The sequence below is a fragment of the Micromonospora aurantiaca ATCC 27029 genome (assembly GCF_000145235.1).
GTDB classification, from domain to species: Bacteria; Actinomycetota; Actinomycetes; order Mycobacteriales; family Micromonosporaceae; genus Micromonospora; species Micromonospora aurantiaca.
The window spans coordinates 6214505-6271195 of sequence record NC_014391.1; the positions used below are offsets into that span (position 1 = coordinate 6214505).

Consider the following 56691-nt stretch of genomic DNA (forward strand, 5'->3'; position numbering starts at 1 on the left):
AACTCCCGGCTCCGGCTGATCGCGAGCTGGATCACCGTGGCGGCGATCGGGCCGAGGATCAGCGTGAGCAGCAGCACGGCCGGGTTCGGGGCGTCCTCGTCGTCCGAGGAGCCCAGCGGGATGAACCAGGCCAGGTTGGCCAGCATGGTGATGATGCCGGCCAGGCCGGCAGCCACGCTGGAGATCAGGATGTCCCGGTTGTAGACGTGGGACAGTTCGTGGCCGATCACGCCACGCAGCTCCCGGTAGTCCAGGATCTCCACGATGCCCTGGGTGACGCAGACCGCCGCGTTCTCCGGGTTACGACCGGTGGCGAACGCGTTGGGCTGCGACGTCGGGCTCACGTAGAGCCGCGGCATCGGCTTGCCGGCCTGCGTGGAGAGCTCCCGCACCATCTGGTACAGCTCGGGGAACTGTGCCTCGCTGACCGGTTGCGCCTTCATCGAGCGCAGTGCGAGCTTGTCGGAGTAGAAGTAGGTGACGCCGTTCATCAGCAACGAGACGACGACGGCGATGACGAGACCGCCGCTACCGCCGAACCAGTAGCCGACCGCGAGGATCAGCGAGGTCAACAGGCCGAGCAGCGCTGCGGTCTTGAGACGGTTGTGATGCACGATCTCTCCTTCGGTGCACGGGCCCTTGCGGGAGGCCCGCTGACCGGTTCAACACACCGGTACCCGTCAACCATCCGGCTCATGGCTGAAAGTTGCCTGGATGTTGCTGTGCGCAGGCTGAAGCGGTCGCCCATCCGGGCAGGAACCGGTCAGCGCGCCGCCACGTCCAGCACGAGCTGCGGTGCGAAACCGATCACCACCGCGGCGACCGTGGCCACGCCGAGCGCCAGCACCACGGTCCGGGCGGGCCGGACCGTCGCCACGCCGGCCGGCGTCGCGTAGAGGGAGGCGGTGACCCGCAGGTAGTAGGCCAGGCCGATCACCGCGTTCAGCGCCACCACGAGCGCCAGCCAGCCCGCGTTCCCGGCCAGCAGCGCGCGTACCACCGTCACCTTGGCGAACAGCCCGGCCAGGCCCGGCGGCAGCCCGGCCAGCCCGATCAGCGCCAGCGCGAACGCGCCGCCCACCCAGGGGTGCCGCCGCGCCGCGCCGCGCAGGTCGGCCAGCGTGCCGCCGTCACCGTCCGCCGGTCGCAACGCCACCACAGCGGCGAACGCGGCCAGTTCCAGCAGCACGAAGAAGATCGCGTACGCGACGGCTGCGGCGTACGCGGCCGCCCGCGCGTCGCCGGTGCGGCCCGCGGTCAGCGCCAGCGCGCCCAGCGGGGCGAGGATGTACCCCGCCTGGGCCACCGACGACCAGGCGAGCAACCGCACGGTACGCCGCTGACGCAGCGCCACCAGATTGCCGACGGTCATGGTCAGCACCGCCAGCGCCGCCAGCACCGGGCCGGTCAGGTCGCCCGGCAGCGCCCGCTGCACCACAGCCAGCAGCGCCACCACGCCACCGAGCTTCGAGGCGGTCGACAGGTACGCGGCCACCGGCAGCGGCGCGCCGTCGTACGTGGCAGGGGCCCAGGCGTGGAACGGCACGGCGGCGACCTTGAACGCCAGCCCGGCCACCACGAGCGCCACAGCGACTGTGGTCAGCGGCAGATCGGTCAGGTCGTCGCGGGCGGCCAGGGTGGCGCCCAGCCGGTCCAGGTGCAGCGTGCCGGTGACCGCGTAGAGCAGCGCCGCGCCGAGCAGCGTCACTGTGGTGGCGACCACGCTGACCACGAAGAACGTCACAGCCGCCTCGGCGCCGGCGAGGCTGCCCCGGCGCAGGCCGACCAGCACGTACAGCGGGAGCGTCAGCGTCTCCAGCGCCACGATCAGCGTGATCAGGTCACCGGCGGCGCCGAGCACCACGCCGCCTGTCATCGCGCAGGCGAGCAGGAAGCAGTACTCGCCGACCGGGGTGCGCCCGGCACGCAGCAGCGGACCGGACAGCGCCAGCACGCCGAGCGTGAGCAGGGCGATCACCGCCCCGACCAGCGCGGCCCGGCCGTTCCACACCCAGGAGCAGTCGTCGCCGACGCAGAACGTGCGCCGGGTGCCGGCCGCGCCGACGAGCGCCGCGCCGACAGCCGTGCCGGCCGCGCCGAGCGCCGCCACGGCGACGGTGACCGCGGGACGCGCCACCAGCAGATCCACCAGCAGCACCAGCACGGCCGTGCCGGCGGCCAGGTACGCGGGCAGCATCGCCACGTTGTCGACACTCTGCACCAGGCTCATGGGACGACCCCCAGCAGCGCCTCCACCGGACCGGAGGCGTACGACAGCACGAGCGCCGGGGCCAGGCCGACCGCGAGCGCGAGCAGCACCAGCGGCGCCCAGGCGGTCAGTTCCGCCCCGGCCAGCCCGGGTGCGAGCCCCGCCACCGCCGGGCTGGGCCGCCCGTGGGTGACCCGGCGCAGCAGCCGCAGGAAGTACGCGGCGGTGAGCGCCCCGCCCAGCGCGGCCAGCACGGCCAGGGTCAGCCAGAGCGGGCCGCCCCGCTGCACGGCGGCGACCACGGCGAACGCCTCACCCCAAAATCCGGCCAGGCCGGGCAGCCCCAGCGAGGCGACAGCCGCGAAGCCGAGCAGCCCGGCCAGCCGGGGCGCGGTCTCCCGCAGCCCGGACAGCTCGGCCAGCGAGCCGGTGTGCGCGCGGTCCTTGACCGCCCCGGCCAGGAAGAACAGCAGGCCGGTGATGACACCGTGGGCGATGTTGCCGATCAGCGCGGCCTGGATCCCGGTGGCGGTGAGCGTGGCGACCCCGAGCAGCACGAAGCCCATGTGTCCCACGCTGGAGTACGCGATCAGCCGCTTCAGGTCGTCCTGCGCGAGGCAGACCAGCCCACCGACCAGGATCGCGGCGACGGCGAGCACGCCGAGCACCGGCGCGGCCCAGCGAGCGCCCTCCGGGGCCACCCCGACGGCGACCCGGATCAGCCCGTACGTGCCCATCTTGAGCAGCACCCCGGCGAGGATCACGCTGCCGACGGTGGGGGCCTGGGTGTGCGCGTCGGGCAGCCACGAGTGCAGCGGCCAGAGCGGGCTCTTCACCGCGAACGCCAGCGCCAGCAGCGTGAACGCGGCGAGCTGGGTGCCCCGGGACAGCCCGGCGCCGCCGGTGAGCGCGACCAGGTCGGCGGTGCCCGCGGCGGCCACCACCACGTAGACGCCGACGAGCAGCAGCACCGAGCCGAACAGCGTGTAGAGCGCGAACTTGCGGGCCGCGCGACGGCGGTCCGCGCCGCCCCAGCCGGCGATCACCGCGTACATCGGCAGCAGGACGACCTCGAAGAACAGGAAGAACAACACCAGGTCGAGCGCGAGGAACGTGCCGAGGATGCCGACCTCGACCACCAGCAGCAGCGCCACGAGCGCCCGCCCGCTGCCGCCGCCGGGCGGCACCCGCCACAGCGTGTACGCGCAGCACAGCAGCGTGAGCAGCGCGGTCAGCACCACGAGCGGCCAGGAGATGCCGTCCACACCGAGGTGGAAGCGCAGGTCGAGCCCGGGCACCCACTGCAGGTCGAGCTGGTGCCACGGCTGCACCGCCGGGCGTGGCCCGTACCCGAACCAGCCGTGGTCGCCGCCGACCAGCGGGAGCGTCGCCAGCAGCGTCAGCGCGGCCGCAGCGGTGCCGACCACCCGGCCGGCCCGGTCGCCGGGCACGACGGCGGTGGCCAGCGCGCCGAGCGCCGGGACCGCCACCACGGCGACCAGCAGGACCTGCCCGAACGTCATGAGGTCACTCCGATCAGCGCGACCGCGAGGCCGATCAGCAGCGCGCCCGCGAGCACCCCGGCTGCCGCGCGCGGCAGCGCCGCCCGGTGCAGCGCGGCCAGGCCGCCGCCCACCTCGACCGCCGCCCGGCCGCTGCCCTCGACCAGCCCGTCCACGCCCAGTTCGTCACCGGTACGCACGACCCGCGCGAGCGCGCCCGCCGGGCGTACGACGAGGGCGTGCTGGACGTCGTCGAGCCGGAACGCGCGGGCGAAGACCGGCCGCAGCGGGCCCAGGAAGCGGGCCGGGTCGGCGGCCGGGTCGCGGCGCCAGCCCGCCCAGGCGACGCCCGCCCCGGCGAGCAGCAGCAGGAACGGCAGGATCAGGTTCGGTGCGAGGTGGACCAGCTCGACCGCCTCGCCGGTGTCGTCGCCGGGTACGCGCAGCCGGTCGGCGAACCAGGGCGCGAACGCGGCCAGGCCCAGCAGCGCGGCCGGGACAGTGAGCAGCAGCACCGGCCAGCGCAACAGCGCGGGCGGGTCGTGCGGCCGCAGCAGCGGCGTGCGCGTCCGGCCGAGGAATGTGCGCAGCAGCAGGCGGGTCGCGTACCAGGCGGTCACCGCCACGCCGACCAGCCCGGCCAGCCAGACCAGCCAGCCCACCCAGGCGGCTGTCGGCCCGGCGCCGTCGAGCGCGGCCGCCTCGGCGGCGGCGAGCACGCCGTCCTTGCTCCAGAAACCCGAGAGCGGGGGTACGCCGGCGAGCGCGCCGAGGCCGACCACCATGCACCAGAACGTGACGGGCATGGCGGTACGCAGGCCGCCCATCCGGGACATCAGCGTGGTGCCGACGGAGTGGATCACCGCACCGGCGGCGAGGAACAGCAACGCCTTGAACGCGGCGTGGGTGAGCAGGTGGAACAGCGCAGCAGCGGGTGCGCCGACCGCCAGCGCGCCGGTCATGTAGCCGATCTGCGACACGGTCGACCAGGCCAGCACGCGCTTGATGTCGTCCTGCGCGGTGGCGGCGAACGCGCCGAGCAGCATCGTGATCGCGGCCATCACGCCCAGCACGGCGAGCGCGGCCGGTGCGCGCTCGAACAGCGGGAACAGCCGGGCCACCGCGTACACCCCGGCGGCGACCATGGTGGCGGCGTGGATCAGCGCGGACACCGGCGTGGGACCGGCCATCGCGTCGGGCAGCCAGGTGTGCAGCGGGAACTGGGCGCTCTTGCCCGCCACCCCGGCGAGCAGCAGCAGACAGGCGGCGGTGAGCGTGCCGGTGCCGTAGTCGTGCGCCAGCACGTCGGCGATCCGGAAGCTGCCCGCGCCCACGCCGAGCAGCGCGATGCCGAGCAGGAAGCCGACGTCACCCACACGGGTGACCAGGAACGCCTTGACCGCCGCACCGGGTGCCTCGGGCAGCCGCCGGTCGTGGGCGATGAGCAGGTACGAGCAGATGCCCATCACCTCCCAGCCGACCAGCAGCATGATCAGGTCGCCGGACACCACCACAGTGAGCATGGCGGCGGTGAAGAGGCTCAACTGCGCCGCGTACGGCGGGTAGCGGTGGTCGACGTCCACGTCGTCGTGCGGACCCCGGCGCAGGTAGCCGATCGAGTAGACCTGCACTGCGAGCGCGACGGCGGCGACGGCGGTGGCGACGAGTACCGCCACGCCGTCGAGCCGCAGGCCCAGCGTGACCCGCAGCCCGCCCAGGTCGACCCAGGTGGTGGACGCCTCGACCGGGGCGTCCACGCGGACCAGCAACGCCAGCGCGGCCAGCAGCGGCACGGCCGCCCCGGCCACGCCCAGCGCGACAGCCGACCGGCGGGCCGCCGCCCGGTCCTGGCGCGGGGCGGGCGGCAGCAGCAGGCCGAGCAGGCCGGCGACCAGCGGCGCCGCCGGCAGCACCGCGGCGAGCCACAGCGTCGGCGTGCTCACCGGACCGCTCCTTCCGTGCCCGGCGCTTCCGGCGTCGGCAGCCCGCCCGGGGCCACCGCGACCGCCGGCGCCGGCTCGTCGAGCGGCACGTCGTCGACTGTGACGCTGGCGCGCAGCCGGTAGAGCTGGAGCACGATGGCGAGCCCGACACCGATCTCGGCGGCGGCGAGCACGATCACGAACAGCGCGAACACCTGCCCGGAGTGCGGCAGCACGGCCTTGACGGTGGTGTCGGCGGTGACGAGCACCAGGTTCACCGCGTTCAGCATCAACTCCACCGCCATCAGCACCAGGACGGCGTTGCGGCGGCGCAGCACGCCGTACACGCCGAGGCCGAACAGCAGCGCGGCGGTGACGTACGGGATGACCGGCCTCACGGGCGCCCACCCTCGTCGGCTGGTTGCGACGCGCTGGTGTCGGTGGACCGGCGGCCGATGTCGGGACGGGACAGCACGATCGCGCCGACCAGCGCGGCCAGCAGCAGCACCGACAGCACCTCGAACGGCAGCACCCAGGAACGGAACAGTTGCTCGCCGAGGCGCTCGGCGGTGCCGGCGACGGGCAGGTCCACCCGGGACCAACGGAAAGCGTCGATCAGCAGCACCGCCAGGCCGAGGCCGCTGCCCGCGCCGACGAGCGCTGCGGCCCAGCCCGGCCGGTCCAGGTCGTCCGACGGGCCGATCGGCGCGCGGGTCAGCATCACCGCGAACAGCAGCAGCACCACCACCGCGCCCACGTAGATGAGCACCTGCACCCAGGCCACCAGCTCAGCCGTCAGCACCAGGTAGTCACCGGCCAGCGCGCCCAGGCACACCACCAGCCACAACCCGGCCCGGACCAGGTGGCGGGTGGCGACCACCAGCGCACCCGCGCCCACCGCCACCGCGCCCAGCGCGAGCAGCAGGACGTCCGCACCGGTCATGAGACGGTGCCTCCGCCCGGATCGGTGGCGGCGTCGGGGCGTACCCGGGAAGGAGCCGGACGGGCCGACGGACCCGCCGCCTTCCGGGCGGCGGTGGTCTCCTCCTTGGAGGGGTCGCCGAGCGGGTCGTGGGCCGGCGGCGGCGGCACGGTGGCCATCCACTCGCCCAGGTGGTCCTTGTCGTGCAGCAGGTTCTTGATGTCGTACTCGGCGTACTCGAACTCGGGCGACCAGTAGAGCGCGTCGAACGGGCAGACCTCGACGCAGATGCCGCAGTACATGCAGAGCGAGAAGTCGATGTCGAACTTGTCGAGCACGTTGCGCTGGCGAGGACGGGCGGCGCCGGGCACCGCCACCTCCTCCTTGTGCGAGTCGATGTAGATGCACCAGTCCGGGCACTCGCGCGCGCAGAGCATGCAGACGGTGCAGTTCTCCTCCAGCAGCGCGATCACGCCACGGGAGCGGGGCGGCAGCTCAGGCTCGACGTCCGGGTACTGCTGGGTGGTCGAGCGGCGGGTCATCGTCTTCAACGTGACCGCCAGGCCCTTCACCAGGCCCCCGCCGGGCACTCCACCGTGCTCGCTCATGCCGCCCATCCTGCCCTGTGGCCCGGGCGCGCGCGACCACCACCCGGCCTTTGCGGCGGTATCGTGAGCGCGGGGAGAACGACGCGCCGGGAAGGACCTGTCGATGACCGCCGCGCTGGAGAGCGACCACCCGCCGGAGGGCGGGTGGACGACAGACGATCTGGACGCGCTGCCGGAGGACGGTCGCCGCCGCGAACTGCTCGACGGAGTGCTGCTCATGTCCCCCTCCCCCACCCGGATCCACCAGAGCATCGCGGCCCTGCTCATGGTCGCGCTCGACGAAGACTGCCCCGACGGGTACGACGTGACCCAGGGTGTGGAGGTGCGCATCAACCGCACCCGCTCCTTCATCCCGGACGTGCTGGTCACCACCGCGACCGCCGCCGCGCGCGAGCCGTCCCGGTACGAGCCGCACGAGGTGGTGCTCGCCGTGGAGATCGTCTCGCCCAGCACCCGGTCCATCGACCGCGTCCTCAAGCCGGCGCTCTACGCCCAGGCCGGGATTCCGTTCCACTGGCGGATCGAGATCGAGGACGAGGGCATCGTCGTCTACACCTACAAGATCGATCCGGTGCACGAGGTCTACACGGAGACCGGGCGGTGGACGAAGTTCGTCGACACCGGCGAGCCGTTCCCGGTGAACCTGCCGATCAGCCGGATCACGCCTCGCCGGGTGTGAGCGGAGGCAGCATCTCCACGCCGAGCTGCTGGAGCACCTGGAACAGCTCGTTGACGCTCCACACGTCCACGATCCGGCCGTCGTCGTCGAAGCGCAGGAACGTCGCGCCCGAATAACTGACCACGCGGCCGGTCGGCGGCACCGGGCCGAACTGGCCGGCCTGGGTGCCGGCGGCCCGCCAGCGCACCGCCACCCGCGTACCGGTCGCCACCACGTCGACGATCTTGTAGCGCAGGTCGGGGAACGACGCCCGCCGGTCCCGGTGCCACGCCAGCATCGCCGCCGGGCCGGTGCCGCCCAGGCCCGGGCAGTCCGCCGCCACCAGCTCGTACGCGCTCTCCTCGCGCCCCGCGTTCCACACGTCGGCGACGAAACGCCGGGCTGCCGCCTCCACATCGGTCACGGCGGGCAGCCTATGCCCCTCTCCGGGGCACTCGCCCTGCCGGGAGCCGCCGGAGCGACCATGATGGGAACGAAAGGCGAACTCGGAGGTGGGTGTGGGCAGCGACGACGAGGTCCTGGACCGGACCGGCGGCAAGTACGTGGAGCCGGGTGGTGAGTTCACCCGGGACCAGCGCTACATCGCCACCCGGATCACCGCCGACGAGCGGGACGGCTGGCCGGTGGAGCCGGGGCGCTACCGGCTGGCGGTCAGCCGGGCCTGCCCCTGGGCCAACCGGCTGATCATCATCAGGCGCCTGCTCGGGCTGGAGGACGCCATCTCGATGGCCGTGGCCGGGCCCACCCACGACAAGCGGAGCTGGACGTTCGACCTCGACCCGGACGGCAAGGACCCGGTGCTCGGCATCGAGCGGCTGGCCGACGCGTACTTCGCCCGCTTCCCCGGCTACGAGCGCGGCATCACAGTGCCGGCGCTCGTCGACGTGCCCACCGGGCAGGTGGTGACGAACGACTACGCGCAGATGAGCCTGGACCTCACGACCGAGTGGACGGCGCACCACCGGCCGGGCGCGCCGGACCTCTACCCGGAACCGCTGCGCGGCGAGATCGACGAGGTGAACGGAGTCGTCTTCGCGGACGTCAACAACGGCGTCTACCGGTGCGGCTTCGCCGGCAGCCAGGAGGCGTACGACAAGGCGTACCACAGGCTGTTCGACCGGCTGGACTGGCTGAGCGAGCGGCTCGCCGGGCAGCGGTACCTGGTCGGCGACACGATCACCGAGGCGGACGTACGGCTGTTCACCACGCTCGTGCGCTTCGACCCGGTCTACCACGGGCACTTCAAGTGCAACAGGCAGAAGCTCAGCGAGATGCCGGTGCTGTGGGCGTACGCGCGGGACCTGTTCACCACGCCCGGGTTCGGCGACACGATCGACTTCGACCACATCAAGCGGCACTACTACGAGGTCCACCGGGACATCAACCCGACGGGGATCGTGCCGCTCGGCCCCGACCTGAGCAACTGGCTGATCCCGCACGGGCGGGAGGAGCTGGGCGGTCGTCCCTTCGGCGACGGCACCCCACCCCCGCCCCCACCCCCGTCCGAGCGGGTAGACCCCGCCCACACCCCGTTGCGCTGACCCGCTCCCTCCCCCGCCCCGTCTCGCCCCGCCCTCACCCCGCCCTCGCCCCGCCCTCGCCTCGCCTCGCCGATCTTGCACTTTGGGCCCGGAACCTGGGCGTCTTGCCCCTTTCGCCGGGGCAGGAAGTGCAAGATCGACGGGGACAGGGAGGGGCGGAGGGCGAGGAGAGGGCGGGGAGGGCGAAGAGGGGCGGGGCGGGCTACAGGGCCAGGCGGACTGCGGCGGTCAGGACGAGCTGGGCCAGGGCCAGGGGGACCAGGACCAGCCAGCAGAGGCGCTGGAGCTGGTCCTCGCGCAGCCTCGGGTAGCTCACCCGCAGCCAGATGATCACGAAGGCGACGGCGAAGACCTTCAGCAGCGTCCACAGCCAGCCGAGCTGCGCGTCGGCGAACGGGCCCTGCCAGCCGCCGAGGAACAGCACAGTGGTCAGCGCGGCGATCACCACGATGCCCACGTACTCGGCGAGCAGGAAGAACGCGAACCGCAGGCCGGTGTACTCGGTCATGTAGCCGAAGACCAGCTCGGAGTCGGCCACCGGCATGTCGAACGGCGGACGGCGGATCTCCGCCAGCCCCGCCACGAAGAAGATCACCATGGCCGGTGCCTGCCACAGCAGCCACCAAGGCTGCCATGCCTCCACGATGCCGGGCAGGCTGAGCGTGCCCGCCGCCATCGCCACCGAGGCGGCGGCCAGTACCAGCGGCAGCTCGTACCCGAGCAGCTGGGCAGCGCCGCGCAGCCCGCCGAGCAGGCTGTACTTGTTCGCCGACGCCCACGCGGACATGAGCACCGCCAGCACGCCGACGCCCACCACGGCGAGCACGAAGAACAGGCCGATGTCCAGCGGCTGGGCGACCAGGTCACCCGGCCCGAGCGGGATGACGAGCAGCACCAGCAGGTACGGCACCAGCGCCACAGCGGGCGCCAGCCGGAACACCGGCCGGTCCGCGTCGCGCGGGGTGACGTCCTCCTTCTGCACGAACTTGATACCGTCGGCGACCAGTTGCGCCCAGCCGTGGAAGCCGCCCGCGTACATCGGGCCCAGCCGGCCCTGCATGTGCGCCATCACCTTGTGCTCGGCCTGGCCCACGATCAGCGGCAGCGTGAGGAACGCGACGAGCACGCCTGCCACGCGCAGGACCAGCTCCAACCAGTCCGGCATCAGCTCTCCCCCGCCGCGTCGGGCTCCGGCTCCTGGCGGGGCGGCCCGGTCGGCCGCTCCCCCGGCAGCGGCCGCCCGAGCGGACCCGCGTCGTCGGCCGCCGGAGCAGCAGTGGACCCCTCCCCGGGCTCCCCGGAAACAGCCCGCTCCGGAGCATCCCCGGCAGTCGGCCGCGCCGGGCGCTCAGCGGCAGCAGGCCGCGCCGGACGCTCGCCCGGAGCGGGCCCAGCCGGCCGTTCGCGGGCCGGGCGCGCCGGCGTACCCCCTCGGGGGCCCTCACCCGCGCCGGCCGCACCCGCCGGCGTGGGCGTCGTGCCCCACTCACCCGGCGCGGGCACGCCCGGCGGCCGGACCGGCCGGCGGCCGCCGCCCGCCTCCGACTCGCCCGGCTCCTTCGCGCCGGGCCACGGCTTGGCGACCCGGGAGGCGAGGACGAACTCCTTGCGCAGCGGGTGCCCCTCGAACTCCGGTGGCAGCAGCAGCGGCCGCAGCTCACCGTGGCCGGCGAAGTCGATGCCGAACATCTCGTGCGTCTCGCGCTCGTGCCACGCGGCGCCGGGGAACAGGTCGACCACCGAGGCGACGACAGGCGTGTCCCGGGGCACCCGGGTGCGCAGCAGCAGCCCGTGCCGGTGCCGGACCGACCAGAGGTGCAGCACCACGTCGAAGCCGTCGGCCAGCTCGTCCACCGCCGACAGCCAGTCCAGGAAGTCGAGATCCAGCTCGGCGTCGTCGCGCGCCGCGCGCACCGCGTCCGCCCAGCTCGCCAGGGGTACGTCGACGGTGGCGCGGGCGTACCCCTGACCGCCGGAGACCGATGCGGTGGCCTCGACGGGCGCGAGCAGCGCGACCACCCGCCAGCCGACCTCTTCCGGAGTCATGCGCTGATCCTATGGCCGACGGCTGCGGACCGGGTCGGGCCGCCCGTGCCGGGATCGCCGCTTTGCCGGGCGGGCGGGGCGAGCGCGCGGAAAGATGAGGTCCGTGCGCGCTGTGACTGTGACCCCCGGTGTCCCGGACTCGCTGCGGCTTGTCGAGGACTGGCCCGAGCCACCGCCCGAGGAGGGCGCGATCCTGGTCGAGGCGCTGGCGGTGGGTGTCTGCGGCACCGACCACGAGATCGTGGCCGGCGAGTACGGCGAGGCACCGCCGGGCCAGGAACGGCTGGTGCTCGGGCACGAGTCGCTGGGCCGTGTGCTGGATGATCCGACCGGCACGTTGCACACCGGTGACCTGGTCGCCGGCGTGGTCCGCCACCCCGATCCGGTGCCCTGCGCGAACTGCGCGGTAGACGAGTGGGACATGTGCCGCAACGGCCAGTACACCGAGCACGGCATCAAGGCACTGCCCGGTTTCGCCCGGGAGCGCTGGCGGTTGCAGCCCAAGTTCGCCGTCGGCCTGGACCCGGCGCTCGCATCAGTGGGCGTGCTGCTGGAGCCGACGAGCGTGGTGGCGAAGGCGTGGGACCACATCGAGCGGATCGGCCGCCGGGCCGAGTGGAAACCGATGACCGTGCTGGTCACCGGTGCCGGGCCGATCGGGCTGCTGGCCGCGCTGCTCGGCAGCCAGCGTGGGCTGTCGGTGCACGTGCTGGACCGCAACACCACCGGGCCGAAGCCGGAGCTGGTCCGCGCGCTCGGGGCGACGTACCACACGGCGACCGTGCCCGAGCTGGACGTGAAGCCGGACGTGGTGATCGAGTGCACCGGCGCGCCCACTGTGGTGCTCGACGCCATGTGCAAGGCCGCGCCCACCGGCATCGTCTGCCTGACCGGCGTCTCCAGCGGCGGCCGGACGATCAACTTCGACGCCGGTGCGCTCAACCGGGAGCTGGTGCTGGAGAACAACGTGGTGTTCGGCTCGGTGAACGCCGGGCGGCGGCACTGGGAGATGGCCGCCGAGGCGCTCGCCCAGGCCGAACAGTCGTGGCTGACGTCGCTGATCACCCGCCGGGTGCCGCTGTCGAACTACCGCGAGGCGTACGCCTCGGTCGGCGAGGACATCAAGGCGGTGCTGGACTTCACGCAGTGAGGCGGGGCGCCGGATCCGGCGCCCCGGCCCTCTCAGATGCCTGGTAGCCGGCCGTTGCGGAACAGGTCCACGAAGAGCTGGTGGTCCTCGCGCGCCCGGATCCCGTACCGGTGGCCGAAGTCGACCAGGTAGCCGACGAACGCCTCCGGGTCGGCGTCGACGACCGCGACGATCGCCTCCTCGGTGGAGTAGTCGACCAGGTCGTGGCTGGACTCGTCGTCGGCGACCGAGTGCATCCGGGCCACCGCCCGGCCCAGGTCGGCGAGCACGCCGGCCAGTGCCTCCGGCTCGTTCACGTCGGCCCAGTCCAGGTCCGCCGCGTACGGGGACACCTCGGCGACGAGCTGCCCGACGCCGTCCAGCTCGGTGAAGCCCAGCCACGGGTCGGCGTGCGCCTGCAACGCGCGCTGCGACTCGGCGGTGCGGTGCCCCTGGTGCCGGAAGTACGACCGGACCCGCTCGTCGTCGACGTACCGCGCCACGGCCGGCACCTGCGCCTGCTTCATGTAGATGACGACGTCGTTCTCCAGCGCCTGGGTGTGCCCCTCCAGCAGCAGGTTGTACGACGGCAGCCCGGCCGACCCGATGCCGACGCCCTTGCGCAGCACCACGTCCTTGATGCCGGCGGCCACCGGGCGCATCCGGGTGGTCGAGTCCGGCAGCGTGTGCAGGTAGTCGGCGAACGCGGCGCAGACCTTCTCCCGGGTGGCGTCGTCGATCTCGTGGACGCCGTCGCCGAGGGAGAACCGGCGCTCGTAGTTGTCGATCGTGGTCTGCGCGGCGAGCAGGTCCACCCGGGTGTTCAGCCGCGCCTGCTGGAGCACCCGGCGCAGCACACCGTCGGCGTTGTCGAGCGTGATCGAGCCGATCGCGTCGTCCCCGCCCGCGGCGATGGCCCGCAGTTCGGCCAGGTACGACCGGGCGAAGCCGGTCACCAGTTCGCCGATCACCCGGTCGGAGAGCGCCTTGGCGTAGCCGAGCAGCGCCACGCTGGCGGCGAACCGCTTCAGGTCCCAGGTGAACGGCCCGACGTACGCCTCGTCGAAGTCGTTGACGTTGAACACGAGCTGCCCGGAGGCGTTCATGTAGGTGCCGAAGTTCTCGGCGTGCAGGTCACCGTGGATCCACACCCGGCTGGTCCGCTCGTCGAGGAACCGGTCGCTGCCGAAGTCGCCGCGCTGGTCGGCGTAGAACAGCGCGGCGCTGCCCCGGTAGAAGGCGAACGGTGACGCCGCCATCTTGCGGAACTTGCGGCGGAACGCCGCCGGGTCGATCGCCATGGACGCGCCGAACTCGTCGGTCAGCACGTCGATGATGAATGCGGAGCGCTTCTCCGCGAGGTCGGTCATGAGCCGCAGGCTAGCCCCGCGCCGCCACCTGGCGGTTCAGCCGACCGGCGGACGTACCGGGGGTGCGGTGAGCGCCTCGACCGGCCGCGCCACAGCGTCCGCCGGGGAGGTGAGCGCGTCGGGCCGGGGCACGCCGCCGATGCCTGACTGCTCGGCGGCGATCTTCTCCTGGAGGCGCAGGATGCCGTGCAGCAGCGCCTCGGGGCGCGGCGGGCAGCCGGGCACGTACACGTCGACGGGGATGAGCTGGTCGACGCCCTTGGTCACCGAGTAGGAGTCCCAGTACGGGCCGCCGCAGTTGGAGCAGGCGCCGAACGAGATCACGTACTTCGGCTCGGGCATCTGGTCGTAGAGCCGCTTGACCGCCGGGGCCATCTTGTCGGTGACGGTGCCGCTGACCACCATGAGGTCGGCCTGCCGGGGCCCGTGGGCGAACGGGATCACGCCGAGCCGCATGAAGTCGTGCCGGCCCATGCTGGTGGCGATGAACTCGATGGCGCAGCAGGCCAGGCCGAAGTTGAACACCCAGAGCGAGTAGCGGCGGCCCCAGTTCAGCACGAACCGGATCGGCTCGCCGAGCACGGCCGGCACCTGCACCTCGGGCCCTCCCCTGTCTGCGAAATTCCGCTGTCCCTGAACCGACAGTCAACCACAGCGCCCGGATCGGCAACCCCCGCAACCGGTACGGGCGTCAGGGCGTGTGACCGGCGTGACCGCGTCGGCGGTACGCACACGGGGAGGACCAGGTGACGGTGACGAGGGAGCCGATGCTCGACGAGCCACCCGAGGGGACAGCGAGGCGCGCCGAGAGGCGCGAGGCGGTCGACTTCGACGGGCTCTACCACGCACACTTCCGGTCCCTGACGCTTCAGCTCACCGCCTACTGCGGTGACCTGTCCCAGGCGCAGGACATGGTGCAGGAGGCGTTCTGCCGGGCGTTCGCCCGCTGGTCCCGGGTGTCCCGCTACGACGATCCGGTGGCCTGGGTCCGCCGGGTGGCCTGGAACCTGGCCACCAGCCGCTGGCGGCGGCTGCGGACGGCCCAGGCGTGGCTGCACCGCCAGCGGGAGGAGTACGTGCCGGGGCCGGGGCCGGACCGGGTCGCGCTGACCGCCGCGCTGGCCGAGCTGCCGCCGCATCAGCGCCGCGCCGTGGTGCTGCACTACCTGGCCGATCTGAGCGTCGCGCAGATCGCGGCGCAGGAGGACGTGCCGGAGGGCACCGTCAAGTCCTGGCTGTACCGGGGGCGGACCGCGCTGGCGGCGAAGCTCACCACCACGAGCGAGGTGAACCACCATGACTGAGCCCGACGACATCCTGATCGGCGGCGAGTTCGCCGAGTTCCGCACGGCGTACACGCCTGTGGTGCACCCGGCCGGGACGGCCGCGGTCCGGCGCACGGTCCGGCGCCGCCGCCGACGTACAGCGGTGGTCACCGCGGCGGCCGTGGTGCTTGCCGTGGTGATCCCGGTGGGCGCGAACGCCGCCCTGGACCGGCGGCCCGGACCGCCCCCGGCGCCCGCGCAGACAGTCACCCCGACTCCGTCCGAGAGCACGTCGCCGCCACCGTCGACGCCGCCGCCGAGCACGGCCGGCTCGACCCCGGCCGCTCCGGACGGGCGGATCACGCGGTCCCAGCTGCTCGCGGCCCAGCTCGACCTCGTGTCCTGGCCCGACGCACCGAAGACCTGTGTCAGTGACGACGTCCGGCTCCGTTCCGGCCCGCAGGACGAATCGGTCCCGACGCTGCTCGCCGGGCCGGAGTACACCGACCTCGACGGCGACGGCGCGACCGAGACGGTCGTCCTCGTCGCCTGCCGCTACGGCGAGGCGTCGGGCAAACAGGTGCTCGCCTTCGACCGGGACGGCGACGGCCGGATCATCACCATGGGCCGGGTGGTCGGCACCCGTGAGGGCATGGATGACATCACCGAGTTCTCGGTGCGGGACGGCGGGGAGGTCCGGGCGCACGTCGCCGACATCCAGCCCTGTTGCGGCACGCCCGAATGGACGCCGCAACGGCAGTGGCGGACGTACGCCTGGAACGGTGAACGGTTCCGGCAGGTCGACGGACCCACGAAGTTCGGCACCGACCCCCGTCTGACCGACCTCACGATGACCGCCCGCGACGTCGTGGCCGGGCCGCCGGACAAGAAGGGGATCCGGAAGGTCACGGTCACCGTGACGGTGGTGAATCATGGGCCGGTGAGCGTGCGCCAGCTCGGGTTCACCGGCTGGTACGACTACACGAGACCGAACGGGTCCGCCCTGGACCGGTGCCGGAACGTACGGCTCGACGGGGGCATCGCCTGCGTGCTGGACACCCTGTCGGTAGGCGCGAGCAGGACGTACACGTTCACGTTCGACCATCCGGCGACCGCCGACGAGCCGCCGACGCTGCGGGCGATCCACATCGACTCGCAGGAGCGGTACTGGAACGACCTGAACTGGAAGGACAACGAGGTCGAGCTGACCTCCGTCGGCTGACCGACAGATCGCAACCGACCGTCCCGTCTGGACGTGTCACCGGCATCGGACGGACGGAGATGCCGCCGTCCGGCAACGGGGAATCACGGGAGGAACAGCATGACCACACGTACGGCACGGATCGCCACCGCACTGCTCGGTGGGACCGCCGCACTGATCACCCTGGCCGCGCCGGCCGCCGCCGCGCCGAGCGCCGCCACCGGCCGCGTCGACGTCACGGCCCAGCGGCTCGTCCTCGACCCGACCGACCGGGGGTACGTCGGGACGCTCACCGCGACGGTGACCAACCGGCGGTCGACCGCGACGTCGGTGAGCCTGGTCGTCACCGAACCGGCGGGGGCGTCGTTCACCTCCATCGAGCCCGGCGGCGGCTGCTTCTACGACCGCCTGGTGGAGAACCGGCTGGTGATCGGCTGCGGCGGCGAGCAGATCGAGGCCGGCAAGAGCCTCACCTTCCGGCTGGGCTTCCACGTCTGGACCACGGCGCGCACGTACCCGATGGTCGCGAACGGCGGGCGGATCGAGGTCGTCCCGGACGGCGCCGCCGCGGCCTCGGACGCCACCGGCTTCACCACCCTCTTCCGCTCCACCACCGGCAGCCTGCGCAAGCCGCGGCCGTACGTGCAGGCCGTCGACACCGACCTCAGCATCCGGGGCAGCGCCGTGACGCTGACCCCGCAGCCGGACGGCACCCTGCTCGGCCGGATGCCGGTCACCGTGCGCTACGGCAACGACGCGCCGACCTTCGCTCTCAACGTCGCCGCCGCCCTGCCCGCGGGGGTGCAGGTCGACCACATCGAGCCGCAGGACATGCCGAGCTTCCCGCTCGGGTTCACCGTGCCGGGCGGCCGGTTCATGCCGGGCGAGGAGCGCACCTTCGACGTCTTCCTCAGCGCGCCCGTCGGCACGGCGGCGGGCGAGTTGGGCACCGGCAGCCTCACCGTGACCGGGAGCTACTTCTGGCAGGCCGAGGACCCGCAGGACGTGGACCCGTCGGACAACACCACGTCGTTCACGGTGACCGCGGCCGCCGCGAGCTGACCCGTCGCCCGCCCGGCCGGCGCCCACGCGCCGGCCGGGCGTCGCGGCGTCACCAGGCCGGACGCTGGAGCAACCCGACGAACTCCGCGAGCAGCCGTTCCCGCAGCCGCGCCGGGGCGGCGTCCAGCAGCGTGTTCACCACCGCCATCCGGTCCGGCACACCGGCGCCGCCGGCCAGGCCGAGGCCGCCTGCCAGTCCGGCCACCAGCTCGGGGGTGAGCGCCTCCGGCGCGAGGCTGCCGGCCAGCGCCAGCAGCTCCGGCGGCAGCACGACCGGCCCGGCGGCGCGGGCCGCCGCGACCGCCTCGGCCAGCGCCGGGCCGAACTCGGCCACCCGGGGCGCCACCGCCGCAGTCACCGTGAGGTGCACGCTGGCCGGCAGATCGGCGTACGTGAGCTGGGGCTGGGTGTGCCAGCCACGCGCGGTCAGCTCGTCGACGAGCACGAACAGGTCGAGCCCCGGATCGTCGCTGGTGAAGCAGACCACTGTGGTCTCCGGTTCGGCCATCAGCCGCAGGCCTCCGGTGGCCCGTACCGCGTCGGCCAGCCCGGTTACCGCGTCCCGGGTGGCGGCGGCCAGCCGCAGGTAGCCGTCCTCGCCGAGGTGGCGAAGTGTGGCGTACGCGGCGGCGATCGGCCCGCCGGACCGGGTGGAGGCGATCACCGGGTTGACCATCGTGTACCCGGGCCAGTCGGCGTACGCGAAGAACTGCGGGGCGCGCAGCGCCGGATCGCGGTGCAGCAGGACCGAGACGCCCTTCGGCGCGTACGCGTACTTGTGCAGGTCGACCGAGATCGAGGTGACCCCGGGTACGGCGAAGTCGAACGGCGGCACCGGCGCGCCGAGCCGGCGCAGCCAGGGCAGCGCCCAGCCGCCGAAGCAGGCGTCCACGTGGCAGCGCACACCCGCGGCCTGCGCGACGGCAGCGATCTCGGTCACCGGGTCGACCACCCCGTGCGCGTACGACGGGGCGGAGGCCACCACCAGCACGGTCTCCGGGCGGATCGCGGCGGCCACCACGGCCGGGTCCGGCCGCAGCGTCACCGGGTCGACAGGCACGGTGTCCAGCGTGACCCGCAGGTAGTGCGCCGCCTTGGCGAACGCGGCGTGCGCGCTGGCCGGCGCCACGATCCGCGGCTCGGTCAGGTCGGGGCGGGCGTCCCGGGCCGCCTTGACGGCGAGCAGCAGCGACTCGGTGCCGCCGCTGGTGACGCTGCCGACCACGTCCGGCGCGCCGGTGCCGGGACCGCCGCCGAGCAGACGCGCGGCGGCGCCGACGAGCGCGTTCTCCATCGCCAGCAAGGACGGGAACGCGGTCGGGTCGAGGCCGTTGACGTGCGCGCTCTCCGCGTACGCGGCCTGCGCCAGCTCGTCCAGTCCGGCCACGCCGGGGTCGTAGACGTACGCGAACAGCCGCCCGCCGTGGGTCGGCCGGTCGGCGGCCCGCAGCGCGCGGATCTCGCCTAGTACGTCCGCCGCGGGCATCCCCCGCGCGGGCAGCGCGCCCACGCTTGCCGTGTCGGTCATCGGGTGGTTCCTCTCGTGGACGGGCCGGACGGTGCTCACGCCCGCGTGACCGGGGCGTCGGCCTCGGTGGTTCCGGACGCTGTGGCCTCGGGCACTGTGGCCCCGGACGCGGTGGCCAGCTGGGCCGGGGTCAGGGTGTAGCCGCGCAGCAGCACCAGCGGGATCGCCACCAGCAGGGCGGGCAGCACTGTGAAGCCGAGCAGCACGCCGAGACGGGCCGTGTCGGACTGGACGGCGGCGGTGCCGGTGGACGAGGAGACGTAGCCGGAGAGCTGGAGCACCAGGCCGTAGATGCCCGGCCCCAGCGCCAGCCCGAACGTCTCCCCTGCCGTCCACAGCCCGGTGAACACGCCCGCCTGCCGCCGCCCGGTGCGCGCCGTGTCGTACGCGATGCAGTCCGGCAGCATGGCCAGCGCGAACACCTGCTGGCCTGCGTACCCGACGCCGATCACCGCGACCACCGCGTAGGCCGCGGCGGCGGGCAGAGCGGGCGCGGCGACCAGGGCCAGCGCGCCCGCGGCGAAGATCAGCGACGCGGCGACGAGCGACGCCCGCTTGCCCAGCCGGGCGCCCGCCCGGGACCACAGCGGCATGACCAGCAGCGCGGGCGCGACGAAGCAGGCGAACAGCAGCGTCGGGCCGCTGTCCGGCTCGCGCAGCACCTGATCGGCGAAGTACTTCACCCCGGCCAGCACGGTGGCCACCCCGGCGGACTGGATCACGAAGCAGATCAGCAGCACCCGGAACGGCCGGTTGCCGGTGGCGACAGCGAGCTGCGCGCGCAGACTCGGTTCGCTCTCCCCCACCGTGCCGGTCGGCGCGGATCGGGTGCCGAGGAACACGCCGACGGTGCCGGCGACGATCAGCGCGGCCACGAACAGACCCATCCACCGGTGGCCGGGCACGCCGTCGCCGCCCGCGCTCACCACCGCCGGGGCCACCGCGCCGGAGACCAGGATGGCCAGCGCCAGCACCGCGATCCGCCAGGTCATCAACCGGGTACGCTCCGCCGGGTCGGCGGTCAGCTCGGCCGGCATGGCCACGTAGGGCACCTGGAAGAACGCGAACGCGGTGGCCGTCGCCAGGAACGCCAGCGCCACGTACGCGGCGGCGGCCGGACCGTTCGCGAACGGCGCCGCGAAGATCGAGGCGAACAGGACAGCGAGTGCCAGCCCGCCACCGAGCAGGTACGGACGGCGCGCGCCCCAGCGGGAGCGGGTCCGGTCGGAGATCCGCCCGGCGACCGGGTTGACGAGCACGTCCCACGCCTTCGGCAGCAGCACCAGCAGGGCGGCCAGCCCGGCGGCGACGCCGAGCGTGTCGGTGAGGTACGGCAACAGGAGCAGCCCGGGCACGGTGCCGAACGCGCCGGTGACCAGGGAACCCAGCGCGTACCCGAGGTGCACCCGGCGGGGCAGGCCCGAAGCTGTCATGGCGCCGAATGTTACTCACGTTATGGCCCGGGTCACATCCCCTCGTCCGGTGACCAGGACGCCGCCGCCAGGTCCACCCGGTCGCCACGCAACGGGCAGCCCTCGGCGAGCAGCCGTTCCCGGGCCCTGCGCTCGTGCCCCGGCGGCATCCGGCCGGCCGCGTTCACCACCCGGTGCCACGGCACCCCGCCCCCGTGCCGCGCCATGATCGAGCCGACCAGCCGCGGCGAGGCCCGTCCCGAGCGGTCGGCGAGCGCGTCGGCCACCGCCCCGTACGACATCACCCGCCCCGGCGGGATCCGCTCGACCAGCGCCAGCACCGCCTCGACGTATTCGTCAGGTGTCACGAGCTGCCACGATATGGGAACGCGCCGCGGCGCGGCAGACCGCAGCGCGCAGAATGGTCGGGTGCGCGAAGCAGTCACCTCGGCCCGGCGGATCGTGGTCAAGATCGGTTCGTCCTCGCTGACCACCGCGACGGGCGGCCTCGACGACGCCCGGGTCGACGCGCTCGTCGACACGCTCGGCGGGCTCGCCGCCTCCGGACGCGAGGTGGTGCTGGTCTCCTCCGGCGCGATCGCCGCCGGGCTCGCCCCGCTGCGGCTGCCCCGGCGCCCGCGCGACCTGGCCACCCAGCAGGCCGCCGCCAGCGTCGGCCAGGGCCTGCTGATCGGCCGGTACGCGGCCGCGTTCGCCCGGCACGGCCGCACCGTCGGGCAGGTGCTGCTCACCGTGGACGACGTGACACGGCGGGCCCACTACCGCAACGCGTACCGGACGCTGCGCAAGCTGCTCGACCTGCACGCGGTGCCGATCGTCAACGAGAACGACACGGTGGCCACCGAGGAGATCCGGTTCGGCGACAACGATCGCTTGGCCGCGCTCGTCGCCGCGCTCGTCGACGCCGACCTGCTGGTGCTGCTCTCCGACGTCGATGCGCTCTGGACCGGCGACCCGGCCCGCCCGGGCAGCACCCGCATCACCGAGGTGCACGGCGAGGGCGACCTGGCGGGCGTGGACGTGGGCGGGGCCGGCCGGGCCGGGGTGGGCACCGGCGGCATGGTGACGAAGGTCGAGGCGGCCCGGATCGCCACCGGCTTCGGCATCCCGGTGGTGCTGACCGCCGCGCCGCTGGCCGCGCCGGCGCTGGCCGGGGAGCCGGTCGGCACGTACTTCCACCCGAGCAGCCGCCGCCCCGCCGCCCGTCTGTTCTGGCTGGCGCACGCCACCGCCCCCCGCGGCCGCCTGCACCTCGACCCGGGCGCGGTGCAGGCGGTGGTCGGCCGCCGCAAGTCGCTGCTGCCCGCCGGCATCACCGCCGTCGACGGCGCGTTCACCGCGGGCGACCCGGTGGACCTGGTCGACACCGCCGGCGCGCCGGTGGCCCGAGGGCTGGTCAACTACGACGCGGTGGAGCTGCCGGGGCTGCTCGGCCGTTCCACCTCCGAACTCGCCGCGGCGCTCGGCCCGGCGTACGAACGCGAGGTCGTCCACCGCGACGACCTGGTCCTGCTGTAAGGAGGGGGCCCTTCTTAACAGACGTCTGTTAAGAAGGGGCCCCTCCTTGAACCCCGTCTGAAGGAGTACGCACGATGAGCGTCGTCGAGCAGGCCCGGCGAGCCCGGGACGCGGCGGAAGCCCTGGCCACGGCCACCCGTACCGTCAAGGACGCCGCGCTGCACGCGATGGCCGACGCGCTCGTGGCGCGTACCCCGGAGATCCTGACGGCGAACGCGGCGGACCTGGCGGCCGGGCGCGAGGCCGGGCTGTCGGCGGCCGTGCTGGACCGCCTCGCGCTCGACGAGGGCCGGGTGGCGGCCATCGCCGACGCGCTGCGCCAGATGGCCGCGCTGCCCGACCCGGTGGGCGAGGTGGTACGCGGCTCGACCCTGCCGAACGGGCTGGAACTGCGGCAGGTGCGGGTGCCGTTCGGGGTGGTCGGCATCGTCTACGAGGGCCGGCCCAACGTGACTGTCGACGCCGCCGGGATCTGCCTGAAGTCCGGCAACGCGGCGCTGCTGCGCGGCTCCTCGTCGGCCGCGCACTCCAACGCGGCGCTGGTCGCGGTGCTGCGCGACGCGGTCTCCGGCGCCGGGCTGCCGGCGGACGCGGTGCAGCTGCTCGACTCCAGCACCCGCGACTCGGTGAAGGAGCTGATGCGCGCCCGCGGCCTGGTCGACGTACTGATCCCGCGCGGCGGTGCGTCGCTGATCCGCGCCGTGGTCGAGGAGTCGACGGTCCCGGTGATCGAGACCGGCGTGGGCAACTGCCACGTGTACGTGGACGCCGCCGCCGACCTCGGCAAGGCCCTGGCGATCACGCTGAACGCCAAGACGCAGCGCCTGTCCACCTGCAACACCGCCGAGTCGCTGCTGGTGCACCGCGACGTCGCGGACGCGTTCCTGCCGGCGGTGCTGGCCGCGTTCGCCGACGCCGGGGTGACTGTGCACGGCACGCCCGAGGTCGCCGCCCACTCCGACGCCGTGGTCGCGGCCACCGAGGAGGACTTCGGCACCGAGTACCTCTCCGCCGACATCTCCGTCGCAGTGGTCGACTCGCTCGACGCGGCGGTCGCGCACATCCGCCGGTACGGCACCGGCCACACCGAGGCGATCGTCACCGACTCGCAGCGGGCGGCCCGGGAGTTCGTGGCCCGGGTGGACTCGGCAGCGGTCATGGTCAACGCGTCCACCCGCTTCACCGACGGCGGCGAGTTCGGCTTCGGCGCGGAGATCGGCATCTCGACGCAGAAGCTGCACGCGCGCGGGCCGATGGGCCTGCCGGAGCTGACCAGCACCAAGTACGTGGTCACCGGAGACGGTCACCTGCGCTGATCGGTCCGGTCCCCTGGGCGGCCACCAGTACGGGGTAGTGGGGGCATCATGGTGCCTCCGATGCCACCATCTCGCCGAACTGGTGTTGATCAACTGGCCGGGCTAGGCGATCTGGAGTGGATCCCCGTCCGCCGATGGCGGTGTGACGAGCGGAGGCAGCCCCGGGGGCACCGGAGCAGCGGGCGGCACCGGGCCGGACGGCGGGTCCGGCACTGACGGCGCAGCCGGCACGGTGCTCCCGTCGGGGAGCAGGTCGGGCGCGACGATCCAGGCGGACCACGGCCCCTGCCCGCCGTCCGGACCGGCCGACGAAGCGGGCGCGGTCTCCGGCCCGGCCGACGAAGCGGGCGCAATCCCCGGCCCGGCCGACGACACGCCACCCGGCCCCGGCGAAGGGTCGGAGCCGAGGCGGTGCGACGGCGGCCCGGCATCGGGAGCCGGGGCGGGCGACGCAGGCGCGGGCGCGGTTACCGGCGGGGCGGGCGACGCAGGCGCGGGCGCAGGCGGCGATGTGGGGAGGCGGCGCGGGCGCGGGGCCGGTACGGCCGGCGGCGCGGGCAGCTCCGCAGCCTGCGGCACCACGAACGGCGCTCCGGAGGCCGGGGCCTCGGGCGTGTTCGGGCGGCACGCGCGGATCGCCCGCAGCGTGGTGTGCACGTCGAACTGGTGGCCGTCGTCGCTGTCCCAGCCGCCGTCGCTGCGCTGCGTCTCGGCGAGCCGCCTGCGCGCGGAGACCAGCAGCCACTGCTCCTCGCCCACGTCGACCCGGCGCAGCGTGGCGGCCAGCCAGGCCACGTCCGCCGGGGACATCCGGGGGATCCGGTCGGCCAGCACCGCCTGGATGCGCGCCGACTCGTAGTACATCTGCTGGCGGTGCAGCACCGCGGCGGCGAGCCAGCCGGCGGGCAGGAAGGACGGCCAACTGCCGTCCGGGGCGAGCTGGGCGGCGAGCGCCTGGGCCGCCGCCTGCACCACACCGGCGTACGCGCCGCCGACCCGGTGGTCGAGCGGACCGGCGGCCCGCGCGTCAAGACCGGCCACTGTCAGCCAGAACCCGGCGTTGGCTGTCTGGTAGAGCCGGGCCTCGGGGTCGCCCGGGGCCGCCCACTCGGGGGCGAGCCCGGCCAGCGAGGGGTCCTCGTCCCAGCCGCCGTCGGGCAGTTGCCGGGCGGCCAGCCAGTCCAGCGCGTGCCGGGCGGCCGGGCGGCCCAGCGCGCCGAGGTCGTCCAGCTCGGCCAGGCGGAAGCAGGTCGCGTCGATCGAGGCGACCTCGCCGTCGAGGACCGCGGGCCAGCCGCCGCCCGGCGCCTGCCCGGCCTCGGCGGCGTCGAGCACGTCGGGCGGCACCGGAGCGCCGGAGCGCAGCCGGGAGAGACGGGCGCGGTCCACCGCGTCACCGTGAGCGACGACGAATCCGATCGCCGCGTCCAAGTCGACCACGGCACTGACGGTACTGGCGCGGCCGAGGTTACGCCTCGGCAGCTCGGTCAGGGCCGGTACCGCCCACCGGTCGTCGAGGGCATCCGCCGGAGGGTTGCCCGACCCGGCGTTTGCCCACGCCAGGGGCGCGGAAAGCACGATGGGCCCGCCCGGAGCGCCGGGCGGGCCCATCGACACGACTCAGTACGCGGGCAGCGACGGGTCGACCTGCTTGACCCAGGAGAGCACACCGCCCTGGAGGTGCACCGCGTCGGAGAACCCGGCCGCCTTCAGCGCGGCCAGCGCCTCGGCGGAGCGGACGCCGGACTTGCAGTGCAGCACGATCTGCCGGTCCTGTGGGAACTTCGCCAGCGCCTCGCCGGACAGGATCTCGCCCTTGGGGATGAGCGTCGCGCCGGGGATGCGGACGATCTCGTACTCGGCGGGCTCGCGCACGTCGACCAGGAAGATGTCCTTGCCCGAGTCCTGCCAGTCCTTCAGCTCCAGCGCGGTGATGGTCGAGTCGACCACCGCCTCCTGCGCCTCGTCGGAGACGGCGCCGCAGAAGTCCTCGTAGTCCTCCATCAGGTCGGTGAGGGTCGGGTTCTCGCCGCAGAGCACGCAGTTCGGGTCCTTGCGAACCTTGATCTTGCGGTAGCTCATCTCCAGAGCGTCGTAGACCATCAGCCGGCCGACGAGCGGCTCACCGATGCCGGCGAGCAGCTTGATCGCCTCGTTGACCTGGATCGACCCGATCGACGCGCAGAGCACGCCGAGCACGCCGCCCTCGGCGCAGGAGGGGACCATGCCGGGCGGCGGGGGCTCCGGGTAGAGGCAGCGGTAGCAGGGGCCGTGCTCGGCCCAGAACACCGACGCCTGGCCGTCGAAGCGGTAGATCGAACCCCAGACGTACGGCTTGCCGAGCAGCACCGCCGCGTCGTTGACCATGTAGCGGGTGGCGAAGTTGTCGGTGCCGTCGACGATCAGGTCGTACCGGGAGAAGATGTCCCGGACGTTCTCCCGGTCCAGCGCGGTGTTGTGGATCTCCACGTTGACCAGCGGGTTGATCTCGCGGATCGACGCCGCGGCGGACTCGGCCTTGGACCGGCCCACGTCGGAGACGCCGTGGATGACCTGGCGCTGGAGGTTCGACTCGTCGACGGTGTCGAAGTCGATGATGCCGAGCGTGCCGACACCGGCCGCGGCCAGGTAGAGCAGCGCCGGCGAGCCGAGGCCACCGGCACCCACACAGAGCACCCGGGCGTTCTTCAGCCGCTTCTGCCCCTCCACCCCGACGTCCGGGATGATCAGGTGGCGCGAGTAGCGGCGGATCTCGTCTACGGTCAGCTCGGCGGCGGGTTCGACGAGCGGGGGCAACGACACGGTGGACTCCCCGGGATCGGCGGTGTGACCGCGCCATTGTCGCTCGCCCGGACGGGGATCGGCCATGATGAGGGACACTCGGCCCGAACTGCGGGACCGGGAATAACTCAGACGCCGTCGGTGGGCTCGCCCTCGTACCGCATTCCGCCCACGTACGGCCAGGCGTTCGGCAGGCAGCCGTCCAGCCCGTACGTCTGCTGCTGCATCACCGGGGCGGGGGCGCCGGGCTCGGGGCAGGCCCCGTGCAGCTCGCCGAACTCGTGCCCGACCTCGTGGTTGATCACGTAGGTGCGGTAGACCTCCAGCGGGGCGCCGTAGTCGGGCACCGCCGTCATCCACCGGGCCAGGTTGAGCACGACCCGGCCGGGCAGCCGGCAGGAGGTGTACCGGTCGGTGCGCAGGCCGCCCTCGGCGCACATCCGCTCGGAGGTGACGGGGGTGGCGAGGTAGACGGTGAAGTCTGCGGCAGCCGCCTCGGGCACCCGCTGCACCCGCAGGTCCCCCGACGCGATCCAGCTGCGCGGGTCGCCCAGCACCGCGTCCACGGTGGCGGCGAACTCGTCGGCGTCCTGCCCCGTGTCCTGCTCGACCTCGACCCGGTAGCGGCGCAGCGGGCCCTCCTGTCCGCGTACCGGAGATCGGCCCTGGGCCACCGCGAACGTGCCGGGGCCGGCGGTGGGGTAGCCGGTCGGCGCCAGGGCCGGGACGTCGGCCTCGGCGCCGCGCGCCAGCGACGGTTCGGCGGCGAGCGACGTCCCACCGTGCCCGGGCGACGGCGCGTTCAGCCGGGTGATGCCGACCGCGCCGCCGACGGCCGCGAGCAGCATCGCCAGCAGCAGCACCGAGCGGCGGCGCCGCCGTCGCATCCGGCGCAGGGTGGGACGCTCGGACGGCGGCGCGGCAGGGTTGTCGTAAGGGGACGACGACGTCATGACCTCAGCGTGCCATGCAATTCGGGCATTTAGCTGCTTTTGCCGCCTATGCCGCGAATGTTCTTCACAAACCGGCGGTCAGAGGGCCGGCCCGGTGTACCGCTTCCCGCCCACGTAGGGCCACGGGTTCGGCCGGCAGCCCTTGAGGAAGAGCGTCTGCTGCTGCATCACCGGCGCCGCCCGGCCCGCACCCGGGCACCCCTCGTGCCGGTGCCCGAGCTGGTGCCCCACCTCGTGGTTGACCACGTAGAGCCGGTACGTGTCCAGCGGCATCCCGGCGTCGACCAGGTGCGGCGCCGAGGTCCGCCACCGGTCCAGGTTGATCACCACCTTGCCCGGCACCCGGCACGACGTGTACGGCACCCCGCCCACCCGGATGTCGATCCCGCCCGCCCCGCACAGCCGCCCGGCCGTGTCCCGGGTCGCGAGGTAGATCGTGAAGTCGTACCGGTCGTCCGCGCCGACCCGCTGCAACCGCAGCCTGCCGCCGTCGACCCAGCTACCCGGGCCGGCCAGGGCCCGCTGCACCGCCTCGCCGAACGCGCGGACCTCCTCGCCGGAGCCGTTCTCCACCGCCACCCGGTAGCGGCGCAGCGTCCCCGAGCGGCCGAGCACGCCGCTGGTCCGGTCGTCGTACGCGAAGCTGCCCCGGCCCTTCGCCGGCCCCGGGCCCGCCAGCGTCAGCACCGGCGCGGCCGGCGAGCTGGGCGTCACCGCCGGCGGCGGCGCGACGCTCGGCGTGGACGGCTCCCGCGTAGGCGCCGGAGGCTGGGCGACGAACCCGTCGGTGATCCGCGTCCCCGCGCCCGCCGACGGCAGTTGCACCGCCACGCCGACGCCGACCGCGGCGGCGGCAGCGAAGGCGCAGACCACGAGCGCGGTACGCCAGTGACGAAGCGAGGAACGGGAGCGGGCGGCACGAGGACGGCGGGAGCTGGGCATCCGGCTCAGCCTGCCATGTCACGCTCCGTTCCGCTCTCCCCCATGCCGGTGGTGAGCGACTGTGTCGCCTCGGCGAGCAGGCCGAGCACCGCCCGCGCCACGGTCCGGGGCACCTCCAACTGGGCCACGTGCCCGACGCCGTCGAGCATCAGCAGCCGGCTGTCCGGGATGACCCGGGCCGCCTGCGGCGCCACCCGCACGTCGACCAGCCGATCCTGCCGCCCGCCCACCACGAGCGTGGGCGCCCGTACCGCCGCCGCCTGCCGCCAGAGCGCGCCCTCCCCCGGCAGGTACGAACGCAGGAAGCTGCCGACCAGGCCCCGGAACGTCCGCACGTACGCGGCGGCGTAGTGGGCCGCCTCGTACCGGACCCGGATCTCGTCGATCGCCTCCTGCCGGCGCTGATCGCTGATCCGGGTCAGGTCCGCCACGCACGCCTCCATCACCTGCTGCGCGGTCACCTCCGGGCTGAACTGGGCCAGCCGCCAGGCGGCCAGCCGTTCGCCCCGGGGGATCGCCAGCAACGGGAGCATCCGCCCCTGCAACGAGCGGCGGAAGTCCAGGAACGGCAGCGCGGGCGAGACCAGTGTGAGCGTGCGGACCAGGTCCGGGCGCAGTGCCGCCACCCGCACCGAGATCGCGCCGCCGAGCGAGTTGCCGAACAGGTGCACCGGACCCCGGTCGCTGTGCTCGATCCAGCGGATCACCCGCTCGGCGAAGGACGGGATCGTGTAGCGCGGCCCCGGCTCGCTGCGCCCGAATCCGGGCAGGTCGATCGCCTGGCCGTCGAGCCGGTCCGCGAGCAGCCCGGCCAGGTCGGTCCAGTTCTGCGCCGACCCGCCGAGGCCGTGCACGTACAGCGCGGGCTCCGCGCCGGGACCGGTGGCCGGGGTGTCGCGGACGTGCACGAGCGTGCCGTCGAGGCGTACGTGCCGGCCGGGCCAGGGCGGCGGGACGTGGTGTGCGGGAAGGCTGTGCTCCGGCCACAGTGCGGCGCGCTTCATGCCTCCAGTCTTCCCCGCACACGCCGTACCGCACACCGGCTCAGGAGAGCAGCGCCTCCAGCCGCCGGTTCACCGCCGCGAGCGTGGCCCGCACGACCGCCTGCCGGGGATCCCCGGCCACCAGCGCCGAACCGGCCAGCTGCTCCACCCAGCCGTCGCAGACCAGCAGCACCACCACTGTGGCGACCTCGCAGTTGCCGAACGGCACCACGGCGGCGTGCTCCACGAAGCACCGGCCCCGCTCGCCGGCCGGGACGACCCGGCCGAGCAGCTCGTCCACCGCGGCGGCCGCGGCCACCGCGCAGAGCCGCAGCACGTACCCGTCGACAGCCGGGCCGGTCGCGTGCCCCTCGGCCGTCCGGTCGCCGGCGACCAGGCGCACCTCGGTGGTGGCGTCCAGGCCGAACGTGCTCACCAGGACGTGCTCGATCACCACCCGCGGCCCCGGCACGCCGCCGGTGTCCAGCGGTCGCGACGGCGCGGTCTCCGTCGTGGTCATCTGCCCACCGGAGTACGACGTACCGAGCGTGACCGGGCTGCCGGTGGACATGCCGGTCGGCGCGGAGGCCAGCGACGTCTCGTCGACAGCGGCCCGGCCCCGGTGGGTGGCCTGCCGGCGGCGGCGCGGCGGCTCGTCGCCGTCGCCGGGCGCCTCGGCCGGGCGCGTGGCGCGGTCCGCACCGAACCGCGCGTCGCCGGAACGGTTCGCGGCCGGACGTGCCACACCGGCACGCGCCGGCATCTCGTCGCCGCCCGTCTCCTCACCGTTACGGGCCTCGCCCGGCTCCGCCTGCGGGGCACGGGCCTCGACCGGTGCCGGCTGCGTCCCGGGTGCTCGTGTCTCGCCCGCGCGCGTCTCACCGGAGCGGTCCAGCCGGGCCGACCGGCGGCGCAGCGGGGCCGGGGGCGGTACGGCGGGCGCGCCGGGCAGGTTCTGCGGGGCGGCGGCCAGACCCATCCGCTCCTGGAGCAGCCGGGCCACCATGCGGCTGACCTCGGCCGGGTCCGCGCCGTCGGCCAGGTCGAGCCGGAGGCTGTGCGCGCCGGCCGGGGTACGGCGCAGCGCGGCGTCGCGTACGCCCGCCACCTCCCGGACCGCGTCGAGGATCGCGTTGACGTCGAAGCCCTCCGGCCGCTCCCGCAGTGGCGCGGGTTCGTCGTCGCGGCGCAGGTGGGTGGCGATGCGGGCGCGTTCGGGGGTCTCGGCGGACGGTTCCACTGCCGGTGGCTCCGGCACGACGGGCACGTCCGGTTCCGAGGGGACGCGCTGCGGCAGCACGGGGGACGGTTCCTCCGGTCGGGGCTCGGCGACCGCGTCGGCGGCCGGCACCGGTTCCGGTGCGGACCGGCGGGCCGCGTAGGGAGGGGCGCTCGTCGGGTGGGGCGCGGGTGCGGGGTCGAACCGTGGCGTGCCGCTCGTGGCGGGAACGCCTGAGGTCGGCGGGACGGCGGCAGCCGCCTCGGCGGGCGGCGCCGGGGCGTATCCACCGGCCGGGGCGGGCGGGGCGCCGGCTACCGGCGGCGCGCCGGGCGCGGGCGGGGCACTCGTCGGCGGGGGGCCCGGGGGCGTGATCAGCGGCGCGACCGGCACCGGCGGCCCGGCCCAGGAGGGCCGCTCGTAGCCGTGCGGTGGTTCGGCGTCGCCCCGGGGCAGCCGGAACGGCCGGGTCGCCTCGGGCGCCGGCTCGGGCGCGGCCGGCGGCTCGTACCGGCGCGCCGGCTCCGGCCCGGCACCCGGCTCGTACGGCCGGGACACCTCGGACTCGGCGGGCGGCGGGTACTGCCGCGCCGCATCCGGTCCCGGGGCCGGCTCGGCGCGCAACGGCTCGTACGGCCGTACCGGCTCGGGCCGGGGTGGCTCGTAGGCGGCGGGCGGCTCGACCCGGGCCGGCTCGTACGGCCGCACCGGCTCGGGCGCCCACTCGGCCGCTCGGTCCTCGCGGGCGCTGCGGTGGGCGGCGCTGTCGTCCTCCCACTCCCGCCGCTCGGCGACGGGCTCCTCGGCGCGGCGGGCCGCTGGCTCGTCGGGCCGGGCCCACGGCGGGGCCCAGCCGTCACCCCAGCTCGGGCGGTTCCAGGACGGCCCGGACCAGTCCGGTTCGGCGGCCCTCGGGTCGTCGGCCGCCGGAGTCTCGGCCGCGGCCCGCGGCTCGGCGCCGGCCGCCCGGCCCTCGGGCGGGTGGACCTCGCCCGGTGCGTGCTCCGGCCGGCTCACGGCCGGCGGCGGGGTGACCGGCCGGTCGGCCCAGCCGTGGGACAGCGACGGGGTGGATTCGGTGTTCGGCGCGTGAAAGCCCGGCGGCACCTCGAACCCGGAGGCGGCGGCGCCGACCGGCGGGACCTGGAGCGCCGGGGGCGCGGAAGTCGGCCCGCTCTCGGCCCAGCGCGGGGCCCGGGCGGCCGGGTCGTCCGCGGCGTGCCGGGAACCGGCGGGCTCCCCCGGGTCGGTCGGCTGCTCGATCGTCGGCGCCGGGCGCGGGGCCGGTACGGCCAGCCGTTCGCCGTCGGCAGGCCGGGGCAGCTCGTCCGCGGGCGGGGCACTGACCGGCGCCTGGCGGGTCACTGGCGACTCCTCCCCGGCGTGGTGCACGCCGTTGACGTGGCGGCCGTTGACGCGGCCCGGTTCCGGCGCGGAGTGGCCGGGCAGCGGGGCCGGCAGGTCGCCGTGCCGGGGCGAGGAGGCGGCCCAGCCGCCGAGGTCGCCGTAGGGCCAGCCGCCGGGCGCCGGAGCGCCGCGGGACCAGCCGTTCGGCGGGGGCGCCCAACCGCCGCCGGTACGGGCCGGGTCGTCCTGCTGGCCCGTCCCGTCGCCGTGCTCTCCCGGGGTGGCGGCTCCGGGTTGCCCTGTTTCACTCACCGCGCGCTCCTTGGTCGCCCCCGCTGAGGCTACCGTGTGGTGACAGTGGCGATAAGTTACAGCGGCGGGCCAATTCCGCGACGGGTTCACGAACCCGGACCGGTTCGGGTGATACGTGCCGGCTCGTACGCAGATACTCGGAGGATCCGATGACCGCAGTGGGGAACGGTGCACAGACCGCCGGTCGGCCCACCCGCCTGCCCCGCTCGGCGCGCCGTAAGCAGCTGCTCGCCGCCGCCCAGGAGGTGTTCGTCGCGCAGGGCTACCACGCCGCCGCGATGGACGACATCGCCGAGCGGGCCGGTGTCTCCAAGCCGGTGCTCTACCAACACTTCCCCGGGAAGATGGAGCTCTACCTCGCGCTGCTGGACACGCACTGTGACGCGATAGTGGCCAACGTGCAGGACGCGATGAGCGGCACCAACGACAACAAGGAGCGCGTCGGCGCCGCGGTGCGCGCGTACTTCGACTTCGTCGACCACGAGAGCGAGGCGTTCCGGCTGGTCTTCGAGTCGGACCTGCGCAACGACCCGGCGGTGCGGCAGCGGGTGGAGCGGGTCGAGCAGGGCTGCATCGCGGCCATCACCGACACGATCATCTCGGACACCGGGGTCAGCCGCTCGCACGCCGAACTGCTCGCCTCGGGCCTGGTCGGCGCCGCCGAGACGGCCGCCCAGTTCTGGCTCGCCGGCGGCCGTCAGGTGCCCAAGGCGGAGGCCGAGGCGCTGGTCGCGGCCCTGTCCTGGCGCGGCATCGCCAGCTTCCCGCTGCAAGGTGAGTCAGCCTGAACATCGGGCCGCCGGATCGGATAGCCTTCCCACGGTGGCTTTTTCGCCCCAGTTGAGGAGGCACAGTGGAGGTCAAGATCGGCGTGCAGTACGCGCCGCGGGAGCTGGTCCTGGAGAGCGCGCAGTCGCCGGCCGAGATCGAGCAGATCGTGACCGACGCCTTCGCCAAGAGCGAGGGCACCCTCTCCCTGACCGACGAGAAGGGCCGGCGCGTGATCGTGCCGGTCGGCAAGGTCGCCTACGTCGAGATCGCCGAGGCGTCGCCCCGCGCGGTCGGATTCACCGTTCGCTGATTCCCGCGGCACCGGCCGCCGTGGCGGGCCTCCCCGCCACGGCGGCTCAGTTGTTCAACCCGACCGACGTCATCCGCGCGGAGTGCGCCTCGGTCAGCCGGCGCAGCAGCCCCGGCACGTCCCCGCCGGTCCGCCCGATCAACGCGACGAGCGCGCCCCGGTCGGCGGCGGCCACCCGGCCCGCCTGGGAGAGCGCCTCACCGAGCAGCCGCCGCGCCCACATCGACAGCCGCCCGGCCGCCCGGGGATCGACCTCGATCGCGGCCCGGATCTCGGCCGCGGCGAACTCGGCGTACCGGGAGTCGTGCAGCACGTCGAGCAGCAGCGTCCGGTCCGGCCCGTCCAGGCCGTCGGCGATCCCGCGCAGGAAGTCGTCGGTGATCGCGTCGCCCACGTACGCCTTCGTCACCGCCTCCGCCCAGTCCCGCGGCTCGGTCGAGTCGTGGTACGCCCGCAGCGCCTCGACGTAGGGGGCCATCGCCTCCTCCGGCGTGACGCCCCACGCGGCGAGCCGGTCGGTGAGCCACCTGTAGTGCGCGATCTCGGCGGCGGCCATCTCGCTGAGCGCGGCCCGGCGGCGCAGGTCGGGCGCGAGGCGCGCGTCGGCGGCGAGGCGGTCGAACGCGAGCAGTTCGCCGTAGGCGACGAGCCCGAACAGGTTGGTCGCGGCGGGATCGGCGGCGGCAGGGTCGGTCGCGGCGGGATCGGGGGCGGACACGAGCGCAGGCTACCGACGTCGTGGCTGTGACTCAAGTCACAGGGAACCGCCCCGCGTGCACGGCCACCACCTGGGAATCGGGACGACTCAGGGACCGTTCAGGTACGATGAGACAGTTGCCGTGGGCACCGAATCGGTCACTTGCTGATCAACGCCGGTCCCCGACGCGCGTGCGGCCCGGTCCGGCTCGGCGAAATCGCCCCTGACCGCGTGGCCCGCGCCACACCGATCGCGCCCTGAGGACCTGAGGGGCGCACCACGAGAGGGCACCCCCAAATCCATATGAGCGAGCAGATTTCCGGCCAGCCACTGGCCCCCACCGCTCCGGTCCCCCCGGAGGCACCCACGTTCGCCGCGCTCGGTGCGCGGCAGGAAACCGTCGAGGCGCTGGCCGCCGCCGGCATCACCCGCGCCTTCGCCATCCAGGAGTACGCGCTGCCGATCGCGCTGCGCGGCGTCGACCTGATCGGGCAGGCGCCGACCGGCACCGGCAAGACGCTCGGCTTCGGCATCCCGCTGCTGGAGCGCGTGTTCGCCCCGTCCGAGGGCAGCGACGGCGTCCCGCAGGCGCTCGTCGTCGTACCCACCCGTGAGCTGGGCATCCAGGTCGCCAAGGACCTCGACGCCGCCGGCCGTACCCGGGGCGTCCGGGTGCTGCCGATCTACGGCGGCGTAGCGTACGAGCCGCAGATCGAGGCGCTCCGCAAGGGCGTCGAGATCCTGGTCGGCACCCCCGGCCGCCTGCTGGACCTGCAGAAGCAGAAGCACCTGCGGCTCGACCGGGTCCGCGCGCTCGTCCTCGACGAGGCGGACCGCATGCTCGACCTGGGCTTCCTGGACGACGTCGAGAAGATCCTGGCGATGCTGCCGGAGGACCGGCAGACCATGCTGTTCTCGGCCACCATGCCGGACCCGATCGTCGCGCTGTCCCGGCGCTTCCTGCGCCGGCCGGTGACCATCCACGCCGGGCACACGGCCGAGACCGGTCCGTCGCCGCAGACCACGCAGCTCGCGTACCGCACGCACTCGCTGAACAAGGTCGAGATCGTGGCGCGCATCCTCCAGGCCGAGGGCCGCGGGCTGACCATGATCTTCACCCGCACCAAGCGGGCCGCCGACCGGGTCGCCGAGGATCTCGACTTCCGCGGCTTCGCCGTCGCCGCCGTGCACGGTGACCTCGGCCAGGGCGCGCGTGAGCGGGCGCTGCGGGCGTTCCGGGCCGGCAAGATCGACACGCTGGTCGCCACCGACGTGGCGGCCCGGGGCATCGACGTCACGGGCGTCACGCACGTGATCAACTACGACTGCCCGGAGGACCAGGACACCTACACCCACCGCATCGGCCGTACCGGCCGGGCCGGGGCCACGGGTGTCGCTGTGACGTTCGTCGACTGGGACGACATGCCCCGCTGGCGGATCATCGACAAGACGCTCGGGCTGGACATGCCCGAGCCGCCGGAGACGTACCACACCTCCGCGCACCTCTACACGGACCTGGCCATCCCGACGGACGTCAGCGGCACGCTGCCGACCGCCGAGCGCACCCGCGCCGGCCTGTCCGCCGAGGTCGAGGAAGACCTGGGCGGTGGCGGCCGGTCGCGTCGGGGCGCACGGCGCGGCGACAGCCGGGGCCGCGAGCGCGGCGACCGCGACCGCGGTCGTGGCCGGGGCGGCGAGGGCGGTTCGTCCGCCGGTTCGCCCGCCGCGCAGGCCGACGCCGGAGACGACGAGACCCCGCGTACGCCGCGTCGTCGGCGTCGCCGCCGGGCCGGCGAGACGGTGGCCGGTGAGCCGACCGCGGTAATCGGCACCGAGGGCGCGGCCGAGACCGCCGCCGCACCGCAGCAGGCCGCGGAGGGTGAGGCGGCGAGCAAGCCGCGTCGCCGTCGCCGTCGCCGCAGCGGCAGCACCGGCGCGCCCGCCGAGGCCACCAACGCCGACTGACGAACACCAACGGATACGGCCTCCCGGACCCCGGTCCCGGAGGCCGTCCCCATCCCCGGGCCCTCTCGCTCACTCGCCGACTGCGACGATCATGAAGTTGACGGCGCGACACGCCGTGCTCACGGCCGCCAACTTCATGATCGCCGGGGCGAGGGCGAGGGCGGGAAGCAGGAAGGTAGGTACTGATGCCGGAAGCGTTGGACTCGGTGCTGGCCGAGGTGCGGGCGCTGCTGCTCGCGCCGGGGCTGACCCGCGCGGTCGCCGCCGGGCGCCGTCGTGGGCAGCGTCCCTCGGTGGTACGCGCGGAGCTGCGCCCGGTCACGCTGAAGGCCGGTCCGCGGTTGCAGATCGCCGTCTCCGACGGATCACGTCCGCACACCCGCAACGTGGCACCGGGTACGGAGGCCGGCGCGGCTGTCGACGAACTGCTCGCCGAGCCGTTCGGCAACTGGCACGTCGAGACCGCCGACGCCACGCTCCAACTCCGGGTCACCAAGTCCGGCGAGGCGCAGGTGCACCGCGCGGCGGCCAGCCGTCCGGCCGCCGAGCCGGGCGGGCACGACCGGGCGAAGGAGTGGCTGCTCGACCCCGGTGATCCCCTGTTCCGGGAGATCGGCGGCTCGGCGGCCAAACGCCGCCAGGTCGACGCGTTCCTGCGCGCGCTCGCGGCCACGCTGCCCGACGACCTCACCGGCCCGCTGCGGGTCGTGGACCTGGGCTGCGGCAACGCGTACCTGACCTTCGCCGCCTACCGCTACCTCGTCCAGCGCGGCCTGGACGTGACGCTCGTCGGGGTGGACGTGCGAGAGGACCAGCGCCGCCGCAACACCGAGCTGGCCGAGCGGCTGGGCTGGGCCGACCGCGTGGGCTTCGTGGCCGGCACCATCGCCGAGGCGCCCGTCGAACCGGCGCCCGACCTGGTGCTGGCGCTGCACGCCTGCGACACCGCGACCGACGAGGCGCTGGCCCGGGCGGTGCGCTGGGGCGCCCGCTGGGTGCTGGCCGCGCCCTGCTGCCACCACGACCTGGCCGCCCAGCTCCGGAGCGGTCAGGCGCCCGCGCCGTACGAGCTGCTGACCCGGCAGGGCATCCTGCGGGAACGGTTCGCCGACGTGCTCACCGACTCGCTGCGGGCCGCGCTGCTGCGGCTGCACGGGTACCGCGCCGAAGTGGTGGAGTTCGTCGACTCCCAGCACACGCCGCGCAACCTGCTGATCCGGGCACGGCGGACGGCAGGCGCGCCGACAGACGGGCAGCGCGCCGAGTATCGCGAGCTGGTCGGCCAGTGGGGTGTCACGCCCCGGCTGGAGACGCTGCTGGCCGAGGCGCGCTGAGCCGAGGCGCGCCGAGCGCGGCGGTCCTACCGCCCCCGGTCGCCCCGGTTGCGGTCGCCCCGGTCCAGCACCGACACCCGCTCACCACGGGTCGGACCTCGCTCGCCGTCGTGTGACGCGCTCCGGAACGGCACCACCTTCCCGGCATGCTCGGCGTTGCCGGCGGCGGCGAAGGCGTTCCACGAGATGTCCACGAGCAGCCGCTTCACCTCGGCGTGCCGGACGGCCGCGTTGCGCTGCAACGCCATCCGCGCGCCGAGCACCACAGCGGCCAGTGTGGTGCAGATCGCGCCGGTCGCGGCGATCAGGTGTACGCCGGTCGCCTCGCCTCCGCGTACCGCCAGCACCAGCAGCCAGATCCAGAAGCCGAGCGCGAACACGGCGGCCTTGGCCACGAAGAAGAGGCTCACCGCGCCGGGGCGATGCGGTACGGGGCGGTCCGGCTCGGCCATGCTGTTCCTCCATCGACATCCAGGATTGCCTCAGCTTAGTTGACCGGCGGCAACTTTCCGTAGTCGGGCGGTCCCGCCAATGAGACCTCCGGAGCGATCAGTCAGTTACTTCTCCGGCCCGGCGTACTAGGCTCGGTGCGCGAGCCGGGCCACCGGAGGAAGGGGACAGATCCACCAGGGATGGGTTCCGCAGACGTTTCGCCACAGATGGCCTTCGCGCGCTTCGTACGACGGGCCATCGACGCCGCGCGCGAGGAGCGCGGCTGGACGGTGACCGACCTCGCCACCCACACCGGCGTCGGCCGCTCCACTGTGTTCCGCTGGCTGGCCGGCGACTGGCAGGACTACCCCGAACTCGCGAAGGTCCGCGGCTTCTGCGCCGCCCTCGACCTGCCCGTGGCTGCGGCGTTCCGCGCGCTGGGCCTGCCCGACGCCGGGCCGTTGCCCCGCCGCCGGGGAGCCGAGGACGGCCCGGTGGAGGCCGACGTGCGCGTCATCCTGGATCGGCTCGCCGACCCGAACGTGCCCGCCGAGGAGAAGCACCACATCCGCGATCTGCTCCGCTACCTGGCCCGCCGCCCGGTCCGCCGGGCCGGCTGAGCGCCGGGCGGGCGACGAGGGCTCAGGCCACGGTCAGCGTGAACTCGGCGGTCCGCACCACGCCGCCGACCTGGAAGTCCAGGAACATCCGGTAGCTACCCGGCCCCGGCGAGGTCAGCCAGAACGTCACGTCGTCGCCGTCGCGCACCGGCTCCGGGTGCACGTGCAGGTAACCGAGGTCGCCCTCGCGCAGCGCCACCAGGTGCCCGTACGCCCCGAGGTACGGCTCCAGCGCCGCCGCCGTGCCGTCCGCGCCGGTGACCCGGAACCGCAGCGGCACCGACTTCCCCACCTCCGGCGTGCCCCCGTACCCGACGGTGAACCCGTCGACGGTGGCCGACGTCGCGGCGGCGGGCAGCGGCCGGGGCCGGTACGCGCCGGACGCGGTCAGGTCGGCGCCGAGCACCACGGCGACCTGGCGGCCGTCGTCGGCCACCGCGGTGAAGTCCGCGTACATCCGCCAGGGGCCCGCCTCCGGCGCCGTGATCGGCACCGACCAGGTGCCGTCGGCGGCCATCGTCGGGTGCAGGTGCCGGTAACCGCCGAGGTCACGCCGGACCATGATCACGTGCATCGGTTTGTCGTGCACGACGGCGAACCGGGTGACCGCCCGGCGCTGGTCGTCGCGGATCTGGAAGCGCAGCTCACCGGCGCGGCCCGCGACCAGCTCGGTCGACGGCACCAGCGTGTAGCCGGCCGAGGTGATCGACAGTCCGGTCGCGCCGTCGCCGCCGCCCTGGGTGACTGTTGCGCCGTCGTGCGTGTGCGCGCCGGTCCCGGGTGAGTGGGCGTGCGCGCCGCCGTCTGTGCCGCCCGTGGTGGCGGCCCCGCCGGCAGTCGTGGGCCGGGCCGGGTCGGCCGGCGCGTTCATCCGCCCGAGGCCGAAGCCGAGCAGGACGGCGAGCACCAGGCCGCCCACCACCAGGGCCAGCCGCAACGTCTCCCGGTCAACAGCGACGGGCCCGGCCGCCCCGGCCGAACCACTCGCGCCGTCCCCGGCCAGCGCCGCGTCCCCGGCCAGAGCCGCACCCCCGGGCTGCGCCGCGGGAGCGCCGGAACCGGCCTCGGAGTCGTCGGGGACGACGCCGGTGCCGGACGTGACGGACGACGACTCAGGCACCGCCGCCGACCAGCTCGTAACCCGCCTCGTCCACAGCGGCACGCACGGACTCGACGGGCAGCGGCGCCGCGCTGGTGACAGTGGCGGTGCCGCTCGTCAGATCGATCCGGACCTCGTCGACGCCGGGCAGCGCGGACAGCTCCTCGGTCACCGCCTTGACGCAGTGTCCGCAGGTCATCCCGGTCACGGTGTACGTCTGGACGACGGGTCGCTGCTCGGTCATGACCCCACGGTACCGCCGCCCGGGTGCGGGCCCGACGACGGTCCGCCGACGGTGGTGACGCTCGCATTCCGCCCGGCCCGGGAACTTTTCCCGCAGGCCGGGAACTGCCGCGCCGACCGGCGGCACGCCACGCCGGGACTCCCGTCAGGCAGGCCGAGGGACGGGTCAGCCGGCCACCGCGAGCGCCAGCGGCAGCACGTCCGGCGCACCGGCCCGGCGCAGCAGCCGCGCCACCGTGCCCATCGTCCAGCCCGAGTCGACCAGGTCGTCCACCAGCAGCACCGGGCCGTCCAGCCCCGCCAGCGCACCGGCCAGCTCGTCCGGCAGGCGGAAGGCGTCGTGCAGCGCGCGTACCCGCTGGGCGCTGTTGCCGCGCGGCCCGCCGCCGCCAGGCCCGGCCGGGACGACCTGGCCGAGCAGCGGCAGCCGGCCCACGGCGGCGATCCGCTCGGCCAGCGAGCCGACCAGCAGCGGTCGCGTCCGGGAGCCGACCGCGACCACACCCGCCGGCCGCCGGGGCCACGGGTCGTCGCCGTGCGCCCACGCCTTCAGCACCTCGACCACAGCGGCCACCACGTCGTCGGGCACCGGGCCGTCCGGCGCCTCCGGCCCGACCAGCCCGCGCAGCCGCCCACCCCACCCCAGGTCGGACAGGCGGCCCACGGCCCGGCCGGGCAGCGCCTGCTCCGCCGGGGGGATGCGGCCCTTCAGGGGTACGCCGACCGACTCCAACCCGGTCGGCCAGAGCTTCTTCGGCGGGATCGGCACGCCGGGCCGCCCGAGGAACGTCTGCGCGGCGGTCAGCGCCTGGTCGGAGACAGCGGCGTCGAACAACGGGCCGGCGCAGTTGTCGCACCGCCCGCAGTCCTGCGCCCCCGTGTCGTCCAGCCCTTCCCGCAGGTAGCGCATCCGGCAGCCGGACGTCGAGGCGTACTCCCGCATGGCCCGCTGCTCGGCGGCGCGCGCGTCGGCGACGCGCCGCAACCGGGCCTCGTCGTAGAACCAGGGCTCACCGGTGGCGAGCCAGCCACCGCGCACCCGGCGGACCGCGCCGTCCACGTCGAGCACCTTGAGCATCAGCTCCAGCCGGGCCCGGCGCAGGTCGACCACCGGTTCGAGGGCCTGGGTGGAGATCGGCCGTTCGGTGTCCAGCGCGGCGAGCACGGCGCGCACCTGCTCCTCGGGCGGGAAGGCGAGCGAGGCGAAGTACCGCCAGATCGCCGCGTCCTCCACGCCGGGCAGCAGCAGCACCTCGGCGTGCTCGACGGCCCGGCCGGCGCGGCCGACCTGCTGGTAGTAGGCGATCGGCGAGGGCGGCGCGCCCAGGTGCACGACGAAGCCCAGGTCGGGCTTGTCGAAGCCCATGCCGAGCGCGCTGGTGGCGACCAGCGCCTTGATCTTGTTGTCCAGCAGGTCCTGCTCGGCGGCCCGCCGGTCGGCGTCCTCGGCCTGCCCGGTGTAGGAGGCGACCGACCAGCCCCGGCCGCGCAGGAAGTCGGCCGTCTCGGTGGCCGCCGCGACGGTGAGCGTGTAGACGATCCCCGAGCCGGGGAGCCGGTCCAGGTGGTCGGCCAGCCAGGCCAGGCGGTGGGCCGGGCTCGGCAGATCGAGTACGCCGAGGCGCAGCGACTCGCGGTCCAGGGTGCCCCGCAGCACCAGGGCGTCACCGAGCTGCTCGGCCACGTCCTGGGTGACCCGGGCGTTGGCGGTGGCGGTGGTGGCGAGCACCGGCGTGCGCTCGGGCAGGTTGGCCAGGAACGTGCGCAGCCGCCGGTAGTCGGGCCGGAAGTCGTGCCCCCAGTCGGAGACGCAGTGCGCCTCGTCCACCACGAGCAGCCCGGTGGTGGCTGCGAGCTTCGGCAGCACGCCGTCGCGGAAGTCCGGGTTGTTCAGGCGTTCCGGGCTGATCAGCAGTACGTCGACGGCGCCGGCGTGGATCTCGGCGGTGATCTCGTCCCACTCGTCCAGGTTCGCCGAGTTGATGGTGCGCGCCCGGATGCCGGCGCGGGCGGCGGACTCGACCTGGTTGCGCATCAGCGCCAGCAGCGGCGAGACGATCACGGTCGGCCCGTGCTGATTCCCCTCACGCAGCAGCGCGGTCGCCACGAAGTAGACGGCCGACTTGCCCCAGCCGGTGCGCTGCACGCAGAGCACCCGCCGCCGGTCGACCACGAGCGCCTCGATGGCCCGCCACTGGTCCTCGCGCAGCCGGGCGTGGTCACCCGCCAGCCGCCGCAGCACCGCCTCGGCACGCTCCCGGACGGCCATCCGATCCTGGCTCATCCGGCATTTCTACCAGGGGCCACCGACGTCACCGGCGGACCGGGCGGCGACGTGGGCGGCGGTACGGGTGTCGGTGCGGGCGGCAGGAAGATCAGCAGCTCGCGCAACGAGTCCGTCGCCGCCGCCGGCAGCAGGCACCGCGAGGCCAGCTCCTCCATCGACGTGTACGGGCCGCGCATCCGCCGGTCGACCACCACATGCTGCGCCTGCGACCGGGTCAGTCCCGGCAGCCCGCTGATCACGTGGTCCGGCACCGAGTTGACGTCCACCAGTCCGCCGTCGTCGTACGCCCGGGGCAGGTCGGGGCGGCCGATGCGCAGGTCCTCCCGCGCCGACGGGTACTGGTAGAGCAGGTAGCGGGCGTACTCCCGGCGCAGCCGGTTGCGGTCGGCGTACGGCCGGCCACGCCAGAGCCCGCGCAGCCAGGCGAGCAGCCGGCCGTTGAGCAGCACCACGTGCGGGACGCCCGAGATCCAGGTGGTCAGCCAGATCAGGATCATGGCGCCCTCGGGTCCGCTGACCTCCTCCGTCTCGCTGCCGCCGACGACCACCACGAATGTCACGGCGACGGTCAGGTAGCAGACCGCGGCGAGGATGCTGCCCCAGCCCCGCCGCCAGATCCCGTAGAGCAGCACTACCAGCCAGGTGAGCATGCCGAACGAGAGCAGGGCGATGAACGCGCCGCCCACAGTCGCGACGACGCTCAACCACCCGGGCACTCCGGCCGGACGCCGGGACGGCGGCACGGCACCGAACAGCGGCGCGACCGGTGGCGCGACCCAGGCCGGCAGGCCCGTCGGCGACTCACCCGGGCCGGCCGGTGGCGGCGGGAACGGGCTGCCCGGCTGCGCCGAGACGGTGAACTGCACCGGAACGGTGAGTTGAGCCGAGACCGTGGGCTGGGGCGGAGCTGTGGGTTGGGCCGGAGCGGCGGGCTGGGGCGGCGCCGTGAGCGGAAGCGGGCTCTCGGCCGGGCTCATGGGCAGCGGCCGGGCCGGTTCCTCGGCGGGGGCCGGAGACGGCTCCGGGCCGCCGACCGCCCACCTGTCGCCGGGTCCGGCCGGACGACGCGGCGCCTGCGCGAGGAGATCCGGGTCGGCGCGCAGAATCCGCCGGTGCAGATCCTGGAGCGCCCCGCCCGGCTCGATGCCGTACTCGTCGCGGAGCAGCCCGGCGTAGTCACGGTAGGCGGCCAGCGCCTCGGCCTGCCGTCCGCTGCGGTGCAGCGCCAGCATGAGCTGGTGACGCAGCCGTTCCCGGACCGGGAACTCGGCGACCAGCTCGACCAGCCGGCCGACCAGCTCGCCGTGCCGGCCGTCGGCCAGCTCCAGTTCGGTACGCGTCTCCAGCGCGACCGCCCGCATCTCCACGAGGCGGTGCCGGGCCGTCTCGAAGTACGCGCCGCCGAACCCGGTGAACGGCTCCCCCTGCCACAGCTCCAGCGCGGCGCTCACCTCGGTCAGCGCCTCCGCCGTACGCCCGGCCGTCTGTGCCGCCCGCGCACGCCGCACGCCGCGCTCGAAGCGCGCCACGTCCACCGCCTCGGGCGGCACGCGCAGCAGGTAGCCCGCGTCGGTGAGGGTGAGCACCCGGGCCGGCGTACGCGGCGACCGGTCGGGTTCCAGCATCCGGCGCAGACCGGCCACGTGCTTCTGCACCACGTTGAGGCCGTTCACCGGCGCCTCGTCCGGCCAGACCGCCTCGACGATCTGCCCGGTCGGCACGGGACGGCCCGCGGCGAGCAGCAGCACGGCCAGCACGGCCCGCTGCTTGGCCGGGCCGAGATCGAGTGGTCGGCCGGCGTACCAGGCCCGCTGCGGGCCGAGGAGTTCGAAGCGCAGCGCCTCTGACATGCGAGTTTCCGCCCCCGTACCGACTGCCCCCGCCCACCGTGGCCGACGGCAGTCGGACGGCAGCATAACGGCAGCGGGAACGCCGTGACGGCTGGCGATACTTCCCCGGCAACAATCACCTGGGAAAGCGAGTCGAACACCATGACGCAGCGAATCGGTTCCGCCGCGAGCCTCCGGCGGATCGCGGCTCTCGCGACGGCCGTGCTGGCCACCACCGTCCTGTCCGCGGGGTGCGGAACCGGCGACGCCTCCGAGGGCACCGGAGCGGCGCCCAGCCCGTCGGCCGACCCGAAGGCCGCGCTGCTGGCCGCCGTGCCGGACGAGAAGGACCCGGCCTTCCGGTTCTCCACCATCGAGGGCGCGGAGAAGTTCGACGGGGTGGTCGACCCGGCGGCGCAGGGCCTCGAGTTGTCCATGTCGGAGAAGATCAAGGACCCGGAGTTCACCATGGCGATGACCTTCCGGGTGATCGAGGAGGACATCTGGGTCCGGGTCAAGCTCACCGGCATCCCCGGTCTGCACGACATCATGAAGCTGCCGAAGCGCTGGATGCTCCTGGACCGCACCAAGCTCGACGACGCCTCCGACGTGCCGGTCTACCAGAACGCCGACCCGGCCAACACGGCCGCGGTGATCCGGACCGCGGAGACGGTCGAGGACCGGGGCAACGGCACGTACGGCGGGTTCGCCGACCTGACCGCGAACGCCGACATCCGCGAGAACTTCAGCACCGTGGACGTGGACGCGCTCGGTGATGCGGCGAAGAAGGTGCCGTTCACGGCTGTGGTCGGGCCGGACGGGAACCTCACGTCGCTGACCCTGGACGTGCCCGCCGCGGGCAAGAAGAAGGCAATGAAGCTGGTCGCCAAGTACTACGACTTCGGCAAGGCGCCGAAGCTCAGCGCACCGACCGGCGCGCAGGTGCAGAAGGCGCCGGCGTCGGCGTACGAGATGCTCAACGGCTGACCACGACGGACGTGCGAGGGGCGGTGGCCACACGGGGGGCCGCCGCCCCTTCCGCGTGTCAGCGGCCGAGCACGTCGCCCCGGTCGATCATGAAGTTGGCGCGGGCCGGACACGGCGTGTCGTGCCGTCAACTTCATGATCGACCGGGGCGGGGCGGGGGTCAGCGGGAGCGGCGGAGGGCGGTCAGGAGGGGGGTTACGCGGGAGCGCAGGCTGGCCAGGCCGCCGGGGAAGAAGTAGACGGCCAGGATGAACACGGTGCCCAGGACGAACAGGGGCTGGCTCAGCGGGTGGCTGAGGAACGCGGGCAGGCTGTTCACCGCGTCGCTGCTGCCGAACGCGGTGAGCCGGTGGTCGAGGTACATGTAGAGGACGCCGCCCAGCACCGGCCCCCACCGCGTACCGGGGCCGCCGAGCACCACCATGACCAGCAGCGACAGCGTCAGCTCCGACGAGGTGATGTGCGGGCTGGCGCCGCCGACGATCAGCACGTAGACCACACCGCCGGCCGACGCGAGACCGCCGGCCAGCGTGAACGCGACGAGCTTGAACCGGTACGGGTCGAGCCCCAGCACCCCGATCCGCCGCTCGTCGTCGCGCAGCCCGGCGAGCACCCGCCCGGTCGGCGAGGCGCTGACCCGGTGCACCACGAGGACCACGATGGCCAGGTACGCCAGCGCCAGCCAGTACAGGTTCACCGTGTTGGTGACGCCCACCAGCGCCGACGGCAGCCCGGAGACGTCCAGCGGCAAACCCTCTTCGCCGCCGGTGAGACCGCCGAAGTCGCGGGCCACCAGGATCGCCCCGACCTGCGCGAACGCCAGCGTCACCATGGCGAACGCGATGCCCACCGTGCGCAGGGCCACCGCGCCGAGCAGCGCGGCGAGCGTCGTCCCGCCGATCACCGTGAGCACGGCGGCCTGCCACAGCGGCAGCCCGGCCTTGGTGACCAGGATGTCGGTGCCGTACACGCCGGCGGCGAAGTAGAGGGCGTGGCCGAAGGAGAGCATGCCGGTACGCCCGAACAGCAGGTCGTACCCGGCCGCGAGCCCGCCGAACACCAGGCAGATGGCGAGCAGTTGCAGCGTGCCGGGCGAGTTCAGCGGCCCCTCGAAGATCCCCGGCAGGTGCAGTGTGGAGTACGGCAGGACCGCCGCCACCACCAGCGCCACGAGCGGCAGGTACGGGCGCAGTCCGTGCCAGCGGGAACGCCCGGGGGTCAGTTCGTCGGGCACCTGCGCCGGAGGCGCGTCGACCACCGAGTTGGTCATGCGTGAGCCACCTTTCCGGCCAGGCCCTGCGGACGCAGCAGCAGCACCACGGCGAGCAGACCGACCACGCACAGGTCGCCCAGCCCGGACGTGCCGTAGTAGTTGACGAACTGTTGCAGCAGCCCCACCGCGACCGCCGCGTACGCGGACCCGACCACCGAGCCCATCCCGCCGATCACCACCACGATGAAGGCGAAGATCAGCAGTGAGCCGCCCTGGCCCGGCGAGACGGTGCCGAAGTAGACGCCGCCGAGCGCGCCGGCCAGCGCGGCGGCGGCCCCGCCGATCGCGAAGACGAGCGTGAACGCCTTGCGCACGTCGATGCCGAGCGCCGTCACCATCTCCCGGTTCTCCACGCCGGCCCGGATGATCAGGCCGTACCGGGTCCAGCGCAGGAACGCCAGCAGTGCCCCGAGCACCACAGCGGCGGCGACGATCAGCAGCAGCCCGGCGTTCGGCACCTGGGCGCCGAGCACCGAGGTGACGCCCCGGCTCCAGTCCGGACGCGGGAACGGCCGCGGATCCGCGCCCCAGGTGGCCTGGAGCAGCGCCACCCCGGCCAGCGACAGGCCGACGGTGACGAGCACCTGCTCGATGGTGCGGGAGTACAGCGGCCGGATCAGCACCAGCTCCACGAGCACCGCGACGAGCGAACCGGCCAGCACGCCGAAGACGACAGCCAGCACGAAGCCGAACCCGTCCGGCCCGGCGCCGGGCAGGTTGCCCGCCGCCCACCATGTCGCGTACGCGCCCACGCCGAGGAACAGCCCGTGCGCGAAGTTGAGCACGTCGGCGAGGCCGAAGACGAGGGACAGGCCGGAGGCCACGAGGAAGTACAGCGCCGCCAGGCCCAGCCCGGTCAGCGTCAGCAGAACCACTGTGTTCACGAGTGCACCTCCGCCGAACCCACACCGAGCAACGACTTCGTCAGCGCGGTCTCCAGCAGCAGTTCCTGGGCGTCGCCGGTCCAGGCGACCTTCCCGGCGGAGAGCACCACCGCGTCGGTCGCCAGCCGCCGTACCACCGCCAGGTTCTGCTCGACCAGCAGCACCGGCACCGATTCCGCCACCCGTTCCAGCACCTCGGCCACCTCGGTCACCACCTTCGGCGCCAGCCCTTTCGTCGGCTCGTCGACCAGCAGCAGCCGGTTGTCGTTCAGCAGCACCCGGCCGATCGCGAGCATCTGCTGCTGCCCGCCGGACAGCGAGCCGGCCCGTTGCCGTCCGCGCCGCTCCAGCTCGGGGAAGAGCGAGAAGACCTTGTCGTACGCGGGCGTGACGCCCCGCCGTTCGGCGAGCCGCAGGTTCTCCGCGACGGTGAGCGCGGCGAAGACGCAACGGTCCTCCGGCACGTAGCCGAGGCCGTCGCGGACCAGCCGGTGGGTGGGGCGCGCGAGCAGGCTGCGCGCCCCCATGCGTACGCTGCCGCGCACCTCACCGCCGCGCGGCGTCAGCCCGACGATCGCGCGCAACGTGGTGGTCTTGCCGACGCCGTTGCGTCCGAGCAGCACCGTCACGCCGGTCGGCGCGACCTCGAACGACACCCCCTGGAGGATGTGCAGCCCGGCGATCCGCACGGACAGGTCCGCCACGGACAGGACAGGTTCGGTCATTTAGAGCGCCTCCCCCAGGTACGCCTCCTGCACGGTGGCGTTCGCCATCACCGTGTCCGGGGTGTCGCACGCCAGCAGCGCGCCGTGGTGCATCACGGCGATCCGGTCGGCCAGTTCCAGGATCACGTCCATGTGGTGTTCCACCATGAGCACCGCCCGGCCGCTGTCGCCGGTCAACGACTTGATCACGCTGACCAGCTCGGGCACGTCCTCGGCGCTCACGCCGGCCATCGGCTCGTCCAGCAGCATCACCCGGGGTTCACCGGCGAGCAGCAGCGCGATCTCCAGCTTGCGCTTCTCGCCGTGGGCCAGGGTGCCGGCGAGCGCCGTACCCCTGTGGTGCAGGCCGACCCGGTCGAGCGCCGCGTCGGCGGCGGCGGCCACCTCCCGGTCGGCCGCCGCCCGCCGCCACAGCTTCATCGAGCCACCCCGGTGTGCCTGTACGGCGAGCCGGACGTTCTCCCGCACGCTCAGCGAGCCGAAGACCGAGGACGCCTGGAAGGTACGCCCCAGTCCGAGCCGGGCACGCCGGTGCGGCGGAAGCGCGGTGATGTCCGCGCCGTCCAGCAGGACCGTGCCCTCGGTGGGCCGGCGCAGGCCGGTGATCAGGTTGAACAGGGAGGTCTTGCCGGCGCCGTTGGGCCCGATCACGCCGAGGAACTCCCCCGGCGCCAGATCGAGGTAGACGGAGTCGACGATGGCGACCTCACCGATCCGCCAGGTCAGACCGCGGGTGGCGAGCACGGGTCAGCCCTTCATCTGCGCGACGGGCGGCGCGCTCTCGTCACCGGTGAGCGACTTCTGCGCGGTCGCCGTGAAGGCGGTGCCGCTGCCGGAGAGCTTGGCCTGGTACATCGGCTGGAGCAGGGCGTGGTCCTCGGCGCGGATCTTCATGGTGCCCTTGACGCCCTCGAACTCCCAGCCCTCCAGCGCCTTGATCATCTTCTCCACGTCGTCGCCGCCCTCCTGCACGGCCCGGACGACCATCTGCGCGGCGGCGAACCCGTCCGGGTGGAACAGGTCGAGCGTGCCGCCCGGCACCTTCGCCTTCGCGGCCTTGGCGGCCTCGGTGTCGCTGGCGCCGTCGAAGTAGTGCGACAGGAACGAGATCTTGCTGCCGGCCGCGCCGAACGTCGGCCACGAGGCACGGATGTCCAGGCCGGTGACGACAGTGGTGGAGGCGAGGACGCCCTGCTGGTCGAGCGTCTGCCACATGGCACCGGCGGTGGTGCCCGCCCAGGCGACGAAGAGCAGGTCCGGCTTGGCGGCCTTGATCTGGCTGGCGAACGGCGTGAACTCGGTGGCGCTGGCCGGGGCCCGGACGCTGCTCACGTTCGCGCCCGCACCGCCGATGACGGCCTTCACGGCGGCCTCGTTCGCGTCGCCGAACGCGCCGTCCTGCGCGAACACGACGACCTTCTTGCCGCCCGCGTCGCCGATGAACGACCGGGCGGTCACCACGTCCTGCCACGACTGACGGCCGGAACGGAACGTGTACTTGTTCGCGCCGGTCACCGCGTCGGTGGCGGCCGGGCCGGAGATGAACAGCACCTTGTTCTGCGCGGCGATCGGCGCCACCTGGAGCGCCACCCCGGAGGAGGTGGACCCCGCGATGATCTTCGTACCCTTGCCGATCAGGTCCTTCGCGGCGGACACGGCCTTGGCCGGGTCGCCCGCGTCGTCGGCCTCGGTCACCTCGATCGTGCGGTCACCGACCTTGCCGGTGCCCTTGGTGGCGAAGTCGAGGCCCGCCTTGAAACCCTCGATGTACTGCTTGCCGTAGCTGGCGAGCGGCCCGGACTGGGAGTAGACCAGACCGACCTTGACCGGGGCGGCGTCGCCGCCGCCGGATGCGGTGTCCTGCGGGCTGCCACAGGCCGTGGCGGCCAGAGCGACCGCCACCGAGGTGGCGGCGGTAAGGAACACCCGTCGCGTGTGCCGGATCGTCATTGCGACTCCAGGTGAGGACAGGGGGAATGTCAGTTGTCGGCTCACGCTAGAAGTGACGTCACCCACGGGCTATGTGGTCGGCGCACACAAGTACCTGTGACGGGATGGCCGCACGTTACAACGCCGGACATCGCCACGTAACCGCACCGACCCGGGATGGCCATCCCCACCACGCGCACCTCGCCGGCAATGTCGTCCCACGCCATCGCGCGACCTGTCGCAGTGCCTGTGTAGGCAGGGCAGGATCGGATTCGCCGAACCAACCGGAGTCCCCACCATGCCCACAGCTGAAGCACCGTTCCGCCGTATCGCCAACGACATCGCCGCGAAGATCAAGAGCGGCGAGCTGAAGCCCGGCGACAGACTGCCCTCGACCCGTGAACTCGCCGAGACCTACGGCGTCCACATGAACACCGCCTATCGGGCGATGTCGTTGCTGCACGATCGCGAGCTGATCACCGGCCAGCCCGGCCGCGGCACGTACGTAGCCGAACCCCCGAGCTGATCAACTCCATTACGCCGAAGTGGCGGCATCATCGCGCCCGGAAGCAGCCACTTCCCCGAAGTGGCGCCCGCCCCGCGCGACAAGCCCCGCCACCACCGCCCGCACCACCGCCACCGCCCTCGCGAGATCTTGGTATGGAATGGCCCTTGGAGGGGCCGTTTCGTACCAAGATCTCGGGGGCGGCCGAGCGCGACCGGAACCGGGGAAAGCGCGGACGGGGTGCCCGCCGGAACGGCGAGCACCCCGTTTCAGCGGAGCAGGGTCAGCGGCCGGCTCGGGCGGCCACCGCCGTGTCGGGGTGGTCGCTGAACACGCCGTCCAGACCCAGGTCGAGGAACAGCTCGTACTCGGACGTGATGTCACCACGCGCGTTCGGGTCGGTGCCGATGCGGAAGTCCGCAGGCAGGAACTGGTTCTCGGCCCGGAACGTCCACGCGTGCACCACCAGCTTCTGCCGGTGCGCGTCGCGGATCACCGAGGTCGGCGCGAGCAGCCGGCCGCCGGAGTCCCGGGGCACGATCAGGTTCTTGTTCAGGCCGACGCCGTCGGCGTACCGGGAGATCCAGGCAAGTCCCGCGGGCGTGGCCAGATCCGCGTAGGTCCGCTTGTCGCCGCCCGCGACGAAGTCGTAGGGCGCACCGCTCGCGTCCATGAGCTGCACCAGCCGTACGTCGATCATCTTGTCGAGCTTGCGCAGGTTGGCGGTCTCGAAGCTCTGGACGAACACCGGGTCGGCGCGGTGGGTGAGCCGGTTGCGGCGCAGCACCGCCACCAGCGGCTCCTCCAGCGGGCGGCCGATCGAGGCGAAGTAGGTGGGGTGCTTGGTCTCCGGGTAGACGCCGATGGTCCGGCCCCGGGCCTTCGACTCGGCCCGCGCCAGGTCGATGACCTCCTGGAACGTCGGGATCTCGAACCTGCCGTCGAACGCGGTGTTCGCGACCCGCACCTGGGGCAGCCGCTCCTTGGCCCGCAGCGTCTTCAGCTCGGCCAGCGTGAAGTCCTCGGTGAACCAGCCGGTGACGGTGACGCCGTCGATGGTCTTCGTCGCCTTGCGGCCGGCGAATTCGGGGCGGGCGGCCACGTCGGTCGTACCGGAGATCTCGTTCTCGTGCCGCGCGACCAGGACGCCGTCCTTGGTCGAGACCAGGTCCGGCTCGATGAAGTCGGCGCCCTGGCGGATGGCGAGCCGGTAGGCCTCCAGGGTGTGCTCCGGGCGGTAGCCGCTCGCGCCGCGGTGGCCGATCACGATCGGCCGCTGGGCCGCGGGGGCACGCTCGGCGCGGTGGTCCGGGCCGGCCTGGGCGGCCACGGCCGGCACCACCACAGCGGCCGCCGCGAGCAGCGCGCCGGCCACGCCGAGGGTGGAAAGGGTACGTCGCAACGCCGTCTCCTGTCGTCGATGGGTACGCACAGCAGACCGGTCGTGGTTGACCGCCAGTTGGTCGGTTCCTGACCTGCCGGTGAATCTCCGGACGGAAGATGACGGGATGCGCCGCCTGCTCCGGAAGCCCGTACGGCTGGTGCCGTTGGGGTTCCTGGCGGTGATCCTGGTCGGCACCGGTCTGCTCATGCTGCCCTGGGCCACCAACGAGCAGCGGTACACCCCGTTCGTCACCGCGCTGTTCACGTCCACGTCGGCGGTGTCGGTGACCGGGTTGGCGGTGACCGACACGCCGAACTACTGGAACGGGTTCGGGCTCGTGATGATCACCGTGCTGACGCAGCTCGGCGGTCTGGGCATCCTGACCGGGGCGTCGCTGGTGATCCTGGCGGTCTCCCGCCAGCTCGGCCTGCGCAACCGGCTGCTCGTGCAGGCGGAGACCGCCGAGTTCAGCCTCGGCGACGTACGCCGCCTGCTGCTGCGCATCGCGGCGACCGTCTTCGTGACCGAGGCCCTGATGACGGCGGTGATCGCCACGCGCCTGTTCCTGGCGTACGACTACCGGCCGGGCCGGGCGCTCTGGTCGGCGGTGTTCCACTCGGTCCAGGCGTTCAACAACGGCGGGTTCGCGCTCTACTCCGACGGCCTGATCGCGTTCTCCCGGGACGGCTGGGTGGCGCTGCCGCTCAGCATCGGCGCGATCATCGGCGGGCTGGGCTTCCCGGCGCTGTTCGAGGCGGTACGCGAGTGGCGGCAGCCGGCGCGCTGGGCGGTCGCCACGAAGCTGACCGTGTGGGGCAGCGTGGTGCTGACCGTCTTCGGCGTCGCCTACCTGCTGATGGCCGAGTGGACCAACCCGTTCACGATCGGCACCTTCGACGTGCCGGGCAAGCTGCTGGCGTCGTTCACGCAGATCGCGTTGAGCCGTACCGGCGGCTTCGACGTGATCAACGTCGGGCACCTCACCGACGAGAGCTACCCGATGCTGATCGGCCTGATGTTCATCGGCGGCGGCAGCGCCAGCACCGCCGGCGGCATCAAGGTCTCCACGTTCTTCCTGCTCGGCTTCGCCATCTGGGCCGAGCTGCGGGGCGAGCCGGACACCACTGTCGGGCGCCGCCGGGTGGCGGCGGCGAGCCAGCGGCAGGCGCTGACCGTGGCGCTGCTGAGCGTGGCGCTCGTGGCCGGGGGAACCGTCGGCCTGATCGCGCTGACCTCGCACGTGTCGTTCTCGGCCGCGTTGTTCGAGGTCACCTCCGCGTTCAGCACGACCGGTCTGACCGTCGGGGTGTCCGGGCAGCTCTCCCCGCCGGGTCAGTACGTGCTGACCGCGCTCATGTACATCGGCCGGGTCGGGCCGCTCACCCTCGGCTCGGCCATCGCGTTGAACACCCGTCGACGGCTGTACCGCTACCCGGAGGAGCAACCCATTGTCGGCTAGACATCCGGAGGAGACAGGCATCGCGGTGATCGGCCTGGGCCGGTTCGGCACGCGCCTGGCGGAGTCCCTGTCCCGTCTCGGTTACGAGGTGCTGGCGATCGACCGTGACCCGGCCCGGGTCCAGCACTGGTCGGCCGAACTCGACCGGGTGGTGCAGGCGGACAGCACCGAGGAGGTGGTGCTGCGCCAGCTCGGGCTGGCGGACTTCCGCCGGGTCGTGGTCGCGATCGGGGCGTCGCTGGAGGCGAGCGTGCTCACCGTACTGGCGCTGGCCGAGCTGGGGATCGAGCAGATCTGGGCGCGGGCCACCTCGGAGAAGCACGCGAAGATCCTGCACTCGGTCGGCGCGCACCACGTGGTCTTCCCCGAGGCGGAGACCGGCGAGCGGGTGGCGCACCTGATCGTCAGCCGGATGCTCGACTTCATCGAGTTCGACGACGACTTCGCCATCGCCAAGGTCAAGGTGCCCGCGCCGCTGGTCGGGCGGTCACTGCGCGACATCGCACCGCAGGACCGGTACGGCGTCATGGTGGTGGGCGAGAAGCAGTCCGGGCAGCCGTTCCGTTATGCCGGGCCGGACACGGTGCTGCAGGCGGACAGCGTGCTCATCGTGGAGGGCGCCATCACCCAGGTGCAGCGCTTCTCCGCGCTGACCTGACGACGGCGCCGACCTGACGACAGGTCTCGCCTGTCAGCCCTTCTTCGGACCCTTGCCCTTGCCGTGCCCACCCCCCTTCGGCCGGTCTACTTTGCTTTTCCCTTGCCGTTCTCCTTGCCCTTGGGCTTCGGCGCGGTCTTGGGCTTCGGTTTCGCCGGCGCCGGTTTGGCCTTCGCCGGCCCGCTCTTGGCGGTGGTCTTGGTGGCCGGCTTGACCGGCGTCTTCACCGGCGGCGCGGTGGTCGGCGCCGAGCCGGCGATGCCGGAGACCTGCACGCCGCAGGTGCTGTCGCCGAGCGTGAACTCGACAGGCAGCGTGTTGCTCCCGGTGTAGCGGCCGGCCAGCGTCAGCTTCGTCGACGCGCCGGGGGCCAGCGCCGGGTCCGTCGCCGGTGCGGCGATCGAGACGGTACGCCCCACCTGACGTGCCGTGGGCTGGGCCGTGGTGACCGTCTGCTTGCCGGGGAACGTGAAGTTCATGGTCCAGCCGCGCAGTTCCCGGTCGCTGGTGTTGGTGAGCGTCAGCTCGGCGGAGAAGTCCTTGCCGGTGTCGCGGCGCAGCGAGTAGTCGACAGCGCACGGGATCGTCTCGGGCAGGCTCATCCGCGCCTCGGTCGGCTCCACCCCGCCGCTGGCCGGGCTCCGCGACGTCAGCCCCCACAGGGTGGCGGTCACCGCGACCAGCCCGACGGCGGCGACCCCGGCCTCCACCTTGCGCCGCCGCGCCACCGCCCGCCTGGTACGGGTACGCACCACCGAGAACGGCAGCGCGTCGGTCTCCGCCGACCACGGCAGGATGGTGGTGCCCGCGTTCTCGGCGAGCGCCGGGTCCATCCGGCCGAACGCCGGCGACACCGGCACGATCGCCGCGATACCTGCCGCCTCGGCGAGCGTACGGGCCACCTCGGCGGTCGCCGGGCGGTCCTCGGGACGCTTGGCCAGGCACCGCTGCACGAGCGAGGCGACCGGCTCGGGCAGCCCCGGCACCGCTGGCATCGGGTCGGGGTCGCGGTACATGTGGGCGCGCAGCATCTCGGTGGTGGTGCTGGCCTGCCACGGCAGGCGGCCGGTCAGCATCCGGTAGAGCAGCAGCCCGACCGCGTACACGTCGGTGGCCGGCGATACGTGGCCGTTGTCCAGCCGCTCCGGCGCCAGATACGCGGGCGTGCCGAGCAACGCGCCGTCCGGCCCCTTGTCGCTCTCCCCCACCAGCGCCGAGATGCCGAAGTCGACGACCTTCACGCCGGTCGGGGTCAGCATCACGTTACCCGGGGTCACGTCCCGGTGCACCACACCGCGGGCGTGCGCGGCGGCCAGCGCCGAGGCGACCTCCGCGCCGATCGTCATGGCCTCCCGCCAGGGAAGCTGCCCGTCGCGGCCGAGCCGCCCGCTGAGCGGACCGCCGTCGACCAGCTCCATCACCACGTACGGCACGGTCAGGCCGACCTGCACGGACTCGCCGTAGTCGTACACGTTGGTGATGTTGGGGTGGCACAGCCGCGCGGCGGCCTGCGCCTCCACCCGGATCCGGTGCCGGAACGCCTTGTCGCTGGCCAGCCGCGAGGCCAGCACCTTGACCGCCACCTGGCGGCCCAGCACCTCGTCGTAGCCGCGCCAGACGACCGACATGCCGCCCGCACCCAACTGCTCGACGAGCCGATATCGCTCGCCGAGCAGTTGCACGCCGTTCCTGACCGGTCCACCCATGGTCGGTCCTGTTGCCCGAAGTGGGCCCCGGTACACCTCAGCTGTCGGAATCGGTCAGGAAGTTCACCCGTTCAGGCGGTCGCGAGCAGTTGGTCCACCGGCGCGTAGTCGTCGGTGAGCACCATCGCGTCGCCCACCCACTCGGTCACCGCCGCCTCGTCCATCAGCGCGGCCGGCTCGGGCAGCAGCTTGAGGCCGGGTGGGATCGCGGCGAGCGGCAGCGGCGCGTCGGAGGCGACGATCACGAAGTTGGCGCCCTGCCTCCCGTCGATCGCGCCGGGCGGGGCGATCAGCGCGACGTGCGCGAACTCGGCCTTCACGGTGGCCAGCTCGGCCCGGATGAACCGGCCCGGCGGGTAGTCGATGACGTTCTGCACGTAGATCCCGTCCGGGCGCAGCACCCGGCGGATGTCGGCGGCCATCTCCCGGGTCGCCAGGTGCCACGGCACCACCAGGTGGCCGAACGCGTCGCCGACGATGAAGTCGCGGCTGTCGGCCGGCTCGCCGCGCAGCAGCACCCGCGCGTCACCCACCTCGGCGCGCATCTGCGGGCCGGTACTCAGGCCCAGCTCCCGCCGGTCCAGCTCGACCAGGCCGCCGTCGAGTTCGAACACCAGGTTGTCGCTGCCGGGCCGGGTCGCGGCCAGGTAGTGCGGCACCGTGAAGCCGCCGCCGCCCAGGTGCAGCGCGTCCATCGGCTGCTTCGCCGGCCGCGCCACGTCCGCGACCAGGCCGATCCACTGCGTGTACGCGTACTTGAGGTGGGTCGGCTCGCCCAGGTCGACGTACGAGTGCTCGGCCGAGTTGAGGTAGAGCGTGCGCCCCTGCGGCCAGGACGGGTCCACCTCGACGCGGGCGCAGTGGTACGCGGTCTCCACGTCGCACGGGTTCGGTGCCGCGGCGGTGAGCCCGGCGGCGGCGAGCCCGAGCAACGCCAGCGCGGCCTTGACCCGGCCCGGCGCGGACAGTCCGCTCGGGCCGGCCTGCCGTCGCAGCCAGAAGCCGAGCGCCAGCCCGGTCACGCCGAGCACGGCGGCCAGCCCCAGCACGATGACGGTGCTGGACAGCGCCGCCACCAGCACGAAACCGGTGCCGAGCGTGGCGGTGATGCCGCCGAGCGTGCCGATGCCGGACAGCTTGCCCACCACCTGCCCGGTCCGGCGCAGGTCGGCGAGCTGGAGCTTCACCACGAGCGGGGTGATCCCGGCCAGCAGCGCGGCGGGCAGCAGGACGGTCAGCGCGGTCAGCAGGAGCACCGCGCTCGCCGCGCCGCCGCGCAGCGCCTCACCGGCGTACCTGACGATCGGCAGCGTGATTGCGGTGGCGATGCCGGCCAGCACCAGCGCCGGGGCCAGCAGGGTGCGCGGGTCACGCCGGTCGGCGAGCCAGCCGCCGAACCACGCCCCGTACGCGATGGCGGCGAGCGCCATGCCGATCACCGAACTGGTCACCTGGAGGGTCACCCCGACGTACGGGCCGACCAGGCGCAACGACACGGTCTCCAGCACCAGCACGGCCCCGCTGGAGAGGAAGACGAGGAACGCGGCGAGCCCGTTGGGCAGGGCCCGGGGCGGGACCGGGGCGTCGGCCGCCGGTCCCGCGATGACGTCGGACGATGTGCTGCTCACCGTGGCGATGCTACGCAGCGCTCGCGGCGGGCCGGGTCAATACATCGAGATGTGAACATGGTTTGTGTGGTCCGCCGCCGGGCTGCCGCCGCCGCTGTACGCCCGCCAGCCGGTGTTCGGCATCCAGATCTGCCGATACCAGATGACGTACATGATGCCGAGCCGGTTGGCGTTGTTC

Annotated in this window: 52 protein-coding genes and 1 pseudogene (2 of these 53 only partly in view); 17 read left to right on the plus strand and 36 right to left on the minus strand. The window is 73.7% G+C overall.

Going from position 1 to position 56691, the window contains the following annotated elements:
• From htpX to MICAU_RS27755, 7 genes are all read right to left on the minus strand, one after another.
• A protein-coding gene (htpX, locus tag MICAU_RS27725; protein ID WP_013288662.1) for a zinc metalloprotease HtpX crosses the window boundary here: on the minus strand, positions 1-614 show its 5' portion. The gene continues 265 nt to the left of window position 1, outside the view; only the first 614 of its 879 coding nucleotides appear in the window; the start codon lies at positions 612-614; the stop codon falls past the left edge of the window.
• Between the two features lie 149 nt (positions 615-763).
• A complete protein-coding gene (locus tag MICAU_RS27730) occupies positions 764-2230 on the minus strand; it encodes an NADH-quinone oxidoreductase subunit N (RefSeq protein WP_013288663.1) in 1467 nt (488 codons plus the stop codon).
• Positions 2227-3732 (minus strand): complex I subunit 4 family protein, encoded by a 1506-nt coding sequence (locus MICAU_RS27735; protein WP_013288664.1) that lies wholly within the window; start codon positions 3730-3732, stop codon positions 2227-2229. Before MICAU_RS27735 ends, MICAU_RS27730 begins: the two co-directional genes overlap by 4 nt.
• Positions 3729-5654 carry an NADH-quinone oxidoreductase subunit 5 family protein gene (locus MICAU_RS27740; RefSeq protein ID WP_013288665.1) on the minus strand — a complete coding sequence of 642 codons (1926 nt, stop codon included), beginning with the start codon at positions 5652-5654 and terminating at the stop codon, positions 3729-3731. The genes MICAU_RS27735 and MICAU_RS27740 overlap by 4 nt, the downstream gene beginning before the upstream one ends.
• Entirely contained in the window at positions 5651-6031 is a 381-nt protein-coding gene (nuoK, locus tag MICAU_RS27745) for an NADH-quinone oxidoreductase subunit NuoK (RefSeq protein WP_013288666.1), read from the minus strand. The genes MICAU_RS27740 and nuoK overlap by 4 nt, the downstream gene beginning before the upstream one ends.
• Positions 6028-6576, minus strand: coding sequence for an NADH-quinone oxidoreductase subunit J family protein (locus MICAU_RS27750; protein ID WP_013288667.1), 549 nt, complete (start codon positions 6574-6576; stop codon positions 6028-6030). The genes nuoK and MICAU_RS27750 overlap by 4 nt, the downstream gene beginning before the upstream one ends.
• A complete protein-coding gene (locus tag MICAU_RS27755) occupies positions 6573-7163 on the minus strand; it encodes a NuoI/complex I 23 kDa subunit family protein (protein ID WP_013288668.1) in 591 nt (196 codons plus the stop codon). The genes MICAU_RS27750 and MICAU_RS27755 overlap by 4 nt, the downstream gene beginning before the upstream one ends.
• 103 nt (positions 7164-7266) lie before the next feature.
• Between MICAU_RS27755 and MICAU_RS27760 the strand changes: the two genes are divergently transcribed.
• Positions 7267-7842, plus strand: a complete 576-nt coding sequence (locus MICAU_RS27760) for a Uma2 family endonuclease (protein ID WP_013288669.1) — start codon at positions 7267-7269, stop codon at positions 7840-7842.
• On the opposite strand, the gene MICAU_RS27765 is transcribed toward MICAU_RS27760, so the two are convergent.
• Positions 7823-8245: an ester cyclase gene (locus MICAU_RS27765; protein WP_013288670.1), complete on the minus strand. Its 423-nt coding sequence runs from the start codon at positions 8243-8245 to the stop codon at positions 7823-7825. The two genes, MICAU_RS27760 and MICAU_RS27765, sit on opposite strands and share 20 nt — an antisense overlap.
• A gap of 94 nt (positions 8246-8339) precedes the next feature.
• Here MICAU_RS27765 and MICAU_RS27770 point away from each other — a divergent pair, with 94 nt between their 5' ends.
• Entirely contained in the window at positions 8340-9383 is a 1044-nt protein-coding gene (locus tag MICAU_RS27770; RefSeq protein ID WP_013288671.1) for a glutathione S-transferase family protein, read from the plus strand.
• A 202-nt stretch (positions 9384-9585) separates the two neighbouring features.
• Here the strand turns inward: MICAU_RS27770 and nuoH are convergent, their stop codons facing one another.
• Both nuoH and MICAU_RS33715 read right to left on the minus strand, forming a co-directional pair.
• Positions 9586-10548: an NADH-quinone oxidoreductase subunit NuoH gene (gene nuoH, locus MICAU_RS27775; RefSeq protein ID WP_013288672.1), complete on the minus strand. Its 963-nt coding sequence runs from the start codon at positions 10546-10548 to the stop codon at positions 9586-9588.
• Positions 10548-11429 carry an NADH-quinone oxidoreductase subunit C gene (locus MICAU_RS33715; RefSeq protein WP_013288673.1) on the minus strand — a complete coding sequence of 294 codons (882 nt, stop codon included), beginning with the start codon at positions 11427-11429 and terminating at the stop codon, positions 10548-10550. The genes nuoH and MICAU_RS33715 overlap by 1 nt, the downstream gene beginning before the upstream one ends.
• A 103-nt stretch (positions 11430-11532) precedes the next feature.
• Here MICAU_RS33715 and MICAU_RS27785 point away from each other — a divergent pair, with 103 nt between their 5' ends.
• Entirely contained in the window at positions 11533-12579 is a 1047-nt protein-coding gene (locus MICAU_RS27785) for a glucose 1-dehydrogenase (protein WP_030269284.1), read from the plus strand.
• 32 nt (positions 12580-12611) lie between these two features.
• Here the strand turns inward: MICAU_RS27785 and MICAU_RS27790 are convergent, their stop codons facing one another.
• Both MICAU_RS27790 and MICAU_RS27795 read right to left on the minus strand, forming a co-directional pair.
• Positions 12612-13928, minus strand: a complete 1317-nt coding sequence (locus MICAU_RS27790) for a DUF2252 domain-containing protein (RefSeq protein ID WP_013288675.1) — start codon at positions 13926-13928, stop codon at positions 12612-12614.
• A gap of 36 nt (positions 13929-13964) precedes the next feature.
• The gene (locus MICAU_RS27795) at positions 13965-14525 is read right to left on the minus strand and encodes an NADH-quinone oxidoreductase subunit B (protein ID WP_013288676.1); all 561 of its coding nucleotides are present in this window, start codon (positions 14523-14525) and stop codon (positions 13965-13967) included.
• Positions 14526-14674: 149 nt separating this feature from the next.
• Here MICAU_RS27795 and MICAU_RS27800 point away from each other — a divergent pair, with 149 nt between their 5' ends.
• The 3 genes from MICAU_RS27800 (at position 14675) to MICAU_RS27810 (ending at position 17456) form a co-directional block, all read left to right on the plus strand.
• Entirely contained in the window at positions 14675-15232 is a 558-nt protein-coding gene (locus MICAU_RS27800; protein ID WP_013288677.1) for an RNA polymerase sigma factor, read from the plus strand.
• A complete protein-coding gene (locus tag MICAU_RS27805; RefSeq protein ID WP_013288678.1) occupies positions 15225-16415 on the plus strand; it encodes a hypothetical protein in 1191 nt (396 codons plus the stop codon). Before MICAU_RS27800 ends, MICAU_RS27805 begins: the two co-directional genes overlap by 8 nt.
• 99 nt (positions 16416-16514) lie before the next feature.
• Entirely contained in the window at positions 16515-17456 is a 942-nt protein-coding gene (locus MICAU_RS27810) for a hypothetical protein (RefSeq protein ID WP_013288679.1), read from the plus strand.
• Positions 17457-17505: 49 nt separating this feature from the next.
• On the opposite strand, the gene MICAU_RS27815 is transcribed toward MICAU_RS27810, so the two are convergent.
• The 3 genes from MICAU_RS27815 to MICAU_RS27825 are packed head-to-tail and all read right to left on the minus strand — an operon-like array spanning position 17506 to position 20764.
• The gene (locus MICAU_RS27815; protein WP_013288680.1) at positions 17506-18984 is read right to left on the minus strand and encodes a pyridoxal phosphate-dependent decarboxylase family protein; all 1479 of its coding nucleotides are present in this window, start codon (positions 18982-18984) and stop codon (positions 17506-17508) included.
• A 35-nt stretch (positions 18985-19019) separates the two neighbouring features.
• On the minus strand, positions 19020-20417 hold the full coding sequence (locus tag MICAU_RS27820) for an MFS transporter (protein ID WP_013288681.1): 1398 nt from the start codon (positions 20415-20417) through the stop codon (positions 19020-19022).
• 32 nt (positions 20418-20449) lie between these two features.
• Entirely contained in the window at positions 20450-20764 is a 315-nt protein-coding gene (locus MICAU_RS27825; protein WP_013288682.1) for an MGMT family protein, read from the minus strand.
• 13 nt (positions 20765-20777) lie between these two features.
• Between MICAU_RS27825 and proB the strand changes: the two genes are divergently transcribed.
• Positions 20778-21935, plus strand: a complete 1158-nt coding sequence (proB, locus tag MICAU_RS27830) for a glutamate 5-kinase (protein ID WP_013288683.1) — start codon at positions 20778-20780, stop codon at positions 21933-21935.
• Between the two features lie 74 nt (positions 21936-22009).
• Positions 22010-23251 (plus strand): glutamate-5-semialdehyde dehydrogenase, encoded by a 1242-nt coding sequence (locus tag MICAU_RS27835; protein ID WP_013288684.1) that lies wholly within the window; start codon positions 22010-22012, stop codon positions 23249-23251.
• Positions 23252-23872: 621 nt separating this feature from the next.
• Here MICAU_RS27835 and MICAU_RS33590 read toward each other — a convergent pair.
• The 6 genes and pseudogenes from MICAU_RS33590 to MICAU_RS27865 form a co-directional block, all read right to left on the minus strand.
• A pseudogene (locus tag MICAU_RS33590) lies at positions 23873-24742 on the minus strand (hypothetical protein); the annotation flags it as partial.
• A gap of 129 nt (positions 24743-24871) precedes the next feature.
• Positions 24872-26119: an adenylyltransferase/sulfurtransferase MoeZ gene (gene moeZ, locus MICAU_RS27845; protein ID WP_030269268.1), complete on the minus strand. Its 1248-nt coding sequence runs from the start codon at positions 26117-26119 to the stop codon at positions 24872-24874.
• 41 nt (positions 26120-26160) lie between these two features.
• A complete protein-coding gene (locus MICAU_RS27850) occupies positions 26161-26985 on the minus strand; it encodes a DUF3152 domain-containing protein (protein ID WP_013288687.1) in 825 nt (274 codons plus the stop codon).
• A 78-nt stretch (positions 26986-27063) separates the two neighbouring features.
• Positions 27064-27927: a DUF3152 domain-containing protein gene (locus MICAU_RS27855; RefSeq protein WP_013288688.1), complete on the minus strand. Its 864-nt coding sequence runs from the start codon at positions 27925-27927 to the stop codon at positions 27064-27066.
• A gap of 5 nt (positions 27928-27932) precedes the next feature.
• Positions 27933-28931, minus strand: a complete 999-nt coding sequence (locus MICAU_RS27860; protein ID WP_013288689.1) for an alpha/beta fold hydrolase — start codon at positions 28929-28931, stop codon at positions 27933-27935.
• Positions 28932-28971: 40 nt separating this feature from the next.
• Entirely contained in the window at positions 28972-31788 is a 2817-nt protein-coding gene (locus MICAU_RS27865; RefSeq protein WP_013288690.1) for a hypothetical protein, read from the minus strand.
• 149 nt (positions 31789-31937) lie between these two features.
• Between MICAU_RS27865 and MICAU_RS27870 the strand changes: the two genes are divergently transcribed.
• Together MICAU_RS27870 and MICAU_RS27875 are read left to right on the plus strand one after the other, a co-directional pair.
• The gene (locus tag MICAU_RS27870; RefSeq protein ID WP_013288691.1) at positions 31938-32576 is read left to right on the plus strand and encodes a TetR/AcrR family transcriptional regulator; all 639 of its coding nucleotides are present in this window, start codon (positions 31938-31940) and stop codon (positions 32574-32576) included.
• A 65-nt stretch (positions 32577-32641) separates the two neighbouring features.
• Positions 32642-32869 carry a DUF3107 domain-containing protein gene (locus MICAU_RS27875; protein ID WP_013288692.1) on the plus strand — a complete coding sequence of 76 codons (228 nt, stop codon included), beginning with the start codon at positions 32642-32644 and terminating at the stop codon, positions 32867-32869.
• Positions 32870-32915: 46 nt separating this feature from the next.
• On the opposite strand, the gene MICAU_RS27880 is transcribed toward MICAU_RS27875, so the two are convergent.
• On the minus strand, positions 32916-33587 hold the full coding sequence (locus tag MICAU_RS27880) for a ferritin-like fold-containing protein (RefSeq protein WP_013288693.1): 672 nt from the start codon (positions 33585-33587) through the stop codon (positions 32916-32918).
• Between the two features lie 282 nt (positions 33588-33869).
• Between MICAU_RS27880 and MICAU_RS27885 the strand changes: the two genes are divergently transcribed.
• Together MICAU_RS27885 and MICAU_RS27890 are read left to right on the plus strand one after the other, a co-directional pair.
• Positions 33870-35531 (plus strand): DEAD/DEAH box helicase, encoded by a 1662-nt coding sequence (locus MICAU_RS27885; RefSeq protein ID WP_013288694.1) that lies wholly within the window; start codon positions 33870-33872, stop codon positions 35529-35531.
• A 185-nt stretch (positions 35532-35716) separates the two neighbouring features.
• On the plus strand, positions 35717-36865 hold the full coding sequence (locus MICAU_RS27890) for a class I SAM-dependent methyltransferase (RefSeq protein ID WP_013288695.1): 1149 nt from the start codon (positions 35717-35719) through the stop codon (positions 36863-36865).
• A gap of 26 nt (positions 36866-36891) precedes the next feature.
• Here the strand turns inward: MICAU_RS27890 and MICAU_RS27895 are convergent, their stop codons facing one another.
• Positions 36892-37317, minus strand: a complete 426-nt coding sequence (locus tag MICAU_RS27895; RefSeq protein WP_013288696.1) for a hypothetical protein — start codon at positions 37315-37317, stop codon at positions 36892-36894.
• Between the two features lie 180 nt (positions 37318-37497).
• On the opposite strand from MICAU_RS27895, the gene MICAU_RS27900 reads away from it, so the two are divergent.
• Positions 37498-37917 (plus strand): helix-turn-helix domain-containing protein, encoded by a 420-nt coding sequence (locus MICAU_RS27900; protein WP_013288697.1) that lies wholly within the window; start codon positions 37498-37500, stop codon positions 37915-37917.
• 22 nt (positions 37918-37939) lie between these two features.
• Here MICAU_RS27900 and MICAU_RS27905 read toward each other — a convergent pair whose 3' ends face one another.
• The 4 genes from MICAU_RS27905 to MICAU_RS27920 form a co-directional block, all read right to left on the minus strand.
• Positions 37940-39037 carry a DUF8832 domain-containing protein gene (locus MICAU_RS27905; RefSeq protein WP_013288698.1) on the minus strand — a complete coding sequence of 366 codons (1098 nt, stop codon included), beginning with the start codon at positions 39035-39037 and terminating at the stop codon, positions 37940-37942.
• Positions 39030-39260 (minus strand): heavy-metal-associated domain-containing protein, encoded by a 231-nt coding sequence (locus MICAU_RS27910; protein WP_013288699.1) that lies wholly within the window; start codon positions 39258-39260, stop codon positions 39030-39032. The genes MICAU_RS27905 and MICAU_RS27910 overlap by 8 nt, the downstream gene beginning before the upstream one ends.
• 165 nt (positions 39261-39425) lie before the next feature.
• Positions 39426-41543, minus strand: coding sequence for a RecQ family ATP-dependent DNA helicase (locus MICAU_RS27915; protein ID WP_030269254.1), 2118 nt, complete (start codon positions 41541-41543; stop codon positions 39426-39428).
• Complete coding sequence (locus MICAU_RS27920; RefSeq protein WP_013288701.1) at positions 41540-43396, minus strand: AfsR/SARP family transcriptional regulator; 1857 nt, start codon at positions 43394-43396, stop codon at positions 41540-41542. Before MICAU_RS27920 ends, MICAU_RS27915 begins: the two co-directional genes overlap by 4 nt.
• Before the next feature lie 141 nt (positions 43397-43537).
• Here MICAU_RS27920 and MICAU_RS27925 point away from each other — a divergent pair, with 141 nt between their 5' ends.
• Positions 43538-44362: a hypothetical protein gene (locus tag MICAU_RS27925; RefSeq protein ID WP_013288702.1), complete on the plus strand. Its 825-nt coding sequence runs from the start codon at positions 43538-43540 to the stop codon at positions 44360-44362.
• 160 nt (positions 44363-44522) lie between these two features.
• On the opposite strand, the gene MICAU_RS27930 is transcribed toward MICAU_RS27925, so the two are convergent.
• The 5 genes from MICAU_RS27930 to MICAU_RS27950 are packed head-to-tail and all read right to left on the minus strand — an operon-like array spanning position 44523 to position 49194.
• Positions 44523-45632 (minus strand): branched-chain amino acid ABC transporter permease, encoded by a 1110-nt coding sequence (locus MICAU_RS27930; protein ID WP_013288703.1) that lies wholly within the window; start codon positions 45630-45632, stop codon positions 44523-44525.
• Positions 45629-46519: a branched-chain amino acid ABC transporter permease gene (locus tag MICAU_RS27935; RefSeq protein WP_013288704.1), complete on the minus strand. Its 891-nt coding sequence runs from the start codon at positions 46517-46519 to the stop codon at positions 45629-45631. The genes MICAU_RS27930 and MICAU_RS27935 overlap by 4 nt, the downstream gene beginning before the upstream one ends.
• Positions 46516-47244: an ABC transporter ATP-binding protein gene (locus MICAU_RS27940; protein ID WP_013288705.1), complete on the minus strand. Its 729-nt coding sequence runs from the start codon at positions 47242-47244 to the stop codon at positions 46516-46518. The genes MICAU_RS27935 and MICAU_RS27940 overlap by 4 nt, the downstream gene beginning before the upstream one ends.
• A complete protein-coding gene (locus MICAU_RS27945; protein WP_013288706.1) occupies positions 47245-47988 on the minus strand; it encodes an ABC transporter ATP-binding protein in 744 nt (247 codons plus the stop codon).
• A 3-nt stretch (positions 47989-47991) separates the two neighbouring features.
• Positions 47992-49194: a substrate-binding domain-containing protein gene (locus MICAU_RS27950; RefSeq protein WP_013288707.1), complete on the minus strand. Its 1203-nt coding sequence runs from the start codon at positions 49192-49194 to the stop codon at positions 47992-47994.
• A gap of 277 nt (positions 49195-49471) precedes the next feature.
• Here MICAU_RS27950 and MICAU_RS27955 point away from each other — a divergent pair, with 277 nt between their 5' ends.
• A complete protein-coding gene (locus MICAU_RS27955; protein ID WP_013288708.1) occupies positions 49472-49699 on the plus strand; it encodes a GntR family transcriptional regulator in 228 nt (75 codons plus the stop codon).
• Between the two features lie 262 nt (positions 49700-49961).
• On the opposite strand, the gene MICAU_RS27960 is transcribed toward MICAU_RS27955, so the two are convergent.
• Entirely contained in the window at positions 49962-51080 is a 1119-nt protein-coding gene (locus tag MICAU_RS27960; RefSeq protein ID WP_013288709.1) for a glycerophosphodiester phosphodiesterase, read from the minus strand.
• A 106-nt stretch (positions 51081-51186) separates the two neighbouring features.
• On the opposite strand from MICAU_RS27960, the gene MICAU_RS27965 reads away from it, so the two are divergent.
• Both MICAU_RS27965 and MICAU_RS27970 read left to right on the plus strand, forming a co-directional pair.
• Positions 51187-52521: a TrkH family potassium uptake protein gene (locus MICAU_RS27965; RefSeq protein ID WP_013288710.1), complete on the plus strand. Its 1335-nt coding sequence runs from the start codon at positions 51187-51189 to the stop codon at positions 52519-52521.
• Positions 52511-53179: a potassium channel family protein gene (locus MICAU_RS27970; RefSeq protein ID WP_013288711.1), complete on the plus strand. Its 669-nt coding sequence runs from the start codon at positions 52511-52513 to the stop codon at positions 53177-53179. Before MICAU_RS27965 ends, MICAU_RS27970 begins: the two co-directional genes overlap by 11 nt.
• Positions 53180-53265: 86 nt before the next feature.
• Here the strand turns inward: MICAU_RS27970 and MICAU_RS27975 are convergent, their stop codons facing one another.
• The 3 genes from MICAU_RS27975 to MICAU_RS27985 all read right to left on the minus strand — a co-directional run.
• Complete coding sequence (locus MICAU_RS27975) at positions 53266-54885, minus strand: serine/threonine-protein kinase (protein WP_013288712.1); 1620 nt, start codon at positions 54883-54885, stop codon at positions 53266-53268.
• A 71-nt stretch (positions 54886-54956) separates the two neighbouring features.
• The gene (locus MICAU_RS27980) at positions 54957-56513 is read right to left on the minus strand and encodes a fused MFS/spermidine synthase (protein WP_013288713.1); all 1557 of its coding nucleotides are present in this window, start codon (positions 56511-56513) and stop codon (positions 54957-54959) included.
• Between the two features lie 36 nt (positions 56514-56549).
• Positions 56550-56691: the 3' portion of a VldE C-terminal domain-containing protein gene (locus tag MICAU_RS27985; RefSeq protein WP_013288714.1), read on the minus strand. Its footprint extends 896 nt past the window's final position; the window shows 142 of its 1038 coding nt (coding positions 897-1038); the start codon falls outside the window, past its right edge — the gene reads right to left on this strand; it ends in the stop codon at positions 56550-56552.

Excerpts from the sequence above, each read along its gene's own strand:
- MICAU_RS27965 (WP_013288710.1), top strand. The coding sequence starts at position 51,187 with ATGCGCCGCCTGCTCCGGAAGCCCGTACGGCTGGTGCCGTTGGGGTTC.
- MICAU_RS27895 (WP_013288696.1), bottom strand. The coding sequence starts at position 37,317 with ATGGCCGAGCCGGACCGCCCCGTACCGCATCGCCCCGGCGCGGTGAGC.
- MICAU_RS27870 (WP_013288691.1), top strand. The coding sequence starts at position 31,938 with ATGACCGCAGTGGGGAACGGTGCACAGACCGCCGGTCGGCCCACCCGC.
- MICAU_RS27885 (WP_013288694.1), top strand. The coding sequence starts at position 33,870 with ATGAGCGAGCAGATTTCCGGCCAGCCACTGGCCCCCACCGCTCCGGTC.
- moeZ (WP_030269268.1), bottom strand. The coding sequence starts at position 26,119 with ATGGCCGATCCCCGTCCGGGCGAGCGACAATGGCGCGGTCACACCGCC.
- MICAU_RS27975 (WP_013288712.1), bottom strand. The coding sequence starts at position 54,885 with ATGGGTGGACCGGTCAGGAACGGCGTGCAACTGCTCGGCGAGCGATAT.
- MICAU_RS27925 (WP_013288702.1), top strand. The coding sequence starts at position 43,538 with ATGACGCAGCGAATCGGTTCCGCCGCGAGCCTCCGGCGGATCGCGGCT.
- MICAU_RS27915 (WP_030269254.1), bottom strand. The coding sequence starts at position 41,543 with ATGAGCCAGGATCGGATGGCCGTCCGGGAGCGTGCCGAGGCGGTGCTG.
- nuoH (WP_013288672.1), bottom strand. The coding sequence starts at position 10,548 with ATGCCGGACTGGTTGGAGCTGGTCCTGCGCGTGGCAGGCGTGCTCGTC.
- MICAU_RS27760 (WP_013288669.1), top strand. The coding sequence starts at position 7,267 with ATGACCGCCGCGCTGGAGAGCGACCACCCGCCGGAGGGCGGGTGGACG.
- MICAU_RS27940 (WP_013288705.1), bottom strand. The coding sequence starts at position 47,244 with ATGACCGAACCTGTCCTGTCCGTGGCGGACCTGTCCGTGCGGATCGCC.
- MICAU_RS27820 (WP_013288681.1), bottom strand. The coding sequence starts at position 20,417 with ATGACAGCTTCGGGCCTGCCCCGCCGGGTGCACCTCGGGTACGCGCTG.
- MICAU_RS27810 (WP_013288679.1), top strand. The coding sequence starts at position 16,515 with ATGACCACACGTACGGCACGGATCGCCACCGCACTGCTCGGTGGGACC.
- MICAU_RS27735 (WP_013288664.1), bottom strand. The coding sequence starts at position 3,732 with ATGACGTTCGGGCAGGTCCTGCTGGTCGCCGTGGTGGCGGTCCCGGCG.
- MICAU_RS27900 (WP_013288697.1), top strand. The coding sequence starts at position 37,498 with ATGGGTTCCGCAGACGTTTCGCCACAGATGGCCTTCGCGCGCTTCGTA.
- MICAU_RS27920 (WP_013288701.1), bottom strand. The coding sequence starts at position 43,396 with ATGTCAGAGGCGCTGCGCTTCGAACTCCTCGGCCCGCAGCGGGCCTGG.
- MICAU_RS33715 (WP_013288673.1), bottom strand. The coding sequence starts at position 11,429 with ATGACTCCGGAAGAGGTCGGCTGGCGGGTGGTCGCGCTGCTCGCGCCC.
- MICAU_RS27750 (WP_013288667.1), bottom strand. The coding sequence starts at position 6,576 with ATGACCGGTGCGGACGTCCTGCTGCTCGCGCTGGGCGCGGTGGCGGTG.
- MICAU_RS27955 (WP_013288708.1), top strand. The coding sequence starts at position 49,472 with ATGCCCACAGCTGAAGCACCGTTCCGCCGTATCGCCAACGACATCGCC.
- proB (WP_013288683.1), top strand. The coding sequence starts at position 20,778 with ATGGGAACGCGCCGCGGCGCGGCAGACCGCAGCGCGCAGAATGGTCGG.
- MICAU_RS27950 (WP_013288707.1), bottom strand. The coding sequence starts at position 49,194 with ATGACGATCCGGCACACGCGACGGGTGTTCCTTACCGCCGCCACCTCG.
- MICAU_RS27730 (WP_013288663.1), bottom strand. The coding sequence starts at position 2,230 with ATGAGCCTGGTGCAGAGTGTCGACAACGTGGCGATGCTGCCCGCGTAC.
- MICAU_RS27910 (WP_013288699.1), bottom strand. The coding sequence starts at position 39,260 with ATGACCGAGCAGCGACCCGTCGTCCAGACGTACACCGTGACCGGGATG.
- MICAU_RS27890 (WP_013288695.1), top strand. The coding sequence starts at position 35,717 with ATGCCGGAAGCGTTGGACTCGGTGCTGGCCGAGGTGCGGGCGCTGCTG.
- MICAU_RS27815 (WP_013288680.1), bottom strand. The coding sequence starts at position 18,984 with ATGACCGACACGGCAAGCGTGGGCGCGCTGCCCGCGCGGGGGATGCCC.
- MICAU_RS27790 (WP_013288675.1), bottom strand. The coding sequence starts at position 13,928 with ATGACCGACCTCGCGGAGAAGCGCTCCGCATTCATCATCGACGTGCTG.
- MICAU_RS27835 (WP_013288684.1), top strand. The coding sequence starts at position 22,010 with ATGAGCGTCGTCGAGCAGGCCCGGCGAGCCCGGGACGCGGCGGAAGCC.
- MICAU_RS27755 (WP_013288668.1), bottom strand. The coding sequence starts at position 7,163 with ATGAGCGAGCACGGTGGAGTGCCCGGCGGGGGCCTGGTGAAGGGCCTG.
- MICAU_RS27855 (WP_013288688.1), bottom strand. The coding sequence starts at position 27,927 with ATGCCCAGCTCCCGCCGTCCTCGTGCCGCCCGCTCCCGTTCCTCGCTT.
- MICAU_RS27860 (WP_013288689.1), bottom strand. The coding sequence starts at position 28,931 with ATGAAGCGCGCCGCACTGTGGCCGGAGCACAGCCTTCCCGCACACCAC.
- MICAU_RS27805 (WP_013288678.1), top strand. The coding sequence starts at position 15,225 with ATGACTGAGCCCGACGACATCCTGATCGGCGGCGAGTTCGCCGAGTTC.
- MICAU_RS27850 (WP_013288687.1), bottom strand. The coding sequence starts at position 26,985 with ATGACGTCGTCGTCCCCTTACGACAACCCTGCCGCGCCGCCGTCCGAG.
- MICAU_RS27930 (WP_013288703.1), bottom strand. The coding sequence starts at position 45,632 with ATGACCAACTCGGTGGTCGACGCGCCTCCGGCGCAGGTGCCCGACGAA.